The sequence below is a fragment of the Streptomyces sp. NPDC058001 genome (assembly GCF_042886315.1).
In the GTDB taxonomy this organism is placed as follows: Bacteria; Actinomycetota; Actinomycetes; order Streptomycetales; family Streptomycetaceae; genus Streptomyces.
In genome coordinates this window covers 448,583-505,721 of sequence record NZ_JBHVQT010000006.1, presented here as the reverse complement: position 1 = coordinate 505,721, position 57,139 = coordinate 448,583, and the positions used below count along the sequence as shown (strand labels likewise).

51 protein-coding genes and 1 pseudogene (2 of these 52 cut by a window edge) are annotated in these 57,139 nt (G+C 71.6%); 27 read left to right on the top strand and 25 right to left on the bottom strand.

From position 1 onward, the window contains the following. Nucleotides 1-435: the 3' portion of an acyltransferase gene (locus ACFVT5_RS17860; protein ID WP_389887948.1), read on the top strand. 315 nt of this gene lie to the left of the window's left edge; 435 of the gene's 750 nt are visible here — the last part of the coding sequence; its start codon lies off the left edge, out of view; its stop codon occupies nt 433-435. Between the two features lie 110 nt (nt 436-545). Here the strand turns inward: ACFVT5_RS17860 and ACFVT5_RS17855 are convergent, their stop codons facing one another. Then, nucleotides 546-1,412: an EamA family transporter gene (locus ACFVT5_RS17855; RefSeq protein ID WP_389887945.1), complete on the bottom strand. Its 867-nt coding sequence runs from the start codon at nt 1,410-1,412 to the stop codon at nt 546-548. A gap of 92 nt (nt 1,413-1,504) precedes the next feature. Between ACFVT5_RS17855 and ACFVT5_RS17850 the strand changes: the two genes are divergently transcribed. Together ACFVT5_RS17850 and ACFVT5_RS17845 are read left to right on the top strand one after the other, a co-directional pair. After that, complete coding sequence (locus ACFVT5_RS17850) at nt 1,505-2,077, top strand: helix-turn-helix domain-containing protein (protein ID WP_389887943.1); 573 nt, start codon at nt 1,505-1,507, stop codon at nt 2,075-2,077. Nucleotides 2,078-2,121: 44 nt separating this feature from the next. Beyond that, the gene (locus ACFVT5_RS17845; protein WP_389887940.1) at nt 2,122-2,676 is read left to right on the top strand and encodes a YbaK/EbsC family protein; all 555 of its coding nucleotides are present in this window, start codon (nt 2,122-2,124) and stop codon (nt 2,674-2,676) included. Nucleotides 2,677-2,740: 64 nt separating this feature from the next. Here the strand turns inward: ACFVT5_RS17845 and ACFVT5_RS17840 are convergent, their stop codons facing one another. Beyond that, nucleotides 2,741-3,148 carry a CoA-binding protein gene (locus tag ACFVT5_RS17840; RefSeq protein ID WP_389887937.1) on the bottom strand — a complete coding sequence of 136 codons (408 nt, stop codon included), beginning with the start codon at nt 3,146-3,148 and terminating at the stop codon, nt 2,741-2,743. Between the two features lie 187 nt (nt 3,149-3,335). On the opposite strand from ACFVT5_RS17840, the gene ACFVT5_RS17835 reads away from it, so the two are divergent. From ACFVT5_RS17835 to ACFVT5_RS17825, 3 genes are all read left to right on the top strand, one after another. Further along, entirely contained in the window at nt 3,336-3,962 is a 627-nt protein-coding gene (locus tag ACFVT5_RS17835) for a YigZ family protein (RefSeq protein ID WP_389887934.1), read from the top strand. A gap of 100 nt (nt 3,963-4,062) precedes the next feature. Beyond that, complete coding sequence (locus tag ACFVT5_RS17830; RefSeq protein WP_389887931.1) at nt 4,063-5,226, top strand: exonuclease SbcCD subunit D; 1,164 nt, start codon at nt 4,063-4,065, stop codon at nt 5,224-5,226. After that, nucleotides 5,223-8,225, top strand: coding sequence for an AAA family ATPase (locus ACFVT5_RS17825; protein ID WP_389887929.1), 3,003 nt, complete (start codon nt 5,223-5,225; stop codon nt 8,223-8,225). Before ACFVT5_RS17830 ends, ACFVT5_RS17825 begins: the two co-directional genes overlap by 4 nt. Before the next feature lie 69 nt (nt 8,226-8,294). On the opposite strand, the gene ACFVT5_RS17820 is transcribed toward ACFVT5_RS17825, so the two are convergent. Next, the gene (locus ACFVT5_RS17820; RefSeq protein ID WP_389887927.1) at nt 8,295-8,741 is read right to left on the bottom strand and encodes an Lrp/AsnC family transcriptional regulator; all 447 of its coding nucleotides are present in this window, start codon (nt 8,739-8,741) and stop codon (nt 8,295-8,297) included. A 120-nt stretch (nt 8,742-8,861) separates the two neighbouring features. On the opposite strand from ACFVT5_RS17820, the gene ACFVT5_RS17815 reads away from it, so the two are divergent. Then, on the top strand, nt 8,862-9,407 hold the full coding sequence (locus tag ACFVT5_RS17815; RefSeq protein WP_389887924.1) for a rhodanese-like domain-containing protein: 546 nt from the start codon (nt 8,862-8,864) through the stop codon (nt 9,405-9,407). 102 nt (nt 9,408-9,509) lie between these two features. Next, entirely contained in the window at nt 9,510-10,355 is an 846-nt protein-coding gene (locus ACFVT5_RS17810; protein WP_389887921.1) for an SDR family oxidoreductase, read from the top strand. Here ACFVT5_RS17810 and ACFVT5_RS17805 read toward each other — a convergent pair. From ACFVT5_RS17805 to ACFVT5_RS17795, 3 genes are all read right to left on the bottom strand, one after another. Then, nucleotides 10,324-11,322: an ATP-grasp domain-containing protein gene (locus tag ACFVT5_RS17805; RefSeq protein WP_389887918.1), complete on the bottom strand. Its 999-nt coding sequence runs from the start codon at nt 11,320-11,322 to the stop codon at nt 10,324-10,326. The two genes, ACFVT5_RS17810 and ACFVT5_RS17805, sit on opposite strands and share 32 nt — an antisense overlap. 136 nt (nt 11,323-11,458) lie before the next feature. Further along, on the bottom strand, nt 11,459-13,150 hold the full coding sequence (locus ACFVT5_RS17800; protein WP_389887915.1) for a DUF885 domain-containing protein: 1,692 nt from the start codon (nt 13,148-13,150) through the stop codon (nt 11,459-11,461). Between the two features lie 121 nt (nt 13,151-13,271). Beyond that, entirely contained in the window at nt 13,272-13,790 is a 519-nt protein-coding gene (locus tag ACFVT5_RS17795) for an Lrp/AsnC family transcriptional regulator (protein WP_389887912.1), read from the bottom strand. Between the two features lie 59 nt (nt 13,791-13,849). Between ACFVT5_RS17795 and ACFVT5_RS17790 the strand changes: the two genes are divergently transcribed. Next, complete coding sequence (locus ACFVT5_RS17790) at nt 13,850-15,091, top strand: trans-sulfuration enzyme family protein (protein WP_389887909.1); 1,242 nt, start codon at nt 13,850-13,852, stop codon at nt 15,089-15,091. On the opposite strand, the gene ACFVT5_RS17785 is transcribed toward ACFVT5_RS17790, so the two are convergent. From ACFVT5_RS17785 to ACFVT5_RS17765, 5 genes are all read right to left on the bottom strand, one after another. After that, nucleotides 15,088-16,731, bottom strand: coding sequence for a GNAT family N-acetyltransferase (locus ACFVT5_RS17785; protein WP_389887906.1), 1,644 nt, complete (start codon nt 16,729-16,731; stop codon nt 15,088-15,090). The two genes, ACFVT5_RS17790 and ACFVT5_RS17785, sit on opposite strands and share 4 nt — an antisense overlap. Nucleotides 16,732-16,891: 160 nt before the next feature. Continuing rightward, nucleotides 16,892-19,525 (bottom strand): DUF6493 family protein, encoded by a 2,634-nt coding sequence (locus ACFVT5_RS17780; protein ID WP_389887903.1) that lies wholly within the window; start codon nt 19,523-19,525, stop codon nt 16,892-16,894. Beyond that, nucleotides 19,522-20,973 carry an SWIM zinc finger family protein gene (locus ACFVT5_RS17775; protein ID WP_389887900.1) on the bottom strand — a complete coding sequence of 484 codons (1,452 nt, stop codon included), beginning with the start codon at nt 20,971-20,973 and terminating at the stop codon, nt 19,522-19,524. Before ACFVT5_RS17775 ends, ACFVT5_RS17780 begins: the two co-directional genes overlap by 4 nt. 147 nt (nt 20,974-21,120) lie before the next feature. Continuing rightward, a complete protein-coding gene (locus tag ACFVT5_RS17770; protein ID WP_389887897.1) occupies nt 21,121-22,695 on the bottom strand; it encodes an alkaline phosphatase D family protein in 1,575 nt (524 codons plus the stop codon). 106 nt (nt 22,696-22,801) lie between these two features. Beyond that, a complete protein-coding gene (locus ACFVT5_RS17765; RefSeq protein WP_389887894.1) occupies nt 22,802-24,280 on the bottom strand; it encodes a PLP-dependent aminotransferase family protein in 1,479 nt (492 codons plus the stop codon). Here ACFVT5_RS17765 and ACFVT5_RS17760 point away from each other — a divergent pair. Beyond that, a pseudogene (locus tag ACFVT5_RS17760) lies at nt 24,271-25,164 on the top strand (DMT family transporter); the annotation flags it as partial. The gene ACFVT5_RS17765 and the pseudogene ACFVT5_RS17760 sit on opposite strands and share 10 nt — an antisense overlap. 66 nt (nt 25,165-25,230) lie before the next feature. Here ACFVT5_RS17760 and ACFVT5_RS17755 read toward each other — a convergent pair. Next, nucleotides 25,231-26,061, bottom strand: a complete 831-nt coding sequence (locus tag ACFVT5_RS17755) for an alpha/beta fold hydrolase (RefSeq protein WP_389887891.1) — start codon at nt 26,059-26,061, stop codon at nt 25,231-25,233. A 168-nt stretch (nt 26,062-26,229) separates the two neighbouring features. On the opposite strand from ACFVT5_RS17755, the gene ACFVT5_RS17750 reads away from it, so the two are divergent. Both ACFVT5_RS17750 and ACFVT5_RS17745 read left to right on the top strand, forming a co-directional pair. Next, nucleotides 26,230-27,108, top strand: a complete 879-nt coding sequence (locus tag ACFVT5_RS17750; protein WP_389887888.1) for an RNA polymerase sigma-70 factor — start codon at nt 26,230-26,232, stop codon at nt 27,106-27,108. A gap of 269 nt (nt 27,109-27,377) precedes the next feature. Next, nucleotides 27,378-28,142: a GntR family transcriptional regulator gene (locus ACFVT5_RS17745; protein ID WP_389887885.1), complete on the top strand. Its 765-nt coding sequence runs from the start codon at nt 27,378-27,380 to the stop codon at nt 28,140-28,142. 120 nt (nt 28,143-28,262) lie between these two features. On the opposite strand, the gene ACFVT5_RS17740 is transcribed toward ACFVT5_RS17745, so the two are convergent. From ACFVT5_RS17740 to ACFVT5_RS17730, 3 genes are all read right to left on the bottom strand, one after another. After that, entirely contained in the window at nt 28,263-29,420 is a 1,158-nt protein-coding gene (locus ACFVT5_RS17740; protein ID WP_389887882.1) for an ROK family transcriptional regulator, read from the bottom strand. A gap of 150 nt (nt 29,421-29,570) precedes the next feature. Beyond that, nucleotides 29,571-30,233 carry a response regulator gene (locus ACFVT5_RS17735; protein WP_389887879.1) on the bottom strand — a complete coding sequence of 221 codons (663 nt, stop codon included), beginning with the start codon at nt 30,231-30,233 and terminating at the stop codon, nt 29,571-29,573. 133 nt (nt 30,234-30,366) lie between these two features. Further along, nucleotides 30,367-31,611 (bottom strand): histidine kinase, encoded by a 1,245-nt coding sequence (locus ACFVT5_RS17730; RefSeq protein WP_389888206.1) that lies wholly within the window; start codon nt 31,609-31,611, stop codon nt 30,367-30,369. Between the two features lie 129 nt (nt 31,612-31,740). Between ACFVT5_RS17730 and ACFVT5_RS17725 the strand changes: the two genes are divergently transcribed. The 3 genes from ACFVT5_RS17725 (at nt 31,741) to ACFVT5_RS17715 (ending at nt 33,952) form a co-directional block, all read left to right on the top strand. Further along, the gene (locus tag ACFVT5_RS17725) at nt 31,741-32,679 is read left to right on the top strand and encodes an ABC transporter ATP-binding protein (protein WP_389887876.1); all 939 of its coding nucleotides are present in this window, start codon (nt 31,741-31,743) and stop codon (nt 32,677-32,679) included. 2 nt (nt 32,680-32,681) lie between these two features. Continuing rightward, nucleotides 32,682-33,416, top strand: coding sequence for an ABC transporter permease (locus ACFVT5_RS17720; protein WP_389887873.1), 735 nt, complete (start codon nt 32,682-32,684; stop codon nt 33,414-33,416). A gap of 65 nt (nt 33,417-33,481) precedes the next feature. Further along, nucleotides 33,482-33,952 carry a hypothetical protein gene (locus tag ACFVT5_RS17715; RefSeq protein ID WP_389887870.1) on the top strand — a complete coding sequence of 157 codons (471 nt, stop codon included), beginning with the start codon at nt 33,482-33,484 and terminating at the stop codon, nt 33,950-33,952. 39 nt (nt 33,953-33,991) lie between these two features. Here ACFVT5_RS17715 and ACFVT5_RS17710 read toward each other — a convergent pair whose 3' ends face one another. The 10 genes from ACFVT5_RS17710 to ACFVT5_RS17665 all read right to left on the bottom strand — a co-directional run bounded on the left by ACFVT5_RS17710 (nt 33,992) and on the right by ACFVT5_RS17665 (nt 44,529). After that, on the bottom strand, nt 33,992-34,528 hold the full coding sequence (locus ACFVT5_RS17710; protein WP_389887868.1) for a GNAT family N-acetyltransferase: 537 nt from the start codon (nt 34,526-34,528) through the stop codon (nt 33,992-33,994). A 32-nt stretch (nt 34,529-34,560) separates the two neighbouring features. Further along, entirely contained in the window at nt 34,561-35,133 is a 573-nt protein-coding gene (gene mug, locus ACFVT5_RS17705) for a G/U mismatch-specific DNA glycosylase (RefSeq protein ID WP_389887865.1), read from the bottom strand. 14 nt (nt 35,134-35,147) lie between these two features. Beyond that, nucleotides 35,148-36,590 carry an adenylosuccinate lyase gene (purB, locus tag ACFVT5_RS17700; protein ID WP_389887862.1) on the bottom strand — a complete coding sequence of 481 codons (1,443 nt, stop codon included), beginning with the start codon at nt 36,588-36,590 and terminating at the stop codon, nt 35,148-35,150. A gap of 141 nt (nt 36,591-36,731) precedes the next feature. After that, nucleotides 36,732-37,508: an SGNH/GDSL hydrolase family protein gene (locus ACFVT5_RS17695; RefSeq protein WP_389887859.1), complete on the bottom strand. Its 777-nt coding sequence runs from the start codon at nt 37,506-37,508 to the stop codon at nt 36,732-36,734. Nucleotides 37,509-37,558: 50 nt separating this feature from the next. Then, nucleotides 37,559-38,572, bottom strand: a complete 1,014-nt coding sequence (locus tag ACFVT5_RS17690) for a hemolysin family protein (protein WP_389887856.1) — start codon at nt 38,570-38,572, stop codon at nt 37,559-37,561. Then, on the bottom strand, nt 38,569-39,900 hold the full coding sequence (locus ACFVT5_RS17685; RefSeq protein WP_389887853.1) for a hemolysin family protein: 1,332 nt from the start codon (nt 39,898-39,900) through the stop codon (nt 38,569-38,571). The genes ACFVT5_RS17690 and ACFVT5_RS17685 overlap by 4 nt, the downstream gene beginning before the upstream one ends. Before the next feature lie 302 nt (nt 39,901-40,202). Continuing rightward, the gene (locus tag ACFVT5_RS17680) at nt 40,203-40,628 is read right to left on the bottom strand and encodes a GNAT family N-acetyltransferase (RefSeq protein WP_389887850.1); all 426 of its coding nucleotides are present in this window, start codon (nt 40,626-40,628) and stop codon (nt 40,203-40,205) included. 69 nt (nt 40,629-40,697) lie between these two features. Further along, nucleotides 40,698-41,912 carry a helix-turn-helix domain-containing protein gene (locus ACFVT5_RS17675; RefSeq protein WP_389887847.1) on the bottom strand — a complete coding sequence of 405 codons (1,215 nt, stop codon included), beginning with the start codon at nt 41,910-41,912 and terminating at the stop codon, nt 40,698-40,700. Between the two features lie 199 nt (nt 41,913-42,111). Further along, nucleotides 42,112-43,737 carry a DUF6801 domain-containing protein gene (locus ACFVT5_RS17670; protein ID WP_389887844.1) on the bottom strand — a complete coding sequence of 542 codons (1,626 nt, stop codon included), beginning with the start codon at nt 43,735-43,737 and terminating at the stop codon, nt 42,112-42,114. 192 nt (nt 43,738-43,929) lie between these two features. Further along, nucleotides 43,930-44,529, bottom strand: a complete 600-nt coding sequence (locus ACFVT5_RS17665) for a hypothetical protein (RefSeq protein ID WP_389887841.1) — start codon at nt 44,527-44,529, stop codon at nt 43,930-43,932. A gap of 466 nt (nt 44,530-44,995) precedes the next feature. On the opposite strand from ACFVT5_RS17665, the gene ACFVT5_RS17660 reads away from it, so the two are divergent. The 12 genes from ACFVT5_RS17660 to ACFVT5_RS17605 form a co-directional block, all read left to right on the top strand. Continuing rightward, complete coding sequence (locus tag ACFVT5_RS17660; RefSeq protein WP_389887839.1) at nt 44,996-45,940, top strand: hypothetical protein; 945 nt, start codon at nt 44,996-44,998, stop codon at nt 45,938-45,940. Nucleotides 45,941-46,460: 520 nt separating this feature from the next. After that, nucleotides 46,461-47,480: an ABC transporter ATP-binding protein gene (locus ACFVT5_RS17655; RefSeq protein ID WP_389887836.1), complete on the top strand. Its 1,020-nt coding sequence runs from the start codon at nt 46,461-46,463 to the stop codon at nt 47,478-47,480. A 146-nt stretch (nt 47,481-47,626) separates the two neighbouring features. Continuing rightward, nucleotides 47,627-48,376 carry an MlaE family ABC transporter permease gene (locus ACFVT5_RS17650; protein WP_389888203.1) on the top strand — a complete coding sequence of 250 codons (750 nt, stop codon included), beginning with the start codon at nt 47,627-47,629 and terminating at the stop codon, nt 48,374-48,376. Between the two features lie 6 nt (nt 48,377-48,382). After that, the gene (locus tag ACFVT5_RS17645) at nt 48,383-49,213 is read left to right on the top strand and encodes an MlaE family ABC transporter permease (protein ID WP_389887834.1); all 831 of its coding nucleotides are present in this window, start codon (nt 48,383-48,385) and stop codon (nt 49,211-49,213) included. A gap of 1 nt (nt 49,214) precedes the next feature. Continuing rightward, nucleotides 49,215-50,462 (top strand): MCE family protein, encoded by a 1,248-nt coding sequence (locus ACFVT5_RS17640; protein ID WP_389887831.1) that lies wholly within the window; start codon nt 49,215-49,217, stop codon nt 50,460-50,462. Nucleotides 50,463-50,575: 113 nt separating this feature from the next. After that, the gene (locus ACFVT5_RS17635; protein WP_389888200.1) at nt 50,576-51,607 is read left to right on the top strand and encodes an MCE family protein; all 1,032 of its coding nucleotides are present in this window, start codon (nt 50,576-50,578) and stop codon (nt 51,605-51,607) included. Nucleotide 51,608: 1 nt separating this feature from the next. Further along, nucleotides 51,609-52,664, top strand: a complete 1,056-nt coding sequence (locus ACFVT5_RS17630; RefSeq protein ID WP_389887828.1) for an MCE family protein — start codon at nt 51,609-51,611, stop codon at nt 52,662-52,664. After that, entirely contained in the window at nt 52,661-53,662 is a 1,002-nt protein-coding gene (locus ACFVT5_RS17625) for an MCE family protein (RefSeq protein WP_389887825.1), read from the top strand. Before ACFVT5_RS17630 ends, ACFVT5_RS17625 begins: the two co-directional genes overlap by 4 nt. Further along, nucleotides 53,662-54,837, top strand: a complete 1,176-nt coding sequence (locus ACFVT5_RS17620; RefSeq protein ID WP_389887823.1) for an MCE family protein — start codon at nt 53,662-53,664, stop codon at nt 54,835-54,837. The genes ACFVT5_RS17625 and ACFVT5_RS17620 overlap by 1 nt, the downstream gene beginning before the upstream one ends. Continuing rightward, a complete protein-coding gene (locus tag ACFVT5_RS17615) occupies nt 54,834-56,075 on the top strand; it encodes an MlaD family protein (RefSeq protein ID WP_389887820.1) in 1,242 nt (413 codons plus the stop codon). Before ACFVT5_RS17620 ends, ACFVT5_RS17615 begins: the two co-directional genes overlap by 4 nt. Continuing rightward, nucleotides 56,072-56,599 carry a hypothetical protein gene (locus ACFVT5_RS17610; protein WP_389887817.1) on the top strand — a complete coding sequence of 176 codons (528 nt, stop codon included), beginning with the start codon at nt 56,072-56,074 and terminating at the stop codon, nt 56,597-56,599. Before ACFVT5_RS17615 ends, ACFVT5_RS17610 begins: the two co-directional genes overlap by 4 nt. Continuing rightward, a protein-coding gene (locus ACFVT5_RS17605) for a hypothetical protein (RefSeq protein ID WP_389887814.1) crosses the window boundary here: on the top strand, nt 56,596-57,139 show its 5' portion. The gene runs 194 nt beyond the window's last position; 544 of the gene's 738 nt are visible here — the first part of the coding sequence; it begins with the start codon at nt 56,596-56,598; its stop codon lies beyond the right edge, outside the window. Before ACFVT5_RS17610 ends, ACFVT5_RS17605 begins: the two co-directional genes overlap by 4 nt.

Sequence of the window (57,139 nt, the reverse complement as noted above, 5' to 3'; positions counted from 1 at the left end):
CTCGGCCGGGGCAGCCATGTCATCGCCGACACGACGGTGACGATCGGCGCCGACTGCTACTTCGGGCCGTACGTCTACGTCACGTCGACGAACCACTCGTACGACGATCCGCACCAACCCATCGGCAAACAGTGGCCGCGTATGGAGCCCGTGGTCATCGGTCCCGGCTGCTGGATCGGCACCGGAGCGGTGATCCTGCCCGGTGCGCGTATCGGCCGGAACGTGGTCGTCGCGGCCGGCGCGGTGGTACGGGGTGTCGTACCCGATCACGCCGTGGTGGCTGGTGCCCCCGCGCGCGTGGTGCGGCGCTGGGACGCTGAGACCGGCTGGCAGCCACCGCTGCGGACTCCCGCACCGGTGCCGATCCCGGAGGGGATCACGCCGGAGCAGTTGCTGGCGCTGGCCGATCTGGAGGCGGACGCGTCGGAGGCGTAGGAACGGGTGCGGAGGCGCAGGAGCGGATGCGGAGGCCGTAGGGGCGGGTGCGGCGGCCGTGTGCGGGCCTGGTCCGCGAGTGCCGTAGCCCTGTCGGGAGTCCCGTGGTCCTATCCCGACGCGAGCAGCACCGTCCCGATCAGGGCGAGGCCCGCACCGGCCGCCTGCACGCCCCTCAGTCGCTCGCCGAGCACCCCGCGCGCGGCGAACGCCGTGACGACCGGATACAGCGAGGCCAGGACCGCCGCGACGGTGACCGGGCCCTGCTGGGCGGCGACGGAGTACGTGCCGTTGGCGGCGACGTCCGCCAGGCCGACAAAGGCGAGCGCGGGCAGTGCGGACGCCACCACGCGTATACCGTCCTCCTCGGGGAGGGCCGGCGTGCCACCCCGTACCGACAGATACAGCGCCGTACCGCCCGCGACGACATTGGTCACGCGCTGCACGAACAGGGCCAGGAACAGCCCGGTGAGCGTGGTCGACGCCTCGGAGATCAGTGCCATCACCGCGCCGAAACCGAACGCCGCGAGCAGCGTGAGCAGCACGGCACGACGCTGCACCGGCGCCCCGCGCCACTGCGGCCCGGCCGCGAGCACCACGCCCGTGACGGCGACCAGGACGCCCGCGATCTGGAGCAGCCCCGGACGCTCGCCGAGCATCAGGCCGACGCCGACCGGGACGGCGACCCCTATCGAACCCAGCGGCGACACGACGCCCATCGGGCCCAGGGCGAGAGCCTGGTAGAAGGAGAGCACGGCGACCGGCCCGACCAGACCGGCGGCGACCGCGAACCACAGCCGGGCGTCCGCCTCGCTCCAGCCGCGCGTCGCGGCCACGATCACGCCGAGCACCACGACCGCGACGGCCTGCGAGACCACGACCACCGTGAGCGCCGGAATCCGTCGTGCCAGCAGCCCGCCGCCGAAGTCGGCCAGACCGAACAACAGGCTGGTGGCCAGGGCGAAGAGTGCTGTCACGGATGACCTCGCAGTACAGTGCGGTGAACCCTCGGTGCACCACACCGTAGTTCGGTGTATTGAACTCTGTCATCCAAAATAATGGACGGAATGTGTCGGACCTCGACCAGCTCACCCAGTCCCTCGCGCGCAATCTGAAGCGCTGGCGCGGCGAACGCGGCTTCACCCTGGACGCCCTCGCGGCCCGCTCGGGAGTCAGCCGCGGCATGATCATCCAGATCGAGCAGGCCCGCACGAACCCGAGTGTCGGGACGACCGTGAAGCTGGCCGACGCGCTCGGCGTCTCCATCGCCACCCTCCTCGACCACGAGCAGGGCCCCCAGGTCCGTCTGGTGCCCGAGGAGCAGGCCGTACGGATGTGGTCCACCGACGCGGGAAGCCACACCATGCTGCTCGTCGGCACCGAGAAGCGGGGCCCCCTCGAACTGTGGAGCTGGCGCCTGATGCCCGGCGAAGGCAGCGCGTCGGATCCGCATCCCACGGGCACGGTCGAGTTGCTGCACGTCACCGCGGGTGTGCTCACGCTGGTCGTGGACGGGGAGCCGCATCCCGTACCGGCCGGCACATCGGGCGTCTTCGAGGGGAATGTGCCGCACGCCTACCGCAACGACGGCACGGAGGTCGTGGAGCTGATCATGGCGGTGTCCATCCCGCCCGTCGAGTGAGACACCCGGCTCACCGCGCGCGGGGCGGCTGTTAGCGTGCCGTCATGCGCGCACCCATCGGAAACTTCGACACCGCCCGGCCCGCCCCCGACTGCCTCGACGTCCTTGTCGCCCCCGTCGCCGACGCGGTGCGCGCGTGGCACGGCAGTGTGCCCGCCGAGCAGCTGATCCACGTCGACACCGAGCCGGAGTGGGCCGACACCGCGACCTTCGTCGAGCACTACGGGCCCGATCTGCTGGCGACCTCCGCGAACTGTGTCGTCGTCGCGGGCAAGCGGGCCGGCGAGACCACGCTGGCCGCCTGTGTCGTCCTGTCGGCCACGCGCGTGGACGTCAACGGGACGGTGCGGCGCCAACTCGGCGCCCGTAAGGCGTCGTTCGCCCCCATGGACACCGCCACCGGCGCGACCGGCATGGAGTACGGCGGGATCACCCCGATCGGGCTGCCCGCCGACTGGCCGCTCCTGGTCGACTCGGCGGTCATCGACCTCCCGTACGTCCTCATCGGCAGCGGCAGGCGCCGGGGCAAGCTCATCCTGCCCGGCAAGGCGCTGGCGGAGCTGCCGGGCGCGGTGGTCGTCGAGGGGCTGGGGTCGTAGCGGGGCTGGGCCGGGGCCTGACGCGGGGCCGTACGCCGTCCCCTCCGAACGGTCACCGGGGCGGTCAGTCGAGCAGCGGTATCTCGATCGCGGGGCAGCGGTCCATGACCATGTCCAGGCCCGCATCGCGCGTACGCGCATACGCGTCCTCGTCCACCACACCCAGCTGGAACCACACCGCCTTCGCGCCCTTGTCCACGGCCTCGTCGGCCACGCCGCCCGCCAGATCCGCGTTCACGAACACGTCGACCACGTCCACGTCGAAGGGGATGTCCGCCAGCGACGCGTACCCCTTCTCGCCGTGCACCGTCTCCGCCTTCGGATGCACCGGTACGACGCGCTTTCCGAAGCGCTGGAGCACGGCGGCCACGCCGTAGGCCGCGCGGGACTCATTGTTCGACAGGCCGACCACGGCCCAGGTGTCACCGGTCTCGGTGAGGATCTTGCGGACGGTCGCCCGGTCGCCGTGCATGGCCTGCCTCCTGGATTCGCTGCCTTCTTCGTCGGGAGAAACGAGCGGACGCGTCCGGAGATTCCCGCCACACCGTCCGACGCGGTCCGCCCGGTCCGCCCGCTCCCCACGCAGGACCGGCGAGGACCCGCGAGGACCTGCGGAGGCCCGGCGCGGGGCACGCGCGCGTACCGCCTACGCTGGCCTGATGCAGGACGCGTACCGCACGGTGGCCCACGAGGGCGTGCACGAGACCGAGATCAACCGCTCACGGTTCCTGTGCGCACTCGCGCCCGCCGCCACCGAGCGGGAGGCCCAGGACGTCATCGCGCGCGTCCGCAAGGAGCACGCGGACGCGACGCACAACTGCTTCGCCTATGTCATCGGCGCCGACGCCTCCGTGCAGAAGGCGAGCGACGACGGCGAACCGGGCGGCACCGCCGGCGTACCGATGCTCCAGATGCTCATGCGCCGCGACATGCGCTACGTGGTCGCCGTCGTCACGCGCTACTACGGCGGCGTCAAACTCGGCGCGGGCGGACTCATCCGCGCCTACGGGGGAGCGGTCGGCGAGGCATTGGACGCCGTCGGCACCATCACACGTAAACGATTCCGTCTCGCCACCGTGACCGTCGACCACCAGCGCGCGGGCAAGGTCCAGAACGACCTGCGCGCCACCGGACGCCAGATCCGCGACGTGCGCTACGGCGAGGCGGTCACGCTGGAGATCGGTCTGCCGGACGCCGACGTCGAGTCCTTCCGCGCCTGGCTCGCCGATGTCACCGCGGGCACGGCCGAGTTCGAGTTGGGCGGGGAGGCGTACGGGACGGGATGAGGTCGCTGACGCACGGCGATCCCCCACCAGGCGCCGGGGTTTGGCGCCTGGGGCCCGGGACCGCCCGTGATGTCAGACCCGCCCGTTAGTCTCGGGGATCATGAGGCTCCTGCACACTTCCGACTGGCATCTCGGCCGGGCGTTCCACCGGGTTGACCTGCTCGGTGCCCAGTCCGAGTTCATCGGCCACCTCGTCGCGACCGTCCGCGAGCGCGAGGTGGACGCCGTGGTGGTGTCGGGAGACGTGTACGACCGGGCGGTCCCGTCGCTGTCCGCCGTCGAGCTGTTCGACGGCGCGCTGCACCGCCTCGCCGACCTGGGTGTGCCCACGGTGATGATCTCCGGGAACCACGACTCCGCGCGCCGGCTCGGCGTCGGTGCCGGACTCATCGGCCGCGCCGGTATCCATCTGCGGACCGAACCGTCCGCGTGCGCCACCCCGGTCGTCCTGTCCGACACCCATGGCGACGTCGCGTTCTACGGCCTGCCGTATCTCGAACCCGCCCTGGTCAAGGACGAGTTCCGGGTCCCCCGAGCGAGCCATGAGGCCGTCGTCGGCGCCGCCATGGACCGGGTGCGCGCCGATCTCGCCGCCCGCCCCGACGCCACCCGCTCCGTCGTCCTCGCGCACGCGTTCGTGACCGGTGGAGAGACCAGCGACAGCGAGCGCGACATCACTGTGGGCGGTGTCGCGGCCGTCCCCGCGGGTGTCTTCGACGGCGTGGACTATGTGGCCCTGGGACACCTGCACGGCAGCCAGACCCTCACCCCGCGCGTGCGCTACTCGGGCTCGCCCCTCGCGTACTCCTTCTCGGAGGCCGACCACCGCAAGAGCATGTGGCTCGTCGACCTCGGTCCTGACGGTGAGGTCGACGCCGAGCGCGTCGACACTCCCGTGCCCCGCGCCCTCGCGCGCGTACGGGGCCGGCTCGCCGACCTGATCGCCGACCCGCGTCTGACCCGGTACGAGGACGCGTGGGTCGAGGCGACCCTCACCGACCCCGTCCGCCCGGCCGACCCGATGGCCCGCCTCACCGAGCGGTTCCCGCACACCCTCTCCCTCGTCTTCGCACCGGAACGGCCCCCCGAGGATCCGGACCTCAGCTATGCGCGCCGGCTCGCGGGGCGCGGTGACCAGCAGATCGCGGAGGACTTCGTGGCCCATGTGCGCGGCGCCGGCCCCGACGACGACGAGCGCACCGTGCTGCGCAGCGCCTTCGACGCCGTACGGACCGACGACACCGTCCGCGAGGTGGCCCGATGAGGCTGCACCGGCTGCGGCTGCGCGCGTTCGGACCGTTCGGCGGCCGTCAGGAGGTCGACTTCGACGCGCTGTCAGCCGCGGGGCTGTTCCTGCTCCACGGACCCACGGGCGCGGGCAAGACCTCCATCCTGGACGCCGTGTGCTACGCGCTGTACGGATCGGTGCCCGGCGCCCGCCAGAGCGGCCAGGGCGCCAACCTCCGCAGCGACCACGCGGACCCGGGCACCCGCACCGAGGTCACCCTCGACTTCACGGTCGCGGGACGCCGGCTCGAACTGACCCGGCAGCCCCCGTGGGACCGCCCGAAGAAACGCGGCACCGGCACCACCACCGACAAGGCACAGAGCCATCTGCGCGAGTACGCCACGGTGCCCGGCGCCTGGAAGGACCTCAGCCGGTCGCACCAGGAGATCGGCGAGGAGATCACCCAACTCCTCGGCATGAGCAAGGACCAGTTCTGCCAGGTCGTCCTGCTGCCCCAGGGCGACTTCGCGCGCTTCCTGCGCGCCGACGCCGAAGCCCGCGGCAAACTCCTCGGCCGCCTCTTCGACACCCGGCGCTTCGCCGCCGTCGAACAGCACCTCGCCGACCAGCGCCGCCGCGGCGAGGCAACCGTCCGCGAGGGCGACGGCGACCTCCTCGCCGACGCCCACCGCATGCAACAGGCCGCCGGGGACGCGGTCGAGATCCCCCTGCCCGACGCGGCACCCGGCGACCCCGGCCTCGCCGACGCCGTACTGGCCTGGGCCGCCGTCGCCCGCGCGGGCGCACGCGAACGGCTCACCATCGCCCACAGCGCCCTGCGCACCGCCGAATCCGCCCAGGCGGCGGCCCACACCGAACTGGCCGACGTACGCGAACTGCACCGGCTGCAAAGCCGGTTCGCGCAGGCACGCGAGCGCGCCGCCCGACTCCACGAACGCGCCGACGACCACCGGGCCGACGAGCGGCGCATGGAGCGGGCCCGCAAGGCGGAGACCGTTGCACCGGCGCTCGCCCTGCGCGACAGCGCCGAAGTACAGCACCGCCGCGCCGCCGCCGACGAGGCACGCACGCGTGCCGCCCTGCCCGACCGCTTCGCGGACGCGGGCGCCACCGGACTCGCCGCCGCCGCCCGCAAGGTCGCCGAGGAACTGGGCGGCCTCGCCTCGGCCCGCCGCGCCGAACACCGCATCGCCGAACTCACCAGCGAGCGCGCGGCCTCCGAGCGCGAGGAGCGCGCCGACGACGACCTGACCCAGGACACCACCACCTGGCTGGACACCTGGGAATCCACCCGGGCCGCCCTGCGGCAGACCGTCGAGTCCGCACAGGAGGCCGCGACCCGCGCCGAACACCTCGCCGGCCAACTCGACCCGGCGCAGGCCCGGCTCGACGCGGCGCTGCGGCGCGACCGGCTCACCCAGGATGTCGCCCGCGCGCAGGAGGACCGCCAAAGCGCCCGTGAGCGTGCCGCGAAGGCCCACGAACACTGGCTCGCCCTCAAGGAACAGCGCCTCCAAGGCATCGCCGCCGAACTCGCCGCCGCCCTCACCGACGGCGCCCCCTGCGCCGTCTGCGGCTCCACCGAACACCCCCGGCCCGCCCGCAAGACCCCCGGACACGTGGACCGGACGGCCGAGGAGGCCGCACTCGCCGCACACCGCCGCGCCGACGAACAGCGCACCGAAGCGGAACAGCGGCTCGGCGTCGTACGCGAAGCACTGGCCGCCGCCACCGCCGCGGCCACCGACGAACCCACGGCCCGACTCGCCGACGCCGTCCAGGAGTTGCGACGCGAACACGCCGAGGCGCGCACCCACGCGTCCGGCCTCCACGCGGCCCGTGAAGCCCTCGACCAGGCCGAGCGGGAACACGACCGCCGGGTCGGCGCCCAGCAGGAGGCCGCGCACCGCGCGACGGCCCGCGCCTCGCTGCGGGAAGCACTCCAGCGCGAACAGACCGCCCTCGAAGCGGAACTCACCCACGCGCGTGGCTCCGCGACCAGCGTCGCCGCCCGCGCGCGGGAGTTGGAGCGCCGCACCGAACTCCTCACCGCGGCGGCCGACGCCGCGCGCGCCGCCGAGGACACCGCACAACTCCTCAAAGACGCCGACGCGCGCCTCGCCGACGCCGCGTTCCGCGCCCGTTTCGACACCCCGGAGGCAGCCGCCGCGGCACTGCTCGACGATGCCGGGCACCGCGCGCTCCAGCACCGCATCGACGCCTGGCAGCACGAGGAATCCACCGTCCGTGCCGCACTCGCCGAGAGCGAAACGGCCGACGCCGCCGCGCGCCCGCCCGCCGATGTGCGGGCCGCCGAGTACGCCGCCGACGCGGCCGACCGGCACCTGCGCGCCGCCGCGTCCGCGCGCGATGCCGCCGCCCGCCGCTGCACGGAACTCGACCGCCTCTCCGGCCGCGCCGCCACCGGAGCCCGCCGCCTGGCACCACTGCGCACGGCACACGACCGTGTCGCCGGGCTCGCCGCGCTGGCGGCGGGCACCTCCGCGCACAACGAGCGCAAGATGCGCCTGGAGTCGTACGTCCTCGCGGCCCGTCTGGAGCAGGTCGCCGCAGCCGCCACGGCACGGCTGTCCCGGATGTCGCAGGGCCGCTACACGCTGGTGCACTCCGACGACCGTGCGGGGCGCGGGCGTTCGGGCCTGGGGCTGCATGTCGTGGACGCCTGGACGGGACGCGAGCGCGACACGGCGACGCTGTCCGGCGGTGAGACCTTCTTCGCGTCACTCGCCCTCGCCCTGGGCCTCGCCGACGTGGTGACCGACGAGGCCGGGGGAGTCCGCCTCGACACCCTCTTCATCGACGAGGGATTCGGCAGCCTTGACGACCAGACGCTGGACGAGGTCCTGGACGTATTGGACTCGCTGCGCGAACGGGACCGGAGCGTCGGCATCGTCAGCCACGTGCCGGATCTGCGGCGCCGTATCCACGCCCAGTTGGAAGTGGTGAAGGGGCGGGACGGGTCGGCGGTCCGGCAGCGTGGTGTGGGTGGCTGAGCCGGCCGTCACGGGACGGTGGCGCCGGGTGGCCAGTCCCGTCCGGCGAGCCGGTGGCGCCCGGTGGGGTCAGCGTCCGACCGGGCGGCGCGGCAGCGGAGACGAGTACACGACGTTCGTTGTCACCGAGCCCAAGGTGCCGATCCGGCCCGACACCTCCTCCAGATGGCGCATCGAACGCGCCGCGACCTTGATCACGAAGCAGTCGTCGCCGGTGACATGGTGCGCCTCCAGGATCTCCGGTGTCGCGTCGACCAGATCGTGGAAGGGCTTGTAGTTGCCGGTCGGATAGCGGAGACGGACGAACGCCAGGATCGGCAGACCGAGACGTTCCGGGTCGACCATCGCCGCGTACCCCTGGATGACGCCCGCCTCCTCCAGTCGCCGCACCCGCTCGGTGACGGCGCTCGGCGACATGGAGACGGCCCGCGCCAGGTCCGCGTAGCTGGCCCTGCCCTCGTGTTGCAGGACCTCAAGGATGCGCCAGTCCGTGGCGTCCGGGGAATAACCGGTCATGCCCCACAGATACCAGGGAAATCGTCGGCCGATCACCAAGGAGGCCGTGGAGCACCCCTTCAGGGGAGCGATCGAGGTCCGTAGATTTCTGCTCACCGACGAGACCAGGGAGCTACGACCATGCCCTCGACCAGCAGCGCGACCGGTGCCGACCGAGTCGACCGAGTCAGTGCGACCGCCGCAGACCCTGTTGGTGCGACCGCCACCAACCCCGTCCTCCGGGTCCCGCCGGCCCCTCCGGCGCAGGCCGTCGCGTACTTCGGCGCGAGCCTCGCCTTCCACGCCGATGTGTCCGACGTCGCCGCGGCGCTCGCGGACGGCGGTGACCCGGGCTTCGTCGTGCTCGACAGCCGCTCCACCGAGTCCTGGGACCAGGGCCATGTGCCCGGCGCGATCCATTTGCCGACCGCGCTCATCCCGGAGCAGGCCGAGCGGCTGCTCGACCCGTCCGTGCCCGTGGTCACGTACTGCTGGGGCCCCGGCTGCAACGGCGCGACGCGCGCGGCGTTCGCCCTCGCCCAACTCGGCTTCCAGGTCAAGGAGATGCTCGGCGGGTTCGAGTACTGGGTGCGGGAGGGCTTCGCCCATGAGACCTGGGAGGGGCGCCGGGAACGGGCCGCCGATCCGCTGACGGCGCCGGTCGGCGCGGCGGACTGCGGCTGCTGATCGCCCTCAGCCTTGACCTTCCGGCCGGACCTTCCGCACGGACACTCCGGCCGCCCGCAATTCACGTGCGCCCGGCCCCCGTACCGCCGATGATGAGCTGTCATGCCGCGACTCACCTCACCCACCCCCGCGGAACTCCGCCGCGACCCCATGCCCCTGCGTGGCCGTACCGCGCTCGTCACCGGCGCCAGTCGACGGGGCGGAATCGGCTACGCGGTGGCCCGCCGCCTCGCCGCGTACGGCGCCGGTGTGTACGTACACCACCACGTGCCCCACGACGCCGAGATGCCCTGGGGCGCCGACCCTACCGAAGAGGTCGTCGCGGGCGTCCGCGAGGCGCGCGCCGACCCGGACGCGCCGGTCTTCGACGGGCCCGGTGATCTGTCGGACCCCGCCGCACCGGCCCGGCTGGTCGAGGCCGCCGTCTCCGCGTTCGGGCGGCCCGTCGACATCCTCGTCGCCAATCACGCCCTGAGCGGCCACGACGGCACCCTCGACTCGATCGACGCGGCCATGCTCGACGCCCACTGGGCCGTCGACACGCGGTCGGTGATCCTGCTCGTACAGGCGTACGCGAGGCAGCGGGCCGGTCTTCCGGCGCCTACGCAGGGTGGGCGTGTGGTGATGATGACCTCCGGGCAGGACATCGCGGGCGGCATGCCCGGAGAGATCGCGTACGGGCTCCAGAAGGGCGCGCTCGCCTCGATCACCCGTTCGCTGGCGACGACCCTCGCCGAACGGGCCGTGACCGTGAACACCGTCAACCCCGGTCCGGTGGACACCGATTACATGACGGGCGAGGACTACGACACCATCGCCGCCCGTTTCCCGGCGGGCCGCTGGGGCATGCCCGACGACCCGGCCCGGCTGATCGTGTGGCTCGCCACGGACGAGGCCGAGTGGGTCACGGGGCAGGTCATCGACTCGGAGGGCGGGTTCCGACGCTGACCTGCGCCGAGGCGAGTGCGGCGATCAACTCGTCCGTCGGAAGCGCGGTGCCCTGCCTCGGCAGTCCGCTGACCTGCCCGTCGCCGACCTCGACCACCCGCCACGTGCCGTGATCGCCGGCACCGCTGTCGGCACCACTGCCACCACTGGCACCGCTGTCGTCACCGCCGGGTCCGTCGTCGCGGAGTGCGAGGTCCGTCGTCACGAAGCGGCAGCCCAGGGCGCGTACGGCCGCCCGTATCGGAGACAGGTCCGGGGTCGGCAGCCCGTTCATGGGGTCTTGGTCGGTCCCGGGTCGCGGTGCGTCCGGATGCGGCGTCACGAGCGCCGCCTCACCGTCCACCCACCACACCCGCACCTCGCCGCGCCCGACGAAGGGTTCGAAGTCCCGTACGACCAGGCCCCCGGCCAGGGTGTCCTCCTGCAACGCGAAGAACCGGTCCACCACCGAGGCGAGCCGTGCCGTGTCCGCCCGGTCCGGGACATAACACGCCTCGTCCCACTCGTGTTTGCGGGACTTGACGTAGTCCTTGACGATCGCGGCGCCGGGGCCGAGGGGCGCGACCAGCGCCGCCAGTTCGGCGGGCGAGGGCGCCGCGCCCGGCTCGGCCGCGCGCCACACGCTGCGTGGGGTCAGCGCCTCGAACACCTCGTACCAGCCCGGTAGTTCATGTGCGCGCCCGTACTGCTCGGCCGGGGTGAGCAAGGTGCAGTCGCGGTCGCGCAGGGCCCGTTCCAACTCCTCGTAGCGTCCCACCGGCATCATCCAGCCCCGGTACCAGTACGCGCCCGAGCCCCGTGGCACGCGCGCCACCGCCTCCCGGGCGGCGCCCGCGAGCAGCGCGTCGTGGTCGATCAGCGCGCGCGGCGCGTCCGCCGCGCGGACCGCCGCCACCTCGTCCGCGAAGTGCGCGTCCGGGCGGGAGCCGCGCAACGGATCCGCGCAGAACAGGAATCCGGGGGGCACGCGAAGCACCTTCCTCGACACTCGGAACTCAGAACACTCGGGTATCCGAACCCTCGGGCACTCGGACAGCGGGGTCGGCCGCGCGGCCGACCCCGCCTCCATCGGCGGAACCACAGTGCCGAACCGCACTGCGGAACTACAGCTTCGACAACTCGTCCACCAGGTCGTCCAGACCCAGCGACCCCTGCGACAGCGCCGCCATGTGCCACGCCTTGGCGTCGAACGCGTCCCCGTGCCGCTGCCGCGCCTTCTCGCGGCCCAGCAGCCACGCGCGCTCGCCGAGCTTGTAGCCGATGGCCTGCCCGGGGATGGAGAGATAGCGGGTCAGCTCGCTCTCCACGAAGTCCGCGGGGCGGCTGCTGTGCGCGCCGAAGAACTCCTGCGCCAGCTCCGGCGTCCAGCGCTCACCGGGGTGGAACGGCGAATCCGCCGGAATCTCCAGCTCCAGATGCATGCCGATGTCCACGATGACGCGGGCGGCCCGCATCATCTGCGCGTCCAGATAGCCGAGCCGCTGCTCCGCGTCGGTGAGGAAGCCGAGTTCGTCCATGAGCCGCTCGGCGTACAGCGCCCATCCCTCACAGTTGGCGCTCACCCCGCCGACACTCGCCTGGTAGCGCGACAGGTCGTCCGCGACGTGCGCCCACTGGGCGAGCTGGAGGTGATGGCCCGGGACGCCCTCGTGGTACCAGGTCGACACGAGGTCGTACACCGGGAAACAGGTCTGGCCCATGGTCGGCAGCCAGGTCCGGCCGGGCCGCGAGAAGTCTTCCGACGGAGGCGTGTAGTACGGGGCCGCGGCGCCGCCGGGAGGCGCGATACGGGACTCGACCTGCCGGACCCGCTCGGCGAGTTCGAAGTGGGTGCCGTCCAGTGCCTCGATGGCCTCGTCCATCAGGCCCTGCAGCCAGACGCGTACCTCGTCGACGCCCTCGATGTGCCGCCCGTGCTCGTCCAGGTGCGCGAGCGCCACCCAGGGGGTCGCGGCACCCGGAAGGATCTTCTCCGCCTCGGTCTTCATCTCGGCGAGCAGCCGGTGGTACTCGGCCCAGCCGTACGCGTACGCCTCGTCCAGGTCGAGGTCCGTGCCGTTGAAGTAGCGGGACCAACGCGCGTAGCGCTCGCGGCCCACGGTGTTGGGCGCACCCTCGATCGTGGGCGCGTACACGTCCCGCATCCAGTCGCGCAGCGCGGCGAACGCCCGGGTCGCCGCGTGCGCCGCCGTGTCCAGTTCGGCCCGCAGCGCGTCGGGGCCGGCCGCCGCGAACTGCTCGAACCAGGCGCGGCCCTCGTCGTCCGGCTCCGTCCACTCGGTCAACTGCTCGACGAAGGTGGCCGTCGGCCGCGGGCCCGCGTACAGCTTGCGCTCCAGGCCGAGACCCAGCGACTCGCGGTACCCGTCAAGGGCTGCCGGAACGGCACGCATCCGCTCGGCGATCGCCGCCCAGTCCTCCTGGGTGTCGGCCGGGGTCACGGTGAACACCTCACGTACGGCGTGTGCCGGCGAGTGCATGTTGCCGACGGCGCGCAGCGACTCGTCCGCCTCGTGCACGGCCAGTTCCGCCGTGAGCCGCTCACGCAGCAGCCGACCGCAACGGCGCTCGATGTCCTGGTCCGCACCCGGCTGCCGCTCCGCCTCGTCCAACCGGGCGAGCGTGCGCCGCGCCAGCTCGGCAAGCGCCTCCTGACCTGCCGGGGAGCAGTCGGGCAGTTTGCTGGAACTGTCCTTCACACCGAGGTACGTACCGGTGATCGGGTCGAGGGCGATGAGGTCGTCGACATACGCGTCGGCGACCGCGCGGGGCAGTGGGGGATTCGTGACTGACATGCGGACATCCTCATACGGCGGACGGGCCCGCGTCACGAGGATTCAGCTCTGGGCGTCGCGTCCGGTCCGGGGTGTTGACGGGGGCCGTGCCTGCGTGGGTGGCCTGGCCGGTCCGGGCACTTCAGTCGCTCTGGCCGATCTGGCCGATCTGGCCGATCTGGCCGCTCTGGCCGGGCGGCAGCAAGGGGCCGCACTCCCACTGCTGGAAGATGAGCCGCGTCTCGACCCTGGCCACCTCGCGCCGTGCCGTGAACTCGTCCAGGACGAGCCGCTGGAGATCGGCCGCGTCGGACACCGCGACATGTACGAGGTAGTCGTCGGGGCCGGTGAGATGGAAGACGGTGCGCGCTTCGGGCAGGGCCTTGATCCGTTCGACGAACGGCCCCACCAACTCCCGCCGGTGCGGTCGTACCTGGACCGTGAGCAGCGCCTGGAGCCCCCGCCCGAGCTTCGCCGGATCGACCTGGAGCCGATGGCCGAGAATCACCCCGGTGCGCCGCAGTCGCGTGACCCGGTCGAGGCAGGTCGACGGCGCGGCACCGACCTGGGCCGCGAGATCGCGGTAGGTGGTCCGGGCGTCGTTCTGGAGAACACGCAATATGTGCAGATCCACCGGATCGAGTACGACGGATTCGGGCATCGGGCGAACGTAGCACGGGGTCCGGCGCTGTCCGCCCGGCCGGTGTTCAGGCTCGTGGCATGGACATCGACCACGACCACGACGTCAATGTCACCGCCACCGCCACCGCCACCGTCAACGCCTCCGGCATCGGCGTCCGTACGGGCGGCGGTCTTCCGGCGGGCCGGCCCAGGGCGCTGGCCACCGAGGCGGTGCACGCCGGGCGCGAGGACCTGCCGGGACTCGGTCTGCACGCCCCGCCCCTCGACCTGTCCACCACCTACCCCTCCTACGACAGCCGGGGCGAAGCCGCCCGCATCGACGCCTTCGCCACGGACGGCGCGGAGCCGGACGGTCCGCCGGTCTACGCCCGGCTCGGCAACCCCACGGTCGCCCGCTTCGAAACGGCGCTCGCCCGGCTCGAAGGCACCGAGAGCGCCGTCGCCTTCGCCAGTGGCATGGCCGCCCTCACGGCTGTTCTCCTGGTACGGAACTCCGCGGGGCTGCGCCATGTCGTGGCCGTCCGACCGCTGTACGGGTGCAGCGACCACCTCCTCACCGCCGGGCTCCTCGGCACCGAGGTGACCTGGGTCGACCCCGCCGGTATCGCGGACGCCGTCCGGCCCGACACCGGCCTGGTCGTGGTCGAGTCGCCCGCCAATCCGACCCTCGCGGAACTCGATCTGCGCGCCATCGCGCACAGTTGCGGCGCGGTGCCACTGCTCGCCGACAACACCTTCGCCACGCCGGTCCTCCAGCGGCCCGCCGAGAGCGGTGCGCGGATCGTCCTGCACAGCGCGACCAAGTACCTCGGCGGACACGGTGACGTACTCGGCGGGGTCGTCGCCTGTGACGAGGACTTCGCCCGCGCGCTGCGCAAGGTCCGTTTCGCGACGGGCGGGGTGCTGCATCCTCTCGCCGGCTATCTGCTGCTCCGCGGCCTGGCGACCCTTCCGGTACGAGTGCGTGCGGCGTCCGCGACCGCGGCGGAACTGGCCCGGCGGCTGGACGCCGACTCCCGCGTCTCCCGTGTGCGCTACCCGCGCCTCGGCGGCGCCATGGTCGCCTTCGAGGTGACCGGAGACCCGCACGAGGTGATCGCCGGGGTACGGCTGATCACCCCGGCGGTCAGCCTCGGCAGCGTCGACTCCCTCATCCAGCACCCCGCGTCCATCAGCCACCGCATCGTCGACCCGGCCGACCGGCACGCGTCCGGCGTTTCGGACCGGCTGCTGCGGCTGTCGGTCGGCCTGGAGGACGTGGACGACCTGTGGCACGACCTGGACGGGGCGCTCGGCGGCGGCCAAGGGGTCCGCCCCTAGGGTGTCTCGTCGCGGTGGTCGGCGTGCTCGGCCGGTCCGGTGTCCGACGGCCCGGTGGGTCCGGTGCGAGAGGGCATCGCGCGCGATGCCATGTGCGGTGCCGCGACGTGCGGGAGTTGGTCGTACGGCAGCCGGGAGCGCACCGGCGTCGCGTCCAGGCGGGCGGTGATGACGAGGGTGCCCTCCTCGATCTGGTAGTCCAGGGGGAGCCCGAGCCCGCGCATCGCGGCGACCATCCCGGTGTTCGCCGCCTGGGTGACCGCGTACACGCTCTCGCAACCCGCCTCGACGGCCATCGCCACCAGTCGGCCGAGGAGTTCACCGCCTATGCCCCGGCGCTGCCATTCGTCCTCGACGAGTAGCGCTGTCTCGGTCTCGTCGCCGTCCCAGAGCAGATGCCCGAGGGCGACGACGCGACCGGACGCGGTCTGCGCGACGAGCGTGCGGCCGAAACGGGGGCTGAGCAGATGGTTCAGATACCGGTCCGCGTCGCCGACCGGACCGTGGTAACGCAGCCGCAGAGTTTTCGCCGAGCAGCGGTCGTGCATCGCCTTCGCCGCGTCGAGATCGGCGATGTCGGCCCGGCGCACGGTGACCGCACTGCCCTCGTGCAGGGTGAGGACCTGCCGGCCGCGCGGCATCCGGGGACCGAGCCGCGCGTCCAGCTCGACCAGGGCGCGGGCCCGCGCGAACTCGGTCGGGGTGAACGGCAGATAGGGCCGCTCCACCGTGATGACCCCGCCCTCCGGTGCCCGCAGCCGCAGCACGGTGTCCTCCAACGCGCCCTCGACCGGGGCACTTTCGGGCTCCGGACGGTCGCCGGTCGGTGCGGCTGCGGGCAGTGAGCGGATCGTGCACCGGCCGAGGAGCTGCCGCAGCGCGAGCGGCAGTTCCGCAGCGTCCAGGGCCGTACGGGTCGCGAGTCCGAGCACGCGGGTCGGGGCGTCCACCAGGTCATGGGCGTCGGCACGCTCGATCCAGGTGCCGCTGCCGCCAGCCTGCGCGGTCGACCGGGTGATCTCGGCGGCCGACAGCGCCGCCGGCGCGCGCAGCAGGAACTCGTCGACCGTGCCCTCGGCCAGCGGATGCGTCTGGAGGCTGAGGATGTCCACGCCCCGGCCCGCCATCGCCGCGCACAGTGCGGCGAGCGAGCCCGGCGCGTCCCGCACGGTCGTGCGCATCCGCCACAGAGCGGTGCCGGCCGCGTGCTCGTCGGACCTGTCCTGGGCCGACGTGTCCTCGACATCGCCGGTCGACCGATCGGTGTCCGGGTCCGACGCGGCCGACGACGCCTCGCCCTTACGGGACCGCCCGTCGCCCTCTGCCCGTCCGGACCGCCCGGCCTGCCCGGTCTCCTCGGACCGCCCGGCCTGCTCGACGGTGGCGAGCGGCCGGGCGCCGGTATCGAGTGTCGGCGGCGCATGACCATGGCGCCGTGACCACCAGACATGGAAGGTCGCGGTGGCCAGCAGGATCACCGCCGAGATCACCAGCAGGGCGGGGCCGTCGGGGCCGTGCCCGATCAGATTGGCCACCGCGTCGGCGACCGCGACCGCCGTGAACAGGGCGGCCAGCTCCACGACATCGCGCCGCCAGTGGTGTACGGGGCGTCCGTGCCTCGTACGGGTCACATCAGACATCTCCGGTTTCATGGGGACACTGTTACGGAGCGGTGTTGCGTGATCACGAACGATGTGTGACTGATGGGTAAAGGCTGCTTCTGTCCCCTTTTTTAACGGTTTTGTGTTCAAGGAATGTCCCCCGTGTCTCACTGAAAACCCCCGTGTACCGCGCCTCAGGTCACCGTGTCGTCTCCGCCCCGAGCGCCTTGTGCAGCCGCCGCGCCTGGGTCACCAGCCGTGACGAACCGCCTCGCTCCGCCACCTCCGCCAGCCGGGGTATCGCACCCCGCGCACCCGTCCGCTCGGCACACTCGGCGGCCACCGCGAGCAGATCGCCGGCGCCCCGCACCCCGGCCGAACGCCCCTCGGCGAACGCGGTCAGCAACGGCACCAGCGCCTCACGCAGCACCGACCACGTGGTGGCGTACGCCCCCGTGGCCGCCGCAGCGCGCCCCGACTCGACCAGCCGGAGGGGCTTGACCGCACCGCTCACCAACAGACGCCCGAGCGCGCCACCGAGCAGGTCGGCGTCGAGCTGTCCCCGTGCGGCGAGGACCAGCAGCGCGTCCACCGCCGCGAGCCGCTCGTCGGACCGCCGGGCGCCCAGGCCGTACGCCACCGCGAGGTGCACCGCGTCGCCCGCTTCACCGTCGGTCTCGGCGAGCAGCGGCAGATACGCCGGGTCGTCGCCGGTGTCCTCGACAGCCGAGTCGGACGTCTGCTTCAGCAGCACGGCCGCGACGACGTCCCGCCGCCCCGGGACGACGGCGAGCCAGTGTGCGCGGTCGGCGTACGACCAGTGGTAGCAGGTCCTCGGCCGGTCGGGGACGGTCACCTCGGCGCCGAGGTTCGCGAACGCGCGCGGGAGTTGCTTCTCCCACTCGGTCAGCTCGGTGTCCTCGTCGACCTGGACGAGGATCCGGTCGCCCGAGGTGCGGAGCGCGGAGGTGCGGGGGCGCGCCGGGCCACCGCTCAGCCAACGGCCCAGACGGTCGCCTTCGGCAGTGCCGAGCGCGGTCGCCGCCCCGGCCACGGCGGGGTCGCGGCGCACCCGGAGCAGGGCCTGCGCGAAGTCCGCCTCACCCGGGCGGGCGCCGAGTCGCCGGTACTCCGTCAGGCGTGCCACCAGCTCCTCGAGCTCCAGGACACCGGATTCCCAGGTCGGCGTGGCCAGCAGGAAGGGCACCGGCTCGGTCCGGATCCGGTACGCGGCCTCCCACAGCCGTGCCTTCAACGGGCGGGACAGGGCCGTGTGCGCGCACTCCCTGCTCATCGCGCCGCGCAGGATTCTGGCTTGCAGCGTGACAGTCCTGACGTCGTCGAACAGGGTCGCCAGGATCACCTCGACGCCGTGAGGTTCGTCGCTGAAGTGGTTGTTCGTACGCCACACCTTCGGGGTGCCGTGCCACCACTGCCGCTCCATCAGCGGACCCAGTGCCTCCATCAGGGCTGCCCGGTCCGTGCAGGCGTGCCGGACCAGACCGTCCAGGACCCGTTCGAAGGCCGACACGCCGCCGCCCGACTCCAGCAGGGCGCCGGTCTCCTCGGCCACCTCGGCGGCGGACCCCGGGGCCGGCGGTACGCGGCGGCGCTCGGGCGGGGGCGGCAGCACCTCCGTGTACGGCTCTGTGTCGTCCGGGGTCGGCGTGACGCCCAGCGCCTCGGCCGCGCGCGGGCGCAGTCCGGGGCTCAACTGTTCCAGGGCTCCGGCCAGTTCATCCCGGGCATCAGGGTCGGCCTGGTCCAGATGCCGCTCGACCAGTTTCAGGGCGCGCTCCTGGAGGTCGGTGTCCTCGTGCCCAAAGGCGTCGGCCACCGCGGGCAGCAGCACCGGCGCCGCGTCCGGCGCGGCCCTGAGTACCTTCCCGAGCAGGATGAGCTGGGTCCTGACCAGCTTCTTCTCGGTGCGGAACAGAACTCCCCGCGACATCTCAGCGAGCTGACGGTGCGTCATCTCGCCGTCGTGGGCGAGTGCGCCGAGTACCGACTGCGCGTGGGTCGCGACCAGTGACGGCGCGTCGGAGGCCAGCGCCGTCCAGTCCGCCAGGCGCTCACGCTCCTCCTCGCGGGTCGGCGACAGCGCCTTGAGCAGCCGCAGGAACGCCCGGTGGTCGCTGAGTGGGCCACCCCGCAGCAGGCGGGCGACACACGCCTCGATCATCACCTTCCGGTCCAGGACACCGTCCTCCGTCAGGCGTACCAGGGCGGCCGTCCAACTGTGTGCCTCCTCCCCGCCGTACGTCCACTCGATGCGTGAGCCGATGTCGTCGGTCTCGAACATCGCGGTGACGAGGGGCACCAGATGGGGGTCGCCGCGCAGCCGCTCCGCCAGTACGGTGCCGCGCTGCCACATACCGCTGGTGTCGTCCATCCAGCCCTGGACATACGCGTCCGTGGTCGGGGCCTCGCATCCCGCGCGCCGTACCAGCCCCGACATCAGCCCGTACGGCACGGAGGAGGAGACCGGACGGTCCGCCAGCTTGTGCGCCAGGTCCCCGAGCCAGCGCGGGTCGCGCTCGCCCAGCAGACGCAGCAGCACGCCCGGAGACGCCTGCGACCAGCGCATGTCGGCTCCCGCGATCCAGGTGGCCGCCGCGACGACGCCGCTGTGACAGGCGGCCCCGGCGGCATGCAGTACGGGATGCGTCCTGCGGGTCTCCGCCGACCAGGGAGCGGACCGCAGCTCCTTGCGGAGGGACTTCAACTCGGGCAGGTATGTGCGGCGTTCGGCGGCGGTCATGCCGTTGAGCAGGTCGACCGCCTCGGTCATCCGGCCCGAACGCACCGCCGGCATGAGCAGTTCCGTACTCATCGGGCACCTCCGGCGAACTCCGTGCCGTCGACGGACCGCGCGCTGCCCGTGTCCGCGGTCGCCGTGACGGCGGCAGGCGATGTCGCGGTGCCCCGACGTGCCATCCGGACGGCCAGCGCGTGTTTGCACGGTCCCCGCCCGCCGCGGTACTTCGCCCACCACTGGCAGGTGCAGGTCAGCGTTCCCGCGTCGTCGCGCACCCGGTGGACGTGCCCGTCGTCCGCGGTCACCGTGCCGAGGTCACCGTCCAGGGCCACCGCGCCGGCGTCGAGCAGCGCGCGGGCGGAGCGCAGCCGTGGATTGTGCCGCTCCACCCGCCCCGCGTCATAGGGAAGTTCACGGTGGAAGTACGCCGCCTCCGCCGTGTCGTACCCCACGCGGCCCGAGGTGCCCAGGCGGACCAGCGCGGCCCGCACCCGCTCGACCGGCAGTCCGGACGAGGCGGCGAGGTCGGCGAGGTCGATGCGCGGCTCCCAGGCCAGCAGGACCGAGATCAGCTCGGCGTCCTCGGCTGCCTCGTCGGTCGCCAGCGCGTCCAGCACGCCACCCTCGCCGGAGAAGCCCCGGGACGCGTCCGGCGACAGCGTGAGCGTGAGGCGCATGCCGGGCAGGACGACCTCCCAGGCAGCGGCGGTCGAGTCCGCGCCGCCGGTGACCGGCGGACCGTACACCCGCAGTGCCGTGGCGTGCCGCAGTACCCGCAGAAGGGCCACCAGGCGCTCCGGCCCCGGCAGGGCGACGGCGCCGGGCACCGGCCGGGTCGTCGGCCGCAGCCCACGCCCCGCGGGCACCACCCAGGAGGCGCCACGGGACGCCCCGCGCGCGGAACTCCTCGGCAGCGACCGCAGGAACCGCACGGCGTCCCCGGCGGGCAGCTCCGCCCGCAGATCGAAACCGGCCGCGACGACCTGGGCCTCGGCGAAGCCACGCAGCCATCGGTCCGGGAGCGGCACCTTCTTCTCGACGACCGGGCCGTCCAGCGTGGTCACGGCCATCTCGTCCGGTCCGACCCGCAGATGCAGCGGATCGTCCGCGCCGATCCGCGAAAGGGCCTCCCGCAGCGGGTTGTTGACGTCGACATTGGTCGTTCCGTGCCCGATCCGGTCGCCGTCGAGGCCGGCCGCGAGGACGTCGAAACGGGCATACACGCCGCCGCAGCCCGAGAACGACTCGAAGCGGAGCCGATCGCCGTTCCCCGTCACCACCGGGTCCAGTGACGCGGCCAACTGCCGCTGGTAGTACCGGGTCGCGGCCACGTCGGCCACCGCGAGCAGGCCCGCCGAGGCGATCTGCGGCGAGGTCAGGAACCCCGCGAAGAACCGCGGATGGTCCTGTATCCCCGACGGCGTGGCGCCCCGGGACGTCTCAAGCCCGAGCCGCCCGCCGTCCGGTGCGGATTCCAGTGTGGAGGGTCGGGAGTAGGCCACGGCCTGCATGGATCGCGTCATGGGAAAACCGTAGACGCGACCACTGACAATCGCCGTGACCTGCGGAAACAGTCCGGAGCGGGGGGGAGTTGACGGTTAGTCAAACTGACGGGGCCTCAACGACGATGCCAGTCGCCTCCTGGCCTGATCACTCCTGACCCCGAACCCCTACTGCCCCACCCGCCCCGGTTGCAGCACCTTCGTGAACAGCACGCCGCCCTCTTCCCGCAGCCGCACTGTCAACTCGCCACTCGCGCCGTCGATGTCGACCTCGCCGAAGTACTGCGGGGACTCGGCGGGCGAGACATTGGCGCGTGTCGGGGCCTTCACGAAGGACTGCTCGGGCCCGAAGGTGCCGTCCAGTTTGACCGCCGGAAAACCGCCGGCCGCGAGGGGCCCGGACACGAACTCCCAGAACGGCGCGAAGTCCTTGAAGGCGGCCCGCGACGGGTCGTAGTGCTGCGCCGACGTGTAGTGCACGTCCGCCGTCAGCCACAGCGTGCCGGTGATCCGCCGGTGCTTGATGTGGCGCAGCAGCTCGGCGATCTGGAGTTCGCGGCCCAGCGGCGCCCCCGGGTCGCCCTGGGCGACCGCCTCGAAGTTGACGGCGCCGTCCGCGACGACCAGACCCAGCGGCATGTCCGACGCGATCACCTTCCAGGTGGCCCGGGACCGGGACAGTTCCCGCTTGAGCCAGGCGAGCTGCTCGGCGCCGAGGATGCCGTTCGTGTCGTCGGGCTGCCGGCCCGGCGAGTTGGCGTTGCGGTGGGTGCGCATGTCCAGCACGAACACGTCGAGCAGCGGACCGTGCCGCAGCACCCGGTACATCCGGCCCCCGGCGTCGCCGGTGGGCAGCGTCGAGATCGGGAAGTACTCGCCGAACGCGCGCAGTGAGCGCTCCGCGAGGAGGTCGGCGTCCTTCACCGTGTACCGGGCGTCGTCCAGGATCTGACCCGGGTACCAGTTGTTGTGCACCTCGTGGTCGTCCCACTGGACGACCGTGGGCACCTGCGCGTTGAAGCGCCGTACGTTCTCGTCGAGGAGGTTGTAGCGGAACGCGCCCCGGAACTCCGCGAGGCTCTCGGCGACCTTCGACTTCTCCTCGGTGGTGACATTCCGCCAGATCCGGCCGTCGGGCAGGGTCACCTTCGGCAGGATCGGGTTGTCCGCGTAGATGGTGTCGCCGCTGCACAGGAAGAAGTCCGGATCGAGGCGGCGCATCTCCTCGTACACCCGGTAGCCGCCCAGGTCCGGGTTGATGCCCCAGCCCTGGCCCGCGATGTCGCCCGACCACAGGAAGCGCGCGCCGCCGCGCCGGTGCGTGGACGCCGTGCGGAAGGTGCCGTTGACCGGTTCACCCGTGCGGCGCGGGTCGTCCGGGTCGGCGAGCAGGACCCGGTAGTGGATCTGTTCGCCCGAAGGCAGCCCGCGCAGCCGGGTCGTGCCGGTGAAGTCCGTGCCGGGCCCCAGGAGCGGGCCGTGCCAGCGGGTGGTGCGGCGGAACGACTCGGTGGCCGAGGTCTCGACGATCATCCGCGCGGGACGGTCGGAACGCACCCAGACGAGACCCGAGTTGGTGGTCACATCACCGCTCTGGACTCCCCAGCCCGCCTTGGGGCGCCCCGACAGGGCGAGCGCGGGGGCGGCGACGGTCGCGGGCAGGGCGAGGGCCGCCGACGCGGCCAGTGAACCGCGCAGCACGCTGCGGCGGCCGGGGAGGGGGCTGGGCGGGCGAGGGGACATGGGTACGCCTCCAGTGACGGGTCCGGCCGGTGTGCGGTGCGACACCTGGCGCTGTCACACACCTACTGGTGCGCCGCAGCGCTCACGCGAACCCCAAGTGAACAACTCACCGCCCCCGACGGGGAACACGGCACGCGCGCGGGATCACGGTTCCCGCCGCCGCGACCAGCAGCCGTACGCCTTCCTCGATCCGCGCGGGCGGCAGATGGGCGTATCCGACGACCAGCCGGACCGAGCCGTCGTCCGGTGTTCGCGTCCCGTAGGCGGTCAGCGGCCGTACGGCGACACCGGCCGCTTCCGCGCGCGCGAGGAGGTGTTCCTGCGGCCCGTACCGTGCGGGCAGCCGGACGATGACGTGCAGTCCCGCCGCGATCCCGGTCACCTCGGAGCCGGGGAAGCCGTCGCGCAGGGCGGCCACCAGGGTGTCGCGGCGCTCCTGGTACGCGGTCCGGCAGCGCCGCAACTGCCGGTCGTAGTCGCCGCGTTCCACGAAGTGGGCCAGCGTCTCCTGCTCCAGCGCCGGGTTGCCGAGGTCCATGGTGCGTTTCCGTTCGACGACTTCCTCGGTGAGCCGCGCCGGTACCACCAGCCAGCCCAGCCGCAGCCCGGGTGCCAGGGATTTGCTGACGGAACCCGTATAGGCGACGTGTTCCGGGTCGAGCCCCTGGAGGGCGCCGACGGGGGAGCGGTCGTAGCGGAAGTCGCCGTCGTAGTCGTCCTCGACGACCAGCCCGTCCACCGACCGCACCCAGTCGAGGAGTTCGGTACGGCGCCGCGCGGAGTACGCGATGCCCGAAGGGAACTGATGGGCGGGCGTCGTCACGAGCGACCGCACGCCGGACGCCCGCAGTGGGCCCAGGGCGAGTCCCTCGGCGTCCAGCGGCAGCGGCACGGTGCGGACCCCGGCGGACGCGAAGAGCGCGTCGTGTTCCGGACTTCCCGGGTCCTCCACGCCGACGGTGTGCTCCCCGCGCGCATGCAGCACGAATCCCAACAGGGTCACCGCCTGCGCGACGCCCGAGCACACGACGAGGCGTTCGGGATCGGCGACCACCCCGCGCCTGCGCGTCAGCAGGTCGGCGAGCGCGGTACGCAGCCGGGGCAGCCCGCGCGGATCCGGGTATCCGAGGGCGCGGTGCGGCAGCCGTGCCAGGACCTCGCGGTAGGCCGACGCCCATCCCGCGCGCGGGAACAGCGACAGATCTGGTGTGCCGGGCAGAAAGTCCACGGTCGCGCCCGGCGGTCGCGGAGCGCCGTCATGCGCGCGGGGGTGGGCGGCGCGCGCGGCGCCGCCGACCCAGGTGCCGGCGCCGCGGTCGCTGCGCAGATACCCCTCGGCCGTCAACTGCTCGTACGCCTCCGTGACCAGCCCCCGGGACACCCCCAGATCGGCGGCCAGATCACGGCTGGACGGCAGCCGGGTGCCCTGCGCGAGCCGCCCCGACCGCACCGCGTCACGCAGCGCCGCCTGGAGCGCGCGCCCCCGGCCACGCGCGGGCGCCGAGGCCGCGGGCAGCAGCATCTCCCACGCCGTGCTGCTCCCCGGCCCGCCACGCGCCGGCTGATTGGTCCCCGATGCCGTCATGGAAGTGGACCTTAAACCGGTCCACGCGCGTGCCTAGCGTCAACCCCATGAACGCCAACTCCGTGCGAGGGTCCCTGTTCGCCGCCCTCGCCTGCCTCCTTGTCGGCGGGTCCTTCACCGCCAACAGCGTCCTGGGCGCCTACCCGTACGCGGGCGGCCAGTTCCTCCGCTACGGCCTGGCCTTCCTGCTGCTCGTCCCGCTCGTCGGACGCGGCGCGGCGGCGCCGCTAAGGGCCCTCGGCGCCCGGCAGTGGGTGCGCCTGGGACTGCTCGCCGCCATCGGCATGGTCGGCTTCAACATCGCCGTCATCGCGGCCGAGCGCACCGCCGAACCTGCCGTCCCCGGTGTCTTCGTCGGCTGCGCGCCCGTCGCCGTCGCCGTCCTGGTGCCCCTGCTCGACGGCCGCCGTCCGCAGCGCACCGTCCTGTACGGCGCCCTGTTCGTCGCGGCCGGGGCGTGCACCGTGCAGGGCTGGGGCCGTACGGACGCGGCGGGGGTCGCGTTCTCGGTGTGCGCGCTCGCCGGCGAGGTCGGCTTCGCCGTCCTGGCGGTCCCGGTGCTGAGGCCCCTCGGACCGCGGCTGCTGTCGGCCACCGTGTGCGCGCTGGCCGCCGCCGAGTCGGCGGTCGTCGGTGTGGCCGTCGACGGCGGCGACTGGCTGCGCCGACCCGACACCTCCGAGACGGTCGCCCTGCTGTGGCAGGCGGCGATCGTCACCGTCATCGGCTTCGTCTGCTGGTACATGGGCATGCAACGCATCGGCGCGGAGCGCGCCACGCTGTTCTCCGGTCTGATCCCCGTCGCCGCGGCCTGCACGGCGCCGCTGGTCGGTACGGGCGGCTACGGCGCGGCGCAGGCCGTCGGCAGCGCCCTGGTGGGCGCCGGGGTCGCCGTGGGTTCGGGGGTGCTGGGCGGTCGCCTGCCGGGCCGTCGGGTGCCCGGCGGGCGGTCAGCGGCTCGTGTCGAGGATGACGCGCGCGACAAGAGCGGGGTCGTCGCTCATGGGCACATGCCCACAGCCGGGCAGCCGTACCAGCCGGGCGCCGGGAATCGCGTGCTTGGCGCGGATGCCCTGACGGCGCAGCAGGAGCCGGTCGTGGGTGCCCCAGGCCACGGTGACCGGGATCTCGGGGATGTCGTCCGTGAAGAGCACGTCCCGGCCGGCCGCGAGGGTCTCGAAGAACCCGGTGGCGTCGCGCAGGGCCAGCGTCTCGGCGACGGCGGCCTCGGGTGAACGGCGCCCCGGCCGGGCGTAGATCGTGCTCGTCAGGGCGGCGCGACCGGCCGCCGTCCGGGCGAGCCCCCTGATCGCCGGAACGGGCAGCAGACGCGCTCCCTGGCGCATCGCGAGCAGCGTCCCGAACGCGTAGCGGCGCTCGCTCCGCGTCCAGAACCCCGCCGGGGACAGTGCCGTGACGGAACGGACGAGCTTCTCGCGGCCCAACTCAAGGGCCAGGAGACCGCCGAGCGAGTTGCCGACGACATGCGGCCGTTCGATGTCCAGCGCGGCACAGAGCGCGCCCAGGACGGGCACCACGGTCGTCAGGTCGTACGCCAGCCCTTCCGGCAGGGCCGGTGACGCGCCGAAGCCGGGCAGGTCCACGGCGATCACGTCCCGCTCGGCGGCCAGCGCGGGTATCACCGGGTCCCACGCCTGGCGGTGGTGGCCGATGCCGTGCAGCAGGAGCAGGGGCGCACCGCTGCCCACGCGCGCGTAGGAGAGCGACACCGTCCGCGGGCCGAGCCGGGAATCGACGGTGAGGTAGGCCGTGTCGGACATGCTGCTGCTCCTCGGACAGGGCGCGCGGTGGACGCGGCGGGCGGGCGGCCGACGGTGGAGAGTCGCGAGTAGACAGCTTGTCAGCAATAGCTACCGACGGGTAGACCCCGGTGGCGAGTTCGCGTACGGGAAGTGGACACGGCGCGGCACGTCGGGTGGGATGGACGGGTGGCAACCGACATCACGACCGAGGTTTTCGAGGAGCACCGGGGCGTCCTGATGGGCGTCGCCTACCGCATGCTGGGCCGGGTGGCCGACGCGGAGGACGTCGTCCAGGAGACCTGGCTGCGCTGGGCGGGCACCGACCGGGAGCCGGTCCGCGACCCGCGCGCGTTCCTCGTGCGAACCGCCACCCGCCTCGCGATCGACCGGCTCCGCCAGGTCCAGGCGCGCCGTGAGGCGTACGTGGGGCCGTGGCTGCCCGAACCCTTGGTCACCGACCTCGGGGCGGTCGCGCCGGACACCGCGGAGCGCGCGGTGCTCGCCGACTCCGTCTCGTTCGCCGTCATGGTCGTCCTGGAGTCGCTGTCACCGCTGGAGCGCGCGGTGTTCGTGCTCCGGGAGGCGTTCGGGTACCCGTTCGCGGAGATCGCCGCCATCCTCGACCGCGGTGAGCCCGCCGTACGGAAACTGGCCACCCGCGCGCGGCAGCACGTCGAGGAGCGCCGGCCGCGCTACCGCGTCGACCCGGACGAACGCCGCGACCTCACCGAACGGTTCCTCGCCGCGGCCACGAGCGGTGACCTGGACGGCCTCATGACGCTGCTCGCGCCGGACGTCAGTCTGGTGAGCGACACCGACGGCAAGGCCAGGGCGCCGCTGCGGATCATCGTTTCGGCCGCCAAGGTGGCCCGTTTCCTGCACGGCGTCGCCGAGCAGGGCGCGGCGGAACTCAGCTTCCGCGTCATCGAACTCAACGGCGGGACGGCGGTCCTGGCCCTCGACGGGGGCAAGCCGGACTCCGTCTTCCAACTCGACGTCGCCGACGGTCACATCCAGCGCATGTACCTCATCCGCAACCCCGAGAAGCTGCTGCCCCTCGGCTGAGACTTCCTCGATCCGGCAAAGTCTCCGCCCCGACCCAGCCGTCCCCGGGCCCCCGCTCCCGCCATGTGACGGGCGCCTTACACGCGCGTGTGCTGCACGAACGTCGCGTGAACGCTCCCGGACCAGGGACCCGTGTGCCCCGCGACCGTTCCAGGATTGGTCTTGACCAAGTGTGGGGACCGGCCTATCGTCGCAGAGATAGTGCAGGAACCTTTAATAAACAAGGGCGCTTAAAACGCCTCCGAGACACGGCGATTGCGGAGGACAGGGTGGGGACCACCACGCAGCTGGAATCGGTGCCGGAGCCCAAGTACTGGCATCTGAAGACCGTGCTCACCGAGGCACTGGACACGGAGTTCGCGGTGGGACAGATCCTGCCGAACGAACGGGATCTCGCCGCGCGCTTCGGCGTCGCGCGGGCCACCCTCCGCCAGGCCCTTGAACAGCTCGAACTCGAAGGGCGCCTCCAGCGCCGCCGGGGCGTCGGCACCACCGTCGCGCCCCCGCGCATGGGCGTGGCCGTCGGCTCCGACGACCAGGACTGGCCCGGCGCGCTCGGTGACGCCTGGCAGACCGCCGACTGCGAGAGCGCAGCGGCGCCCGCCGCCGTCGCCAGGATGCTGGAGACCGCCGACGGCGAGGCCGTGCACATCGTCCGCCGCAGCCGGGTGTCGCACGGCCAGCCCGTCGCGGCCGAGCTGCTGTACATCCCCGAGTCCTCGGTGCCCGACCTGTCGGCCATCAACGCCCCGTCGCCCAGCGCACGCGCGCGTGCCGTCCTGCGGGAACTCCAGCGCCTCGGCCTCGAAGGACAGGACCGCGCCGTCGAACTGGGCTCGGCCCGCGCCGACGACGCCAAGGAACTCGACCGGCTGCCCGGCTCACCCGTCCTGGTCGTCACCACCCGGTACTTCGCCGAGGGCCGCACCGCGGCCGTCTCCGTGGCGACCTACCGCGCGGACACCTGCCGGCTCACCTTCGGGGACTCCGGCGGCGTCGAAATACACCACGGCCCCGAGCGCCAGGCATCCTGACCCCGAGCGGGCTATCCGGTACGCGCCAACCCGGTACGCGCCCACTCATCCTGTGCCGGCCGGGTCCCGTACGGACGCTCCCGGACCGGGGCGTTCCGACCCCGGACAGCGGCGCGGCGGTCACCGCCGCGCCGTCACCGTGCTCTCCACCGCGAACAGCTCCTCCTCGACATGGTCGAGCGCGAGCCGCAACGCCCCCGTCGCGATGGCGGCCTCGCCGAGCATCGACAGCGCCACCCGCGGCGGCCGGAGACAGTAGCGGGCCAACTCACCGCGCAACGGCTCCAGTACGCCGTCCAGACCGGCCGCCCAGCCGCCCACGACGACCAGCTCCGGGTCCAGTGCGAGGACCAGCGCCGCCACATCGTGCACCAGCCGCTGGATGAAGCGGTCCAGGGCCGCCTGGGCCCGCTCGTCGCCCTTGCGGGCGTGCGCGAAGACCTCGGCCACGGCCTGCTCGTCCAAAGGGTGCAGGGGCTTGTCGGTGGTCGAGAGCAGCGTCTCCGGCGTCGCCTCACGGCCCAGCAGATGCAACGCCCCGATCTCGCCCGCCGCACCGCCGAAACCCCGGTGCAGCCGTCCGCCGATCAGGGATCCCGCGCCCGGGCTGAGACCGGCCAGGACGAACACCATGTCGTCGGACTCGGTCGCCGCGCCCTTCCAGTGCTCGGCCACGGCCGCCGCGTTGGCGTCGTTCTCCACGAGGACCGGGCAGCGGAACGACCGGCGCAGCCGCTCGCCCAGTTGCAGCCCCGTCCACTCCGGCAGGGCCGTGCCGAGCCGTACCGTCCCGTCCGCCTCGACGATCCCAGGGCTGCCCACACCGACCGCCCGCAGCGAACTGCGGGCCACTCCGGCCCGGCGCAGCAGATCCGCGACGGCCACCCGCAACCGGTCGAGCCGTTCGTCGGCCGAGGCCGTTTCGGAGACCGATTTGGACGCCGTGCCGAGGAACGTGCCGTCCAGATCGGCGAGCACGGCCGCGACCCGGTGCGGGCCGATCTCCAGGCCCAGCAGATGCCCCGCCTCGGCACGGAACCGGAACCTGCGGGCCGGGCGCCCCTGGCGCCGCGCGGCGCCCTCCTCGGCGGCCGTCTCGACGACGAGACCCGCCTCGATCAGCCCCTCGACCACGCCCTCGACCGTGGGCCGCGACAGCCCCGTCACCCGGGTCACCTCGGTGAGGGTCGCGCAGTCGGTGGCCCGCAGCGCGTGCAGCACCACAGCGGAATTGATCCGCCGCAGCAGTGAGGGATCCCCGCCGGTCAGCCGCCCCAACGTCGGTCCTCCCCGCTCGTGCGCATGGCCCGGATCGTACTCGGCACCGGACGATTACGGCGAGTGTCCGGCGAGGTCGTGACCATGTCGAATCCGGGACGTGTCCCCGGCGCCACGCGGATCCGGAATCCGGGCCGGACGACCGGCGACTCAGCCCGGCGAGACGAACCCCGACTCATACGCCGCGATCACCGCCTGCGTACGGTCCCGGGCCCCCAGCTTGGCCAGGACGGCGCTCACATGGGACTTGACCGTCTCGGTGCCCACGACCAGCCGGGCGGCGATCTCCGCGTTGGACAGGCCCCGAGTCATCAGCCGCAGTACGTCCGCCTCACGGTCCGTCAGGGCGGCACGGTCCAGCGCCTCGCGGGCCACCGGATCGCCGTACTCCTTGCCGTGCTCGGCGGCCAATCTCCGTACCGCGGCGGGGAACAGGAGCGAGTCGCCCTGCGCGACCAGGCGCACCGCGTTCACGATCTCCACGGGCCTGGCCCGCTTCAGCAGGAAACCGTCCGCGCCCGCGCGCAGCGCCTCGTAGACGTACTCGTCGTTCTCGAACGTCGTCACCACCAGGATCTTCGGCGGATCGGACACCGTGCGCAGCACCGCGCGCGTGGCCTCGATGCCGTCCAGGAGCGGCATCCGCACATCCATCGCCACCACGTCCGGACGCAGACTGCGCACCAGCGGGATCACGGCTGCCCCGTCCGCCGCCTCGCCCACCACCTCGATGTCCGACTGCGCCTCCAGAACGGCCCGCAGACCCGCGCGTACGAGAGGTTCGTCGTCGACCAGCAGGACGGTGAGCGGCATCCGGCCAGCCTAGAGGAGCCGGGTGATACGGACCGGCGCCAGGTCGGCGGACCTGGTCGGGGCACAGGGGCAGGGCAAAGGTCGGGGGACCCGCGTCGGGCCAGGGAGTCGTCGTCAGGCCAGAGGGTCGTCGTCAGGTCAGGGGCAGCTCGACATAGACCCGCCACTCGCCGTCGTCGGGACCCGTGTGGGCCCGGCCGCCGAGCAGGGCCGCTCGCTCCCGGATGCCGCGCAGCCCACTGCCGCGACCGGACGGCCGGGACGGTTCTTTGGGGGACAGGTTCCGGGCCGCTTCGACGGTCAGCGGATTGCGTACGTCGATCTCCACGCGCGCGTGGAGCACCGTCACCCTGACCCGTACAGGGACCGAACCGGCGTGCCGGAGCACATTCGTGAGGGACTCCTGGAGCATGCGGTAGCCCTCGCGGGACACGGGCCCCGGCACCCGCTCCAGGGGCCCGGACACCTCGACGTCGAGCTTCGCGCCCGACGCGCGCGCGGAGTCCAGGAGCCGGTCGGCGTCGGCGAGCGTGGGGCGCGCGCTCACGGGCCGCTCGGCGTCGCGCAGCACGATCAGTACCCGCTCCAACTCCTCCAGGGCCGCCCGTCCGGTCTCCTCGATGGCGTCGAGCGCCCGCTCCGTGAACGCCGCGTCGCCCGCCGCGCGCGCGGCGCCCGCCTGGACCACCGCCACCGTCAGGGCGTGGCCGATGGAGTCGTGCAGTTCACGGGCGATCCTGTTGCGCTCAAGGACGCGTTCCGTGCGCTCCTCCAGGGCCGCGAGCCGTTCGGCGGGCGAGGACCCGAGCAGCCGGCGGGCGGCGCCGGCCATGCCCGCACCGGTGAGCGTGACGAACACCATCATGACCGCGAGCGGGACCGGGATCAGCAGGGCCGACAGCCAGGGCGCGGCCGGCGTCCAGAGCAGGATGCCGTCGTCGTTCAGCGGCTCACCGATGGCCGCGCCGATCAGCGCCAGGGTGGAGGCCATGAGCTGGCCGCATCCCAGGGCGACCGCGCAGCCGACCTCCAGACGCAGCACCATCCACACCGCGGTGCGCGCCACCTCACGCCACGACGCCGACGGTGAGGCGCTGATGCCCGGATCGGACGTGTCGTCCCTCTCGCGCGCGTGGGACCCCGGAAACAGCATCAGCCGCGCCTGAAGCCCTTCCGCGCGGCGCATCACCGGGACCATCGCCGCCGCAACGACCAGCGGAATCGGCAGCGTCACGATCAATGCCCAGCGCGCGGGCGAGGTGTCGGAGAGCCCCGGAAAGATGATGCCGCACACGAACGCGACGACCGACGCCAACAGCATGTGCAGCCAGCGCGTGTACGTCACCGCGTGCACCAGCGGACGCAGGAGGCGAGGCACACGGCCGATGAGGCGGGACATACCCGTCATCGTGCCAGCACCCCGCGGCGCCCGGTTCCCCCGCGCGGGGGAGACGATCTCCGCCCACGGGGGAGGACCACGGGGCCGCCCGCCCGCGAGTCTGGGCCCATGACCAGCATCGACGTGACAGACCTGACCAAGGAGTACGGGACGACCCGGGCCGTGGACCGGCTGACCTTCTCCGTCCTGCCGGGCCGGGTCACCGGATTCCTCGGCCCGAACGGCGCCGGCAAATCCACCACCCTGCGGCTCGTGCTCGGCCTCGACCGGCCCACCAGCGGCACGGCGACGCTCGGCGGACGCCCCTACGCCGCCCTGGACGAACCCCTGCGTCAGGTCGGCGCCCTGCTGGACGCGCAGGCCGCGCACGGCTCCCGCACCGCGTACCGCCATCTCCTCGCCCTCGCCGTCAGCAACCGCATCTCCGCGCGCCGCGTCGACGCGGTCCTGGAGGAGACCGGACTCGCGCCGGTCGCCCGGCGCCGTATCAAGACGTTCTCGCTCGGGATGCGCCAGCGCCTCGGCATCGCCGCCGCGCTCCTCGGTGACCCCGCCGTCGTTCTCCTGGACGAGCCCTCCAACGGCCTCGACCCGGAAGGCATCATCTGGATCCGCGAGACGTTGCGCCGGCTCGCGCGCGAGGGCCGCACCGTCCTGGTCTCCAGCCATCTCATGAACGAGACCGCCACGTTCGCCGACCACCTCGTCGTGCTGGGCCGCGGGAGGCTGCTCGCCGACGCACCGCTGCCCGCGTTCCTCGCCGCGCACACCGCGCCCCGCGCGCGCGTACGCAGCACCGAGCCGGAACGCCTGCGGGCGACCCTGGCCCGGCACGGCCACGAGATGCTGCCCGACGTGGACGGCAAGTGGCTCGTCAACGGGGTGAAGGCCGAGGAGATCGGCGCCATCGCCGCGCGCGAGGGCATCCCCGTCCTCGAACTCGCCGACGACCAGGCGTCCTTGGAGCAGGCGTATCTCGCCCTCACCGCCGACGACACCGAGTTCGCGGCGGCCCGCACCGAACCCACCACACCCCAGGAGGTCTGAGCATGTCCACCAGCGCGGTCCTGCACTCCGAGTGGATCAAGATCCGCTCGGTGCGCGCCGGCTTCGGTTCGCTCATCGCGGTCTTCGCCGTCTCGCTCGGCACCACCCTGATCGTGTTCCCCACGGTGGGCCAGTCACAGGCCGAGAACGGCGGCGACCCGGTCCTCGCCGCCTTCTACGCCCTCAACTTCGCCCAGATCGCGGCCATCTCCTTCGGCGCCACCGCCGTATCGTCCGAGTACCTGAACCACGCCCTGCGGGTCTCGCTCTGGGCGGTCCCGAGGCGCGGCCAGTTGTACGGCGCCAAGATGGCCGTCATCGGCGGCGCCGCACTCGCCGTGGGGCTCGTCACCACCTTCGCCTCCTTCCTCGCCGGGCAGGCGTTCATGGGGAAGTACGCCATCGGGCTCGGCGAACCGGGCGCCCTGCGCGCGTGCTTCGGCGGCGCCGTCCTTCTGGCGCTGATGGCGCTGTTCGCCGCGGGTCTCACCGTGCTGCTGCGCAGCGGCGTGGCCGTGCTGAGCCTGCTGATCCCCTTCACGCTGATCGCGTCGTTCGTCATCGGCGACGTCGCGGGGGGCGCCGCGAAATACCTCCCCGACCAGGCGGGGCGGCAGGTGCTGTACCAGAATGCGCCGGGGACGCCCGGACCCTGGACCGGGCTCGCGGTCCTGGCACTCTGGGCCGCGGCAGCGCTGCTCGCCGGATGGTGGGCGATTCGCCGCCGCGACGCGTGATCGCGGGCGGGGGTTCGTCGGTGACCCACCGCCAATTGTCAGTGGGGGCAGGTTTACTGGAGAGCATGAGCACCGCACAGCACCTCGCCGCGATCGATCTGCTGTGCTCCCGGGAATTCCCCGCGGAGCACGGCCGACCGGTCGATGTCGTCGGAGCTGTCGGTGCTGTCGGCGGTCCGGGGTACTTCGTCGTCGACCTCACCGGGCCGGACGGACACGGCGACGAGGGCGCCTGGGCGTACGCGGTCGCCGAGGAGCAGGCGTACGCGGACCGGGAATCGCTCGCGGTGCTGCTCACGGAGCGGATCGGGCGCCCGGACCACATCGGCCTCCAGGGCATGGCCCTACGCGCCTTTGACACCGGTCACGACACCGGCGGGGCGATACCCGAGCCGTGGGCGACGGTCAGCTCACGGCACGGTGACGCACTGGTGTGGCGGACCGACAACCGCTGGCTGGTCCTGGCGATAACCCGCCGGGACCCGGAATCACCGGTCCACTTCCTGGCCGCGGTCACCGACGTCGACCCACCTTGACGGCACCCAACTACACAAGGGCATCAACGGCTCCCGGCATCAGCGCCCCACGCCCTCGAACTCCGCCCTCGTCACCGCGTACACCCGCACCGGCCGCCCGCACGACGGATCGACCAGTTCCCGGTCCAGGCGCATCCCCAGCTTGGTCATGATGCGTTCCGAGGCGTCGTTGCCCGTCTGGGCCACACTGACGATCCGGTCCAGGTCACGGTCCTTCAGCCCGAAACGCAGTGCGGCGAGCGCCGCCTCCGTGGCGAGGCCCTGTCCCCAGTAGGCCCGGCCGAGACGCCAGCCGATCTCGACAGAAGGGAGCAGTTCGGGAAGGTACTCGGGGACCGAGAAGCCCGTGAAGCCGACGAGTTCGCCGCTCTCCCGGAGTTCGACGGCGAAGAGGCCGAAGCCCTGGCCGTCCCACGCGCGCTCCATCGCCTCGACGGCGGCGCGGGTCCCGTCGAGGGAGCGGACCGAGCCGTCGCCGATCCAGCGCATCACTTCGGGGTCGCCGCTGATCGTCGCCAGCGGGGCGATGTCCTCGTGCCGCCAGCGGCGCAGCGTCAGCCGGGAGGTCGTGATCACGCGTCCATGGTGGCCCATGGCCCCCGTGCCGGCTACTCCGAGGCCGCCGCCCGCAGACGCCCGTACTCCTGCGCCATCGTCGCCGCCGTCCAATGCGCGTTCAGGCCGCTGGGGTTGGGGAGGACCCAGACCCGGCTGCCGCCGATCGTCGCGTCGCGCGGGCCGATCGCGGCCCGGCGGTCGTCGAAGGCGGCGCGGAACGCGGTGACGCCCACCACGGCGAGCCACCGCGGGCGCAGCCGCTCGACCTTCGCCGCCAGCAGACGCCCGCCCTCGCGGTACTCGTCCGCCGTCAACTCGTCGGCCCGGGCGGTCGCGCGGGCCACCACATTGGTGATGCCGAGCCCGCACGACAGCAACTCGTCCTGCTCCGAAGGGTGGAAGAGCCGGGGCGTGAAGCCGGACAGGTGCAGGACCGGCCAGAAGCGGTTGCCGGGGCGGGCGAAGTGGTGGCCCGTCGCCGCCGTCATCAGGCCCGGGTTGATACCGCAAAACAGCACACGCAGGCCCTCGGCGCAGACGTCCGGCACCAACCGGTCGCGCGCGGCCTCCAGTTCGGCGGCCGTGAACCGCGCCGACCGTGTCAACCGCGTCGATCCCGTCAACCGTGCCGACCGTGTCAGAGGATCGCCCCCGGTGTGTAGCCCGCGGCCTCCGGGTGCCGCTTCGCGATCTCCTCGACCCGGGCGACGACGGCCGCCACCTGGTCGCCGGCCGCGCCCGTGAAGGACAGCTTGTCCGCCATCAGCGCGTCAAGCTGCGCACGGTCCAGCGGAATCCGGTCGTCCGCGGCGAGTTTGTCGAGCAGTTCATTGCGCTCGGCGCCCTGCTCGCGCATCGCCAGGGCGGACGTGACCGCGTTCTCCTTGATCGCCTCGTGCGCCAACTCGCGGCCGACACCCGCCCGTACGGCACCCATGAGGACCTTCGTGGTGGCGAGGAACGGCAGATAGCGGTCCAGCTCCCGCGCGACGACGGCGGGGAAGGCACCGAACTCGTCCAGCACCGTCAGGAAGGTCTCCAGGAGTCCGTCGAGCGCGAAGAACGCGTCGGGCAGCGCGACCCGGCGGACCACGGAGCAGGAGACGTCGCCCTCGTTCCACTGGTCGCCCGCCAGCTCGCCGGTCATGGACGCGTAACCCCGCAGGATCACCATCAGACCGTTCACGCGCTCGCAGGAGCGGGTGTTCATCTTGTGCGGCATCGCCGACGAGCCGACCTGGCCCGGCTTGAAGCCCTCGGTGACCAGCTCGTGGCCCGCCATCAGGCGGATCGTCTTCGCGAGCGAGGAGGGCGCGGCGGCGAGCTGGACGAGCGCGGTGACGACCTCGTAGTCCAGGGAGCGCGGGTAGACCTGGCCGACCGAGGTGAACGCCTGCGAGAAGCCCAGATGCCCGGCGATGCGCTGCTCAAGATCCGCGAGCTTGGCCGCGTCGCCGCCCAGCAGGTCGAGCATGTCCTGCGCGGTGCCGACCGGGCCCTTGATGCCGCGCAGCGGATAGCGGGTCAGCAGCTCTTCGACCCGTCCGTACGCCACGAGGAGTTCGTCGGCGGCCGTCGCGAAACGCTTGCCCAGGGTGGTGGCCTGCGCGGCGACATTGTGCGAGCGGCCCGCCATGACCAGCTCGCCGTACTCGCCCGCGAGCTTCCCGAGGCGGACGAGGACCGCGACCGTGCGGTCCCGCATCAGTTCGAGGGAGAGCCGGATCTGGAGCTGCTCGACGTTCTCCGTGAGGTCCCGCGAGGTCATGCCCTTGTGGACGTGCTCATGTCCGGCGAGGGCGTTGAACTCCTCGATCCGGGCCTTCACGTCATGGCGCGTGACCTTCTCGCGCTCGGCGATCGAGCCGAGGTCGACCTCGTCGAGCACGCGCGCGTAGTCGTCGAGCGCCGCGTCCGGCACCTCGATCCCGAGGTCCTTCTGGGCCCGCAGCACGGCGAGCCAGAGCTGACGCTCAAGCCGTACCTTCTGCTCGGGCGACCACAGGGTGGCCAGCTCGGCGGAGGCATAGCGACCGGCCAGGACGTTGGGGATACGGGGCTTCGCAGACGCAGCAGTCACGTGGACGGATTCTACTGTCGATTCGCGCAGGCCAGCGCCATGGGGCTGTTCGTCGGAACCTACAAGGACCGACGAAGACCTATGACGAAGACCTATAAGGACCGACGAGGACCTACAGGGAACCAGCAGGATCTACGCGTCCTACGACGCCCCCTCGTACGGCAGCAGCTCCGGTCGTTTGGCCGGGCGGCCGTCGCCCGACGAGCGGCCCGTGAGCCGGCGGCCTATCCACGGCACGAGATACCGCCGCGCGAAGCGGACGTCGGCGGTCCGGCGGGCGCCCCAGCTCGGCGCCCGTGCCGGGGCGAGCGGCGTCCGCCAGTCGTCCTCGGGCGGGTACCCGAGCGTCTGCCACACCGCCTCGGCGACCCGGCGGTGCCCCTCGCCGGTGAGGTGCAGCCGGTCCACGTCCCAGAGCCGCCGATCGCCGAGGACGGACGCCCCGTACAGGTCGACGACAACCGCGCCGTGCCGCGCCGCGAGCGCGTCGACGCAGGCGAACAGCTCCTCCATGCGGGGGCGGAACCGTTCCAGAACGGGACCCTGGCGGCCGGGGCTGCGCATCAGGACCAGGCGCTCGCAGTTCGGCGCGAGACGTTCGACGGCCTCCTCCAGGAGGGCGCGGACCCGGCCCATGTCGCACTGCGGCCGGAGCGTGTCGTTGAGGCCGCCCACCAGCGTCACCACATCGGGCCGCATCGCCGCCGCCGTGGCGATCTGCTCCTCGACGATCTGGCCGATCAGCTTGCCGCGTACGGCGAGGTTGGCGTACCGGAAGCCGGGCGTCCGGGCGGCCATGCGGGCCGCCAGGAGGTCGGCCCAGCCGCGGTACGAGCCGTCGGGCAGCAGGTCCGACATGCCCTCCGTGAAACTGTCACCGACCGCTACGAGACTGGTGTAGTTGGCATTGATCTCCATCGCGGTGTGATCGTATCCCGAGGTGTCACCGACCTCCCGGGACAGAGCGGCTAGGCGGGCTGTCCGAACAGTTCCTGGAGCACGTCCTCCATGGTCACCAGGCCCGCGAGCTTCCCGTCCGAGCCGATGACCGCCGCCAGATGGGTACGGCTGCGGCGCATCGCCGTGAGCACGTCGTCCAGGGGCGTCGTCGCGCGGATCCGGGCGATCGGGCGCATGTCGCGGATCTGGAAGGGCAGGTCCCGGGGCATGGCGTCGAGGGCGTCCTTCACATGGAGATAGCCCACGATCCGCTGCCCGTCGTCGACGACCGGGAAGCGCGAGAACCCGGACTCGGTCGACAGCCGCTCCAAGTGCTCGGGCGTGACACCCAGGTGCGCGTAGACGACGCGTTCGACGGGGAGTACGACGTCGTTGACCGGGCGGCGGCCCAGCTCCAGCGCGTCGTGCAGGCGCTCCTGCGCGCGGTCGTCGATCAGCCCGGCGTCGCCGGAGTCCTTGACGAGACGGGCGAGTCCGGAGTCCGAGAAGGTCGCGGTGACCTCGTCCTTGACCTCCACGCGCAGCAGCCGGAGCAGCCCGTTGGCGAAGGCGTTCACCGTGAAGATCACCGGACGCAGCGCGCGCGCCAGGGCGACCAGGGGCGGCCCGAGGACCAGCGCGCTGCGCACCGGCTCGGCGAGCGCGACGTTCTTCGGGATCATCTCGCCGAGCAGCATGTGCAGATACGTGGCCACGGTCAGCGCGATCACGAACGAGATCGCGTGGATCGCGCCCTGAGGCACACCCACCGCGTGGAACACGGGTTCCAGCAGATGCGCGATGGCGGGCTCGGCGACCACACCGAGCACCAGCGTGCACAGGGTGATGCCGAGCTGCGCCGCGGCGAGCAGCGCCGACACGTGCTCCAGGCCCCACAGCACACTGCGGGCCCGCCGGTCGCCCTCCTCGGCGTGCGGTTCGATCTGGCTGCGGCGCACCGAGATCAGGGCGAACTCCGCGCCGACGAAGAAGGCGTTCGCGACCAGGGTCGCCAGGCCGATCAGCAGCTGGACGGCGATCATCGCTCCTCCTCCGGTTCGACAGGGGTGACGGGTTCGTGCAGCAGCAGGCGGGCCGCGCGGCGTCCGCTCGCGTCCACCACGTCGAGCCGCCAGCCGGCCACCTCGACGCGGTCGCCCGCGGCCGGGATACGCCCCAGCTCGGTGGCGACCAGACCGGCCAGCGTCTCGTACGGGCCGTCCGGGACGCGCAGGCCGACGCGGGCGAGCTGGTCCATCCTGGCCGAGCCGTCCGCCGAGTACAGCGTGCGGCCCTCCTCGTCCGTACCGGCGGTGGCCAGGTCGGATGTCTCGTGCGGGTCGTGTTCGTCGCGTACCTCGCCGACGACCTCCTCGACGATGTCCTCCAGCGTCGCGACCCCGGCTGTGCCGCCGTACTCGTCGATGACGACGGCCATGGTCCGCTTGCCGGAGAGCCGGTCCAGGAGTCGGTCGACGGTCAGGGACTCCGGGACCAGGAGCGGCTCGCGCATCAGTCCGGAGACCCGCTCACGGCGGCGCTGCTCGGCGGGTACCGCGAGGACGTCCTTGATGTGCACGACACCGACGACGGTGTCGAGATTGCCCTGGTACACGGGGAACCGGGACAGGCCCGTGGCGCGGGTCGCGTTCGCCACGTCCTCGCAGGTCGCGTACGCCTCCAGGGCCATGACCTGGACGCGCGGCGTCATCACGTTCTCGGCGGTGAGGTCGGCGAGGTTCAGGGTGCGGACGAAGAGTTCCGCGGTGTCGGCCTCCAGCGCGCCCGCCTTCGCGGAGTGCCGGGCCAGGGCGATCAGCTCCTGCGGTCCGCGTGCCGACGCCAGCTCCTCGGCGGGTTCGAGGCCCATACGGCGTACCGCGTGGTTGGCGGTGTTGTTCAGATGGCTGATGAAGGGGCGGAAGACGGAGGTGAACAGGCGCTGCGGGGTGGCGACGCGTTTGGCGACGGCCAGCGGTGACGAGATCGCCCAGTTCTTCGGTACCAGCTCACCGACGACCATCAGGAACACGGTCGACAGGGCGGTGCCCAGGACGAGGGCCGTGGTGCTCGCGGCGGAGCTGGGTATGCCGAGGCTCTCCAGCGGGCCCGCGATGAGCTTGGCGATGGACGGCTCGGAGAGCATGCCGACGACCAGGTTGGTGACGGTGATCCCGAGCTGGGCACCGGACAGCTGGAAGGTGAGGTTCCGGGCGGCTTTGAGCGCACCGGCCGCGCCGCGCTCGCCGCGCTCCGCGGCCTGTTCCAGGTCGCTGCGCTCGACGGTGGTGAGCGAGAACTCCGCCGCGACGAAGGCTCCGCAGGCCAGCGAGAGCAGAACCGCCACGGCGAGCAGGAGCACTTCGGTCATCGGGTCACCTCCGTCCCATGATCATGCAGGGACGTGGGGAACGCGCGATGTCGACTACTGGGAGGTTCGCCCATGGACGGACGCTCACACCTTTCACAGAAGAGGTTGGACAGAACGGGAGTGCGACCATGCTAAAGCGTCGGCAAAGGTGCCTGCCCCGGACCGCACCTCTCCCGGACCGCACCTCTCCCGGACCGCACCCCTCCCGGACCGTGACCTCTCCCGGACCGCGAACTGTCCCGGGCCGTGGCCCGTCCCCCGCCGCTACCCGTCCCGCACCGCGGCCGGTCTCGGGCCGCGAGCTACCCGTCCAGGTGCTTCACCCAGCGCCGCCACTGCTCCTGGGGAGCGTATCCGGCGGCCCGCCACGCGTGCTGACCGGTCTCGTTGCGTTCCAGGACCATCGCGTCGCCCCGTCGCCCGCCGAGCCGTACGAATCGCTCCTCGGCCGCCGCGAGCAGCGCCGAGCCCACGCCCCTGCGCCGGTGGTCCGGGTGCACGGCGAGCCGGTAGAGGTGGCAGCGCCAGCCGTCGAATCCGGCGATGACGGTTCCGGTGAGGACGCCGTCACGCTCCGCGAGCAGCAGGGCCTCGGGGTCGCGTGAGACGAGCCGGGCCACGCCGCCGGGGTCGTCGCTGATGCTCGTACCCTCCGCGGCCTCGCGCCAGAACCGCAGCACGGCATCGATGTCGGAGGGGTCGGCGGGGCGGACGCGCAGATCACTCATGCCGGGAGCCAAGCAGAGCGGATGTCCCCTCGGCGAGCGATTTCCGCGCCGCGACCGGCGGCGGGAGTGTCACTCGGCGTGATGGAGGGTCCCATGCAGATGCAGCGCCCGCAGCGCCGTCTCCATGGCGAACCGCCTTTCGGGTTGGTCGAGTTGGTCCCCGAAGTGCGCTTCCAGATTGCGCAGCCGGTAGCGGACGGTCTGGGCGTGGACGCCGAGTGTGTCGCCGACCTGTTCCGCGGTGCCCCGGGTGGTGAGCCAGGCGTGCAGTGTCTCGACCAGGCGGGCCCTGCGGTTTCCGGACGCGCCGTTCAGCGGGGCCAGTTCGCGGGCGGCGACCTCGGTGAGCAGGGCCGGGTCGGACAGCAGCCAGAGCGTGACCAGATGGTCGGCGCAGTCGAGGACGGGGGCACTGGCAACGATGTCCTCGTCCACGAGTTGCAGGATGCGTCGGGCCCAGCGCAGCGAGTCGGCGGCCTGCGCGGTCGGGACGGTGAGGCCGAGCGCGACATGGGTCCCGGCGACGGCGGTCTCCAGCATGGCGAGGCGCTCGGGGGTGACGGGACCGGGGACGAGGAGGTGGGGCTGCGGGGCGCCGAGGTCGGCGAGGACGTCGTGGTCGAGGCCGGCCTGTACGAACTCGGGGGCCGGTGCCCGCAGGGCGACCAGGGTGACTTCGTCGGGCAGCGGCCAACCGGTCTGTTCGCACAGTTCGTTGAGGGTGGCGTGCGGGAGTGGGGTGCCCGCGAGGAGCAGATGCAGGAGTCGTCTTCGTAACGCCTCGCCCGCCGAACCCGCCCGGGACTGCACTTCGAGATAGCCCTCGCGGGAGAGCGCTTCCAGTTCTTCGACATAGGCGAAGAGCGAGTCGGCGAAGGTGAGCAGGAGGGTGGGGGAGAGGTCGTAGCGGCGGCCGATGGACTTGGCCCGGCGCAGCGCGACGCGGGCGCCGAGCCGGTACGCGCCCTGGAGGGAGTCGAGGTCCCGGCCCTCGTACGCCTCCACCCGGCCGAAGGTGCGCAGGAGTTCGTCGCGCAGTGTGGTGGGCGACGCGGGGTCGGCGACACGGTCCACGAAGGCGGACAGGCTCTGCTCGAAGCCCTGCCGGATGGCGGCGGCGTTCGGGCCGTTGAGCAACTGGGCGTACTCCGGGTAAGCGCGGGTGACCTCGACCCGTATCTCCTTCATCAGACCGGGCAGTTCGGGCCTCATGATCGCCGCGAATTCCCGGGGGAGGGGCCCCAGGGGCTCGTCCATGTCCGACGACTGCACGGGCAGAGGCATACCAGATCCTTGCTCTCAGGGCGCCCGGTGGGGGCGGTCTGCGGCACCGCCGGTCTGCCTGCGCGAGGGGCCCTGCGCGGTGTGCGTTCGTGGCGGTTCCGTGGCCGTCAGGTGCGTACCTTGGGGAACTCCTGAAGCTAGAACAACTCCCTTGTGATGTACACCACTTGGTTCCGGGATGACCGGAAAGCGGTTGTCGTCAGGGCGTCTTGCTCCCGGGAAGGGGAGGTATGGCGGGCGGGCATCCGGGCATGCCGACGCCTCCGGGGGAGCACACGGTGGCTTGATTCATCGTGATGAGGTTGCCGGGTCCGCTGATCGACGCGGTGAACAGGGGACTCACGTCCTCGCCGTTCGTGCCGCAGCCGGTGAACGCGGGGATGTCCACGGTGCCGGTCAGCAGACCGCCGATGAGGACATTGATGTAACGGCCCGTCGTCGAGGTGAAGTCACCCCGCAGCGTCACTCGGAACGGCTTCGCCGTACGGCAGTTCGGGCCGACGTCCAGTGGGGTGCCGTTCACCTTCACGTCGTGGAGGCGCAGTGACTGGAGGAAGGTCACCACCGCGAAGGGCTCGGCGTTCGGAAAGACGTCGATCGTTCCCGTGGAGATCGTGATGGGCGTCGTCTCGAACTCCACCGCGGCGGTCACCGGGGTGAATCCGAAGCCCAGGAACGTGGAGCGGGAGTCCGGCAGTTGGAGGGCGCCGAGCGAGTCGAAGCGGACGTAGAACGGACCCTCCCTACGGGTTGTCGACTGCATGTTCGCCCGTACGTTCATGAGGGCCGGTTCCCGCTCGGGATCATTGATGATCATCGAACCGTTCAGCTTGCGTACGGTGCCGAGGCCCACCGCGTAGGCACACACGGGCACACCCGGCAGCACGAACGGAGGGTTCAGGACCGTTCCCGGCCGGGGCGGCGGGAGCTGGCTCAGGTCCAGGTCGCCCTTCGGCACCTCGGGCGGGCAGGTCTCCGCGCCGCGCGGGCCGTCCTCGCCGGGGGCCACGCTGATCCCGTCGCGCCCCGCGCCCCCGTCCCCGGGCGCAGCGCCGGACGCGGAGGAGCCCGGAGCGCTCGGCGACCCGTCGCCCGGGACGCCGACCCGCGCGAACCCCGCCGCATCGGGGTCGGACGTTCCGCAGGTCAGGGTGGTGGCGGAGCCGTCCGCCGGGGCGCCGTCGACCGTGGGTGTGACCGTCAGGGTGAGCCCCCCGGCGGTCAGTTCGATGTCGCCGGGGGAGCCGACCGTGATCGTCGGTACCTCGCCGCTGTGTCCGAGCCGCAGTTCCGCTTCGGCCGCCGGAGTCTCCGTCTGCGCCGTGAGCCGGGACCAGGTGGCATCGGCCGTGTCGTCGTTCTGCCGGACCTGGACACCGAGCGTCGCATCGCCGGACAGGCCGGTCGTGCCCGTGGGGAACCTCGGGGCCAGCTCGGCGTACGGCAGCCTCGCCTCGACCCGCACGGGTCCGGGCTGGATCGGCTTGCCCACCGTGGCCGCCGAGGGCAGTGAGGTGGCGATCTCGACAGTGATACGCAGCTTCTCGGCGCCGGCAGCCGCCCCCGCGCCGGACGCGGTCCCCGTACCGGAGCCGGTCCCCGCGCCGGAGTCCGTGCCCGCGTCGGAAGCCGACGGCTCCGGTGACGCTGCCGGGGGCAGCACGCACGCATAGGCGATCACGACCGGCGCCGGAGCCTCCTCCGCGCGGGAACCCGGGCCCGACAGCAGGCCGGCGACGAGCGCGACCGAGGCGACCGACGCCATCCGCCAGGTACGGACGGCTCCGGTGCGGGTGCCGGTGACGGCCTCTCGTTTCACGTTCATCTGCCCTCTCTCGTCGGGCCCGTACGGGTGCGGCTGGTGCTGGTGCTGGTGCTGGTGCTGGTGCTGGTGCCGGTGCTGTCGGTCGGCCGGGTCGGCTGCTCCGGTCGGCCGGTCCTGGCGGGGAACGCCGTCGGGCCCGCCGCCGAGCGGTGGCTCGGTGGCGGGCCGCGGGCGTGGCCCGGGGTTACCGGGTCACGGCGAGGAGATGTTCTGGTTCGCCGTCAGCACGTAGTCACCGACGAAGTTCGCCTTGTCGCCCGGGTTGATCAGGCCGAGGCAGTTGGCGTTGGACTCCGCGGCCAGGGTGCCGCCACCGGTGACGTGCAGGGTGCGGTTGCTGTTCTGGTACGAGCCGTTCACGCTGCCGGAGAAGGTGGCGACACAGGAGAAGCCGGTGATCGTCGCACGGATGCCGGTGATGGTGCCGTTGGCGCGGTCCGTACCGGTCATGGTGTCGAGGTTGATCTTCCAGGGGTACGAGGCGCTGTCGGGGGTGACAGTGAAGTCGATGCCCGCCACGTTGCAGGCCGTGAAGCTGATGGAGGTGATGTCCCCGATGCCCGTGCCGGGGTTCGATCCGGACTTGAGGGTGCCCTTGGCCTGCGAGGAGTTACACGTCAGCTGGGCGGCCGGCACGGTCAGGGTCGGGTTGACGGCGTTCGCTGTGAACGCGCCGCCGGGAGTGATGGTGAAGGTGGCCTGTGCGCCGGCCGAGGCCGAGGTGACGGACAGGCCGAGTGCAGCGGCGAGCGCGGCGGTGGCGATCACGGTCTTTCTGGCGATACTGCGCACGATGTATCCCTCCAGGGATGTGTCGCGTACGTGAGTGGGAATTCCGCCCGGTTCACTGTCCGGGCGGGAAGTGCGGCTCGTTCCACGCGGACGTCGCAGAGGTGGGGCTGCGGCCTTGTCCGTCGCCTGCCGAAGGACGTTACGAGCAAGTAACCTCGCGCCGCAATGGGAACGCAGGAGAATCACGAACGGCATGAGCGGACTGCCGCGTTCCTGGCATCGGCCTAGTGAAATGAGGGGCGGTTCTTGTCGGCCTGTGAGCAGTTCTCCCAGCGGGACACGGAATGCTCACCGAATGACTGAGCGAACCGGGAAGTTACTCATCCGGCGATAAATTCCCGCTCCGTGGAAATGTCGTCAACTAGCCCATTGCCGCCAGGTGTTTCCCGTCAGTAACGTCCCTGGCCGACGACTCCAGACCGTGAACTCCCGACCGTGAACTTCCGACTGTGAGGGGAACACCGACATGCGCTCCATCAGACGCGTTCCGATCCTGGCCCGTGCGGGCACCGTCGCCGTGGTGACGGCCCTCGCCACGCTGGTGTCCGTGGCCCCGTCGTCCGCGGCCACGCAACTGAACGGTTCCTGGGGCCCGTTCACGCGCTGCCCCGTGGACGCGCCCGCCATGCTCGCGGCCGACGGCCAGGTCGACACCGCGATCTGTATCGCCTCCAGCTCCGCCAGCGGCTCCATCAAGCTGGGCAGCTCCGAGGTGCCGACGGGCAGGACGGACCTCCAGGCAGGGGTGATCACGCACGCCAACGGAACCTCCACCGTGGTCTCGCCGCCCGGCGGCGCCCTCGTCGCGGACCCGGCCCAACTCCCGGGCGGGCTGCTGGGACTGATGTGCCCCAGCGACATCCCGGTGGTCACGGCGATCTGCAAGCAGCTCACCGACAACAGCCTGAACCGGGTGACCGCCACCGTCGAATCGGTGAACACACCCACCGACTTCAAGCTGCTCGCCGGTGTGATGAAGGGGCAGCCGATCATCTCGCTGCCGGTGCGCATCAAGCTGGACAACCCGTTCCTCGGCGACAAGTGCTACATCGGCTCGGCCTCCCAGCCCATCGTGCTGCGCCCGCAGAACGCGACCGCGCCCTCGGTGAAGACCGAGCGGTTCGACGGTGACGGCACCCCGAACACCACGGGTGTACTCAACCGGCTGAGCGCGCTGGGCGCCAACCAGGGCGACTCGACGTACGCGGTGCCCGGTGCCAACGGCTGTGGCCTGCTCGGCATCCTCGACTGGGCCGTCAACCTGAAGTCGGGCCTCCCGTCCGCCGCCGGCAACAACAACGTGGTCCTGAACGGCGCGTCCACCTATGTCGCCGCCTTCACCTCACCGGACACCGCGGTGCCGAACGAGGGTCGGCTGCTCGCGGAGTACTGGCACTCGGCGGTGAGGTAGTACGCGGCAAACATCGGTCCCGCGTCGGCGGTGAATTCATCACCCACCGATAAATAACTCCCTCGCCGCACTCAGCCGATGCCAACAAACCGGTGACAGGAATCCACCGTGCGGAAAGTTCGGAACCCGGTATTGCGGCCGTAGGTTACCCGGCCGTAACGTCCCGGGTGTGGCCGCTCGACTCTTTGTCGACGCCCCCCTGTCGACCTGGAGTTCTTATGGGGAAACCGCCGACCCGATCCTCCTTCCGGGCCGAGATCCCCTCGGGTGGGGCCTCGTCCACCCAATCCCCGGAGAAACGAGGTCCCACCCTGCTCGTCCGCCGGGACTGCTCATTCGGCGACAAAAAATCCGGGCGAGTTCATCAGCCGGTGACAAATGACCGAAGGAGCTGCGGAATTACCGTTCCGACTGCTTGTCCGGACGGCACCGGCCAACCTAACGTGCGCCTCTCGGTGCACATCGGCCCCCACCGCGCGCCTGCGTTCCCGCTGGACCCGCTCGACTTGCTGGAGGTGAGATGGGAATCGAAGTAAGGGTCGAGGGCCTGACCAAGTCCTTCGGCAAGCAGAACATCTGGCAGGACGTCACCCTCACCCTGCCCGCCGGTGAGGTGAGCGTCATGCTCGGCCCTTCCGGAACCGGGAAGACCGTGTTCCTCAAGTCCCTCATCGGGCTGCTGAAGCCCGAGCGGGGCCGCGTCCTCATCAACGGCGTCGACATGGTCAACAGCCCCGAGCGTGACGTCATGGAGACCCGGAAGCTGTTCGGGCTGATGTTCCAGGACGGCGCCCTGTTCGGGTCGATGTCCCTCTTCGACAACATCGCCTTCCCGCTGCGCGAGCACACCCGGAAGAAGGAGTCCGAGATCCGGCGCATCGTCATGGAGCGCATCGAGGTGGTCGGACTCCTGGGCGCGGAAGGGAAGTTGCCCGGCGAGATCAGCGGCGGTATGCGCAAGCGCGCCGGGCTCGCCCGTGCCCTGGTGCTCGATCCGCAGATCATCCTCTGCGACGAGCCGGACTCCGGACTGGACCCCGTACGCACCGCGTACATCTCGCAGTTGCTCATCGACCTGAACACGCAGATCGACGCGACCATGCTGATCGTCACGCACAACCTCGACATCGCCGCGACCGTTCCCGACAACATGGGGATGCTGTTCCGGCGCAACCTCGTCGCCTTCGGGCCGCGCGAGGTCCTGCTGACCAGCCGGGAACCCGTCGTGGCGCAGTTCCTGACCGCCAGCAAGGCCGGGCCGATCGGTATGTCCGAGGAGAAGGACGCCGCGACGCTCGCCGCCGAAGCCGCCAACTCGGCGGGCAGCGAACCGATTTCGCCGCGCGCCATCGTGCCGCAGCTCGAACCCTCGCCGGGACTGCCGCCCCGCAGGGCCGTCGCTCGGCGCCGCGAACGCGTCCTCGGTCTGCTCGACACCCTGCCGCCCTCCGCCCGTGCCGCGATCGAGGCGACGTACACCGAGGCTCTCGAACCCACGGCCGTCCTGCCCCGCCGCGCCGGCGCCGGGGGCGTCTCGTGAGCGTGGACGAACAGCATCCGGCTTCCCCGAAGGGCGAGCCGAACCACGACGGGCCCAGCGAGCCACCCCGGTCACCCCAGGACGCTCCGGCAAAACACCGCCGAGCCGCCGGCTCCGGGGGCACGCCGGTCCCCGGGCTCGGCGCCCTGCGCCAGACCGGCCGTCTCTTCGCCCTCGCCATCGAGGTGAGCCGTGCGATCTTCCGTCGGCCCTTTCAGTTCCGTGAGTTCATCGAGCAGTTCTGGTTCATCGCCAGCGTCACCATCCTTCCGGCCGCGCTTGTCTCCATCCCCTTCGGTGCCGTCATCGCGCTCCAAGTCGGGTCACTGACACAGCAGTTGGGCGCCCAATCGTTCACCGGCGGCGCCAGCGTCCTCGCCGTCATCCAGCAGGCGAGCCCACTCATCGTCGCCCTGCTCATCGCGGGCGCCGGCGGCTCGGCGATCTGTGCCGACCTCGGCTCACGCAAGATCCGCGAAGAGCTGGACGCGATGACCGTGATGGGTGTCTCGCCCGTGCAGCGGCTCGTCGTACCGCGTGTACTCGCCACCATGTCCGTGGCGCTGCTCCTCAACGGCATGGTCTCCGTCGTCGGCACCCTCGGCGGCTACTTCTTCAACGTCATCCTCCAGGGCGGAACACCGGGCGCTTACCTCTCCTCATTCTCCGCGCTCGCCCAGCTGCCCGACCTGTACATCAGTGAACTCAAGGCGCTCATCTTCGGGTTCATCGCCGGCATCGTCGCCGCCTATCGCGGGCTCAACCCGCGTGGCGGCCCCAAGGGCGTCGGCGACGCCGTCAACCAGTCCGTCGTCATCACCTTCATCCTGCTGTTCTTCGTGAACATGGTGATGACGGGCATTTACCTCCAGATCGTTCCGCCGAAGGGAGGCTGACCCGCCATGGCCTCCCCCCTCACCACGGCGCTCGCCGCGCCGCTCGCCTGGCTCGACCGCTGCGGGGACCAACTCCTCTTCTACATCAGGGCGTTGGCCTGGATCCCGCGCACCCTGCGCCGCTATATGAAGGAGGTGCAGCGGCTGCTCGCCGAAGTCGCCTTCGGATCCGGCGGGCTCGGTGTCATCGGCGGCACCATCGGCGTGATGATCGCCATGACCGCCGCCACCGGCACCGTCGTGGGCCTCCAGGGGTACGCGGCCCTGGACCAGATCGGCACCGCCGCCTTCACCGGCTTCGTCTCGGCGTACTTCAACACCCGTGAGATCGCGCCGCTCGTCGCCGGTCTCGCGCTCTCCGCGACCGTCGGCGCCGGGTTCACCGCCCAGCTCGGCGCGATGCGTATCAACGAGGAGGTCGACGCGCTGGAAGGGATGGGCGTGCGGTCCATGCCGTACCTCGTCACCACCCGCATCATCGCCGGTGTCGTCGCGATCATCCCGCTCTACGCGATCGGGCTGCTGTCCTCCTTCGTCGCCTCACGCCTGGTGACCGTCGTCTTCAACGGCCAGTCGCAAGGCACGTACGACCACTACTTCAACCTGTTCCTGTCACCCACCGACGTCGTCCTGTCGGTCCTGAAGGTGCTCATCTTCAGCGTCATGGTGATCGTCGCCCACTGCTACTACGGATACCGGGCGACCGGTGGGCCCGCAGGTGTCGGCGTCGCCGTGGGGCGGTCCGTACGCAACGCGATCGTCCTCATCAGCGTCACCGACTTCTTCCTCTCGCTGGCCCTCTGGGGCGCCACCACGACCGTGAAGGTGGCGGGCTGACATGACCCGGGCCGCCACCGTGCGCAGAAGGTTCGCCGGCGTCGTCTTCCTGCTCGTCCCCGCGCTCCTCATCTGGCTCGCCGTCGCCGTCTACAACAAGGACTTCACCGCATCGGACGAGGTCGTCGTGGAGACCGGCAGTGTCGGCAACGAGATGCACCTGGGCGCGGAGGTGAAGATGCGGGGTGTGGTGCTCGGCGAGGTCCGCGAGATCGACGCCACCGCGACGGGCGCCCGCCTCACTCTCGCCCTCAAGCCGGGCGCCCTGGAGCATGTGCCCGACGACGTCAGCGCGCAGATGCTGCCGACCACACTCTTCGGCGAGCGCTACATCGCCCTCGTCGCCCCGCAGAGCCCGAGCGCGCGGACGCTGCCCGCCGGGGCGACCGTCCCGCAGGACCGCTCGGCCAACGCCATCGAACTCCAGCAGGTCCTGGACGACGTGCTGCCGATGCTGACCGCCGTACAGCCGCAGAAGCTGTCCGCGACCCTGTCCGCCGTCTCGCAGGCACTGGAGGGACGCGGCGACCAGCTCGGCGACACACTCACCACACTCGACGCCCATCTGCGCAAGTTCAACCCCCAACTACCCACCCTCAACGAGGACTTGAAGCAGCTCGTGAAGGTGTCACACGTGTACGCCGACGCCGCTCCCGGCATCCTCGACGCGCTGCGGGACTTCACCACCACCAGCGGCACCATCGCCGAGAAGGAGAGCGATCTGGCCGCCACCTATGGGGCCACCACCAGGACCGCCGAGGATCTCGACGCCTTCCTGCGCGCCAACCAGGACAACATCATCCGCCTGTCGGCCACCTCACGGCCCACCCTCGAACTCCTCGCCGAGTACGCGCCGGAGTTCCCGTGCACCCTGCGCACCCTCGCGGAGTTGGTGCCCCGGATGGACCGGGCACTGGGCAAGGGCACCGACCAGCCGGGCCTGCATGTGGACGTCACCACCGTGCCCTCGCGCGGGAACTACGTCGCGGGCCGCGACACCCCGAGCTACGACTCCACCGGCGGCCCGCGCTGCTATCCGGTGCCCTACCTCGGCGCCGCCGCGACCGCGCCGCTCACTCCGTCGGCCGCCACCGAGCAGGACCTCGGTCCCGCGAACTCGCCGCAGGAGAACGACCTCGTCAATGAACTCCTCGCCCCGTCCGCCAAGAAGCGGCCCGCCGACCTGCCCGACTGGTCGAGCCTGCTCGCCGGACCCGTCTACCGAGGGACGGAGGTGAAGCTGAAGTGAGCACACACACCCCGGGCCCCGACATCCCGGGAGCCGACACGTCCGACACCGACACGTCCGACACCGACACGTCCGACACCGACACGTCCGACACCGCCACATCCGGCAGCCACATCCGCCGCCGTAGTCTCGCCGGGCCGGTCGTGAAGTCCCTGATCTTCGTCCTGGTCACCGCTCTGGCGACCACCGTGCTCGGTCTCTCCATCGCGAACACGGGTGTGGGCACGGCGACTTCGACCTATCGGGCCCTGTTCACCGACGCCACCGGCCTCATCGACGGTGACGGGGTACGGATCTCCGGGGTCAAGGTCGGTGAGGTCACCGATGTCCGCGTGGTCGACCACCGCACCGCGCAGGTCACCTTCACCGTCGATGACGACCGGGTCCTGCCGCGCACCACCACCGCCGCCGTGAAGTACCTCAACATGGTCGGCCAGCGGTACGTCGCCCTCGAACGCGGCACCGGCACGGCGAGCGGCGATCTCGCCGCCGGCGACACGATCCCGCTCACCCGCACCACCCCCGCACTCGACCTCACGCTCCTCTTCAACGGATTCAAGCCGCTGTTCGAGGGCCTCTCCCCGAAGGACGTCAACGACCTCGCCGGGTCCATCGTCAAGGTCCTCCAGGGCGAGGGCGGCACCGTCGACAGCCTCATCGAGCATGTCGGCTCCCTGTCGTCGACGGTCGCCGCCAAGGACAAGGTCATCGGGCAGGTCGTCGGCAACCTCACCGACGTACTGACCACCATCAACGACCGCGAGGCCCAGTTCGACGACCTCGTCGTCACCCTCCAGGACCTGGTCTCCGGCTTCAACGACGACCGCGAGCCGCTCGGCGAGGCCGTCGCCGCGATGGGCGATCTGACGACGGTGACCGCGGGACTCCTCCAGGACGCCCGCGCACCCCTCAAGGAGGACATCCGCCAGCTCGGGCGACTGTCCACCTCTCTCGGCAAGGGCATCCCGCAGATCGAGAACTTCCTCGACAAGACACCCCTCAAGCTGACCGCACTGTCCCGTCTGGCGTCGTACGGGTCCTGGTTCAACCTCTACCTCTGCGAGGCGAAGGTCAGCGGAGTGTCCATGTCCGACGGATCCAAGCCACCCACCGGCATCACCGTCACCGAAGCGAGGTGTCAGTGACATGGGGCGCCCCCGCATCAGACCGATCCAGGAACGCAACCCGGTCGCCGTGGCCGTCGTCGGACTCGTCGCGATCGCCCTGGTGGCACTCGCCGCGTTCAACGCGAGCAGCCTGCCCGTCATCGGCGGCGGCACCACCTACACGGCCGACTTCAGCGAGGCGGCCGGCCTCGGCGGCGGCGACGAGGTCCGCATCGCCGGAGTCAAGGTCGGCGAGGTCACCGGCGTCAGCCTCGACGGAGCCAAGGTCAAGGTCACCTTCGAGATCAAGGACAAGGGCACCTGGATCGGCGACCGGACGACCGCCGCCATCGCCATCAAGACCCTGCTCGGCGAGAAGTACGTGGCGCTCGACCCCGTCGGCTCCGCGAAGCAGGACCCGGGCAGCAGGATCCCCGTCTCCCGCACCACCTCGCCGTACGACGTCACCCAGGCGTTCCAGGACCTCAGCGGCACCATCGACGAGATCGACACCCAGCAGCTCGCGAAGAGCTTCGAGACGATCTCCACGACCTTCAAGGACTCGCCGCCCGATGTGCGGGCCGCCGTCAAGGGGCTGTCCGCCCTGTCGAAGACCGTCTCGAAGCGCGACGCCGAACTCGCCCAACTGCTGTCCGGCAGCAAGAAGTTGACGAAGACGCTGAAGGACAAGAAGTCCAGCTTCGAGACGCTCATAGACGACGGCGGTTCGCTGCTCGGCGAGCTGAAGAAGCGGCGCTCCGCGATCAAGACCCTGCTGTCCGGCAGCCAGGCACTCGGCGAACAGCTCGACGGCCTCGTGGACGACAACGAGAAGGAACTCCGCCCCACCCTCCAGGCACTCGGCCGGGTCACCGACGTCCTGGAGAAGAACAAGGGGAAGCTCGACCGGACCCTCGCCCTCATCGGCCCCTACTACCGGCTCATCGGCAACACCCTCGGCAACGGCCGCTGGTTCGACAGCTATTTGTGCGGGGTCGTCCCGCGCACCTATCTGCCCGAGTCGTCGCTGCCCAAGGACAGTTGCAGGCCGCCGCAGAACGGCACCTACGACGTGAAGGGAGGCGGGCAGGGATGACACCGCTCCGCAAGCTCGTGGCCTGCGCGCTCGCGCTGGGCGTGCTGGTCGCCGCCGGGATCGTCGCCGTACGGGCCACCTCCTTCACGGGCACCCGTATCACCGCGTACTTCGACCGTGCCGTCGGTATCTACGCCGGGTCCGATCTGCGGATCCTCGGGGTCCGGGTCGGCTCGGTGCGCTCCGTGGAGCCGGAGGGGACGCGGGTACGGGTCCGGCTCGACCTGGACGAGGGGGTGAAGGTGCCGGTGGGCGCGCGGGCCGTCGCCGTCGCCCCCAGTATCGTCGCCGACCGCTATGTGCAGCTCACCCCCGCCTACACCTCGGGGCCCGCGCTGCGTGACGGCGCCGAACTGCCCGCGTCCCGCAACCGCACCCCCGTCGAGGTCGACCAGCTCTACGACTCCATCACCGAACTCGGCAAGGCGCTGGGCCCGAACGGCGCCAACGCCGAGGGCGCGCTCTCCGATCTGCTCGACACCGGGGCGAAGAACCTTCAGGGCAACGGCGCCGCGATGGGCGACAGCATCGAACAGTTCGGCAAGGCCGCCAAGACGTTGAACGGCAGCAGCGACGACCTGTTCACCACGCTCTCCCAACTCCAGACGTTCACCACGATGTTGAAGGAGAAGGACGGCGACGTGCGCACCGCGCAGGAACGCCTGGACGAGGTCACCGGGTTCTTCGCCGACAACAAGGACGACCTCGCCGGCGCCCTGAAGGAGCTGGGCAAGGCGCTCGCCAAGGTGAAGAAGTTCATCAAGGACAACCGGGGCGAGCTGAAGAAGAACGTCGACCGGCTGGTGCCGATCACCCAGGCCCTGGTCGACCAGCGTGCCTCACTGGCCGAGGCCATGGACACGGTGCCGAACGCCGCGGGGAATGTCGTGGGCGCCTACAACCCGGACACCCGTACCCTCGACGGCCGCGCCGATCTCAACGAGCTGAGCATGGGCGGGCCGCTGCTCCCGCTGCCCGCCGTGGGGAGTGAGCGCTGATGGCCTCACGGCGCAAGGCCGTCGCCGGGGCCGGGCTCGGCTGCGCACTGCCCATCGTGGTCGGATTCTGCCTGGTAATCGGTGTGTTCACCGTGCCGACGCCGTCGTTCGGCGGTATCGAGGACCTGCCGCTGCCCGGCGGCGCCGACCTCGGCTCCCATCCGTACACCGTCACCGCCGAGATCAAGGACGTACTGAGCCTGGTCCCGCAGTCCTCGGTCAAGGTCAACGACGTGGCGGTGGGCCGTGTCACCGCCATCGACCTCGGCCCGGACGACTGGACGGCCCGAGTGACCCTGCGCATCAACGGCGATGTCGACCTGCCCGCCGACACCGGCGCCCGCCTCGAACAGTCCAGCCTCCTCGGCGAGAAGTACATCCAGCTCGTCCCGCCGAAGAACGGGACCGGCACCCTGCGCGGCGGCGACCGGATCCCGCTGTCGCGCACCAACCGCAACACGGAGGTCGAGGAGGTGTTCGGCGCGCTGTCCCTGCTCCTCAACGGCGGTGGCGTCAACCAGCTCAAGACCATCACCACCGAACTCAACTCCGCCATCGGGGGCCGCGAGACGCAGGTGCGGTCCACACTGCGCCGGGTCAACACACTGGTCACCGATCTGGACGACCACCGGGGCGACATCACCGACGCGCTCGACTCCGTCAACCGGCTCTCCACGACGCTCGCGACCCGCAAACAGGACGTGGGAACCGTGCTGACCGAACTCTCGCCCGGCCTCAAGACCCTGGAGAAACAGCGAGGTTCGCTGCTCACCATGTTGCGTGCCCTGGACCGGCTCGGCGGGGTCGCCATCGACACCATCGACGCCAGCAAGGAGGACATGGTCGCCGACCTCAAGGCCATCGCACCGACACTCAAGGCGCTCGCCGACTCCGGCAAGGACCTGCCCGACTCGCTCCAGGTGCTCCTGACGTACCCCTTCACGGACGAGGTGTTGAAGGGCATCAAGGGCGACTACCTCAACACATATCTGCATATGGCGGCCGTGCCGGGGACGGAACTGATCCCGCCGCTGACACCGAACGGGTCGCCGTCGCCCACGGCCTCACCGTCGCCGCAGGCCAAGTCGTCGGCGAAATCGTCGGCGAAATCGGCGGCCGAGTCCCTGCTTCCGCTGCCGTCCCTTTCGACACCGAGCGGAGGTGGGGTCCGGTGATCACGCTCGCCGTCCGGCTCAAGAACCTCGCGTTCCTGATCATCGCCGTCCTCGTCCTCGGCTATGTCGGCATCCGGTACGCGGATCTCGGCCGCTATGTCGGGGCCGCCGACTACTACACCGTCAAGGTCCAACTCCCTCGCACCGGTGGCCTGTTCACGCACTCCGACGTGACCTTTCGCGGGGTGTCCGTCGGCCGGGTCGGGCCCATCGGCCTCACCTCGGACGGAGTCGTCGCCGAACTGCGCATCAAGAAGTCGGCGCCCCGTATCCCCGACGACGCCAAGGCCGTCGTGGCGAGCCTGTCGGCGGTCGGCGAGCAGTACATCGACCTCCGTCCGAGCCGCTCCGACGGCCCCTACCTCGCCGACGGCTCCCGTATCGACGTGACGTCGGCGACCGTGCCGAGCCCCGTCACCGACGTGCTGACCAGCATCGACGACCTCACCACCTCCGTGCCCCTGGACTCCCTGCGCACGGTCGTGGACGAGTTCGGCAAGGCGTTCGAGGGACACGGCGAGGACCTCCAGATCCTCATGGACAACGGCTCCGACTTCATCCAGGCCGCCGACCGGGCGCTGCCGTACACCACCAAGCTGATGGCGGACGGCGAGATCGTGCTGCGCACCCAGGCCGAAGAGGGCCAGGCCATCAAGGACTTCGCCTCGGGCGCCAAGGAACTGGCGGCGACGCTGAAGGGTTCGGACGCCGACCTGCGCGAGCTGGTGACGGTGGCGCCGGACGCGGCCACCCAGATCAGCGGGCTGCTGCGCGATCTCGACCCCAGCCTCGGTGTCGTCCTCGCGAACCTCCTCACCACCTCCGAGGTCGCCGTCACCCGTCAGCGCGGCACCGAGGAACTGCTGGTGAAGCTTCCCGCGACCGTCGCCGCCGGGGCCACCGCCGTAGACGGAAAGAAGGTCAACTTCGGCATGACGGTCACCTTCTTCAAACCCCTTCCCTGCACGAAGGGTTACGGCGGCACGCGCTATCGCACCGGCGTCGAACTCGGCACCGCACCCCCGCTCAACACCGGCGCCCGCTGTTCGTCACCGCCGTCCAGCGGCATCAATGTCCGTGGCTCCGCCAACGTGCCCAAGGGCGGCGCCGTACCCGAACCCGCCAAGCCGGGGGCACTCTCCCTGCCGTCCCTGGACGAGACGGGCGGCGGGTCCCCCGAGGACGGCATGGCAGGGCTGCTCGGGCTCACCTCCGGCGAGTCCGGGAGCGGCGGATGAGGGCCCTCACGGTGGACCCGAGGAAGCTCGCCGTCGGTGTGGGGCTCGCCGTGGCCGTCGCGCTGTGCGGGGCTGGCGGCTGGTCGTACGCACAGGCACGCGGCGACGACGCGCTCGCCTACGGGCGGGCCAGGGACGCGGCGCTCGCCGACGGCCGGGCGGGCATCGCCACGCTGTCCACCCTTGACGCCACGACCCTGGAGCGGGCCGAGGCCGGGGCTCGGAAGTGGACGACGGTCACCACGGGCGCGCTGCGCACCGAGATCGAACGCGTCGATCCCACCACAGGCCCTTCCTCGCGGGGCGTGGTCACCGACGCGGCGGTCACCGCGCTCGACGACCGGGCGGGCACGGCCAAGGTCATCGCCACGGTACGGATCGACATCACGTCGAAGGGCGCGAAGGCCCCTTCCACGGACCGTAAACGTCTGGAGGCGGTACTCGCCCGTGCCTCGGACGGCAGTTGGAAGATCAAGGCACTCAACGCCGTGCCCGTGACCGAGCCGGACGAGGTGCGCGGATGACACGGGAGGGGGGCGGGTCTGTCGTGCGGGCCGAGGACGGGACGACGGACGTGACGGACGTGACGTCGGATGTGACGTATGTGGACGCCGAAGCGGGGGAGACGGCTGCTGTGCCGCCGCCGCCGGACTCGGACACGGAGGCGGACCCGGTCGGTGAGGTGGACGCGGACGGCGTCGATGAGGCGGACGGTGAGGGGGCGGACGGTGAGGACGGGCAGAGCGCCGAGCGCTCAGGTGGCCGGTGGTGGCTGATCGGACTGGCTACCGGAGCCGTGCTGCTCGCCCTCACCGGCGGCCTACTCATGTACCAGGCACACCAGTTGAGGAACACACCCGCCACCGAGAACCACGCCCTCACCGATGTCGAGGCGACCACCCGCGTCAACGGTGATGTGAGCAACGCCCTCGCCAAGGTCTTCTCGTACACACCGGGCGGAACCGCCGCCACCGAGCGCTCGGCCGGCGAACTGCTCTCCGGCCGCGCCGCCCGTCAGTACACCGAACTCTTCGCACAGGTCAGGGAGAACGTCGCCGAGCAGC

Coding starts and splice junctions, on each gene's coding strand:
- ACFVT5_RS17780 (WP_389887903.1), bottom strand. CDS start 19,525: ATGAGTACGGAACTGCTCATGCCGGCGGTGCGTTCGGGCCGGATGACC.
- ACFVT5_RS17840 (WP_389887937.1), bottom strand. CDS start 3,148: ATGCACGGCGACCGGGCGACCGTCCGCAAGATCCTCACCGAGACCGGT.
- ACFVT5_RS17675 (WP_389887847.1), bottom strand. CDS start 41,912: ATGCCTCTGCCCGTGCAGTCGTCGGACATGGACGAGCCCCTGGGGCCC.
- ACFVT5_RS17655 (WP_389887836.1), top strand. CDS start 46,461: ATGGGAATCGAAGTAAGGGTCGAGGGCCTGACCAAGTCCTTCGGCAAG.
- ACFVT5_RS17775 (WP_389887900.1), bottom strand. CDS start 20,973: ATGACGCGATCCATGCAGGCCGTGGCCTACTCCCGACCCTCCACACTG.
- ACFVT5_RS17830 (WP_389887931.1), top strand. CDS start 4,063: ATGAGGCTCCTGCACACTTCCGACTGGCATCTCGGCCGGGCGTTCCAC.
- ACFVT5_RS17825 (WP_389887929.1), top strand. CDS start 5,223: ATGAGGCTGCACCGGCTGCGGCTGCGCGCGTTCGGACCGTTCGGCGGC.
- ACFVT5_RS17785 (WP_389887906.1), bottom strand. CDS start 16,731: ATGTCTGATGTGACCCGTACGAGGCACGGACGCCCCGTACACCACTGG.
- ACFVT5_RS17715 (WP_389887870.1), top strand. CDS start 33,482: ATGAGCACCGCACAGCACCTCGCCGCGATCGATCTGCTGTGCTCCCGG.
- ACFVT5_RS17795 (WP_389887912.1), bottom strand. CDS start 13,790: ATGCCCGAATCCGTCGTACTCGATCCGGTGGATCTGCACATATTGCGT.
- ACFVT5_RS17755 (WP_389887891.1), bottom strand. CDS start 26,061: ATGTCCGACACGGCCTACCTCACCGTCGATTCCCGGCTCGGCCCGCGG.
- ACFVT5_RS17720 (WP_389887873.1), top strand. CDS start 32,682: ATGTCCACCAGCGCGGTCCTGCACTCCGAGTGGATCAAGATCCGCTCG.
- ACFVT5_RS17640 (WP_389887831.1), top strand. CDS start 49,215: ATGACCCGGGCCGCCACCGTGCGCAGAAGGTTCGCCGGCGTCGTCTTC.
- ACFVT5_RS17620 (WP_389887823.1), top strand. CDS start 53,662: ATGGCCTCACGGCGCAAGGCCGTCGCCGGGGCCGGGCTCGGCTGCGCA.
- ACFVT5_RS17690 (WP_389887856.1), bottom strand. CDS start 38,572: ATGATCGCCGTCCAGCTGCTGATCGGCCTGGCGACCCTGGTCGCGAAC.
- ACFVT5_RS17725 (WP_389887876.1), top strand. CDS start 31,741: ATGACCAGCATCGACGTGACAGACCTGACCAAGGAGTACGGGACGACC.
- ACFVT5_RS17765 (WP_389887894.1), bottom strand. CDS start 24,280: ATGACGGCATCGGGGACCAATCAGCCGGCGCGTGGCGGGCCGGGGAGC.
- ACFVT5_RS17660 (WP_389887839.1), top strand. CDS start 44,996: ATGCGCTCCATCAGACGCGTTCCGATCCTGGCCCGTGCGGGCACCGTC.
- ACFVT5_RS17790 (WP_389887909.1), top strand. CDS start 13,850: ATGGACATCGACCACGACCACGACGTCAATGTCACCGCCACCGCCACC.
- ACFVT5_RS17820 (WP_389887927.1), bottom strand. CDS start 8,741: ATGACCGGTTATTCCCCGGACGCCACGGACTGGCGCATCCTTGAGGTC.
- ACFVT5_RS17645 (WP_389887834.1), top strand. CDS start 48,383: ATGGCCTCCCCCCTCACCACGGCGCTCGCCGCGCCGCTCGCCTGGCTC.
- ACFVT5_RS17810 (WP_389887921.1), top strand. CDS start 9,510: ATGCCGCGACTCACCTCACCCACCCCCGCGGAACTCCGCCGCGACCCC.
- ACFVT5_RS17625 (WP_389887825.1), top strand. CDS start 52,661: ATGACACCGCTCCGCAAGCTCGTGGCCTGCGCGCTCGCGCTGGGCGTG.
- ACFVT5_RS17845 (WP_389887940.1), top strand. CDS start 2,122: ATGCGCGCACCCATCGGAAACTTCGACACCGCCCGGCCCGCCCCCGAC.
- ACFVT5_RS17770 (WP_389887897.1), bottom strand. CDS start 22,695: ATGTCCCCTCGCCCGCCCAGCCCCCTCCCCGGCCGCCGCAGCGTGCTG.
- ACFVT5_RS17670 (WP_389887844.1), bottom strand. CDS start 43,737: ATGAACGTGAAACGAGAGGCCGTCACCGGCACCCGCACCGGAGCCGTC.
- ACFVT5_RS17610 (WP_389887817.1), top strand. CDS start 56,072: ATGAGGGCCCTCACGGTGGACCCGAGGAAGCTCGCCGTCGGTGTGGGG.
- ACFVT5_RS17695 (WP_389887859.1), bottom strand. CDS start 37,508: ATGGAGATCAATGCCAACTACACCAGTCTCGTAGCGGTCGGTGACAGT.
- ACFVT5_RS17815 (WP_389887924.1), top strand. CDS start 8,862: ATGCCCTCGACCAGCAGCGCGACCGGTGCCGACCGAGTCGACCGAGTC.
- ACFVT5_RS17680 (WP_389887850.1), bottom strand. CDS start 40,628: ATGAGTGATCTGCGCGTCCGCCCCGCCGACCCCTCCGACATCGATGCC.
- ACFVT5_RS17835 (WP_389887934.1), top strand. CDS start 3,336: ATGCAGGACGCGTACCGCACGGTGGCCCACGAGGGCGTGCACGAGACC.
- ACFVT5_RS17685 (WP_389887853.1), bottom strand. CDS start 39,900: ATGACCGAAGTGCTCCTGCTCGCCGTGGCGGTTCTGCTCTCGCTGGCC.
- ACFVT5_RS17800 (WP_389887915.1), bottom strand. CDS start 13,150: ATGTCAGTCACGAATCCCCCACTGCCCCGCGCGGTCGCCGACGCGTAT.
- ACFVT5_RS17630 (WP_389887828.1), top strand. CDS start 51,609: ATGGGGCGCCCCCGCATCAGACCGATCCAGGAACGCAACCCGGTCGCC.
- ACFVT5_RS17735 (WP_389887879.1), bottom strand. CDS start 30,233: ATGCCGCTCACCGTCCTGCTGGTCGACGACGAACCTCTCGTACGCGCG.